Below are 57671 nucleotides of genomic sequence, written 5' to 3'. Positions count from 1 at the left end.
CGATCATGTTGGAGGAGAACGTCATCTCCTCCGCCGGTGCCCGGCACCGCTCCAACCTGCACGAGCTGATCGGCATGATCCGCTCGGCGGACCGGATCCCCGCGCAGCGCGACACCCTCTACAACCGGCTCGCCGTGCACCACACGCCGGCCGACGACCCGACCGACGAGCGGGTGGTCTCGCACTTCTCCTCGATCGCGCTCCCGGGCGGGGGTGCGGGCCGGTCCCTGCCCCTGGTGGACGTCAGCTGACCCCCGACGCCCCACCGTTCGGCTGAGCGGCACTCATGCTCCTGCCGGGTAACCCCGGCGGGACGGGTGGTCCACGTCGCCGCAGCGTACGGCTGTGCCGTCCGGGGGTGGTGGAGATGATCGTCGGCCGCTAGCGTCCCGGCTCGTATCCGTCGACACCAGCGGACGGTACGGCGGTCCTCCATCGGCCCGTTGCGGGTCGTTCATATAACGCACGGCGGTACGGGCGGGGTGGGTGACCATCCCGCCCGTATCGTCTGCGCAGCTCGGGCCGGACGGATGAAAACGGGTCCGCGCGCTGGCGTGGAAGATCGGCCTCCGATAGCGTCCGCTCGTTCCGCAACCATTCTTTCTTCCCTACCCCCGGGGGACTGATGACAGCGTTCCACCGCTCGACGCTGGTGCGCGCCAGTGTCGTGGCGCTGCTCGCGGCCGGTGGCATCGCCGCCGTGGCCGCCCCAGTGCTTGCGGCCGAGCAGGCCGACCTGGCTCTGGTGCCGCTGAGTTACAACCTGGCCAAGGGTGTCACCGAGGCCAAGAGCAAGCCGTTCAAGTTCACCGTCGACAACACCCGGAGCGAGGAGGACGCCAAGGGTGTCAGCTACACGGTGGACACCAGCAGGCTGAAGACGAACAAGGTGCGCGTCGTGGTGCCCGACGGCTGCCGCGTGAACGGTGAGAAGTTCACCTGCCGTCTCGGCGACCTGGCCGCCGGCACCAGCGAGGACTTCGGCATCCCGATCTTCTCCACCGGCGGTAAGGGCGCTGCCGGCACCCTGGTGGTCACCATCCGTTCGGCCACCGAGGACCCCAACAAGGAAGACAACAAGGTCGAGCACGACATCACCGTCACCGAGCCGGGGTACGACCTGACCAGTTGGGTGCAGGACGTCAACGCGAACGTCGTGGTCAACGGCGTGAACGGCGACGACCCCGACCTCCGGCCGGTGCGGCCGGGCGAGACGGTGCCGCTCGACTGGGCGGTCTACAACGACGGCAGTCGGAAGGCCACCGGCCTCGCCTACGTGCTCACCCTCCCGGCGGGCGTCACCTTCGACACCCTGCCGGACACCTGCACCGAACAGACCTTCGGCGTCGCCCAGGCGCTCTGTCAGGACGACGGGGCGGTGATCCGGCCCGGCGACTACTACACGGCGGACATCAAGGTGACCGTCGGCAAGGACGTCACCGAGCCGGTGCTGCGGGTCGGTGAGCTGGTGGCGCACGGTCTGGACGCGGCAACCGGCGCGCCCGAGGAGAAGCCGCAGCGGGCCAACGCCGCGCAGCGGAAGGCCTTCACCGAGGTCGACGAGGGTGACAACCAGGCGATCTTCGACGTCTTCGTCGACCTGGCCGTGGACCCGACGCCGACGCCCACGCCGACGGTCACCCCGACCGGGTCGCCGACTCCGACGCCGACGGTCACCCCGACGGAGACGCCGACGCCGACGCCGACGGTCACCCCGACCGAGACGCCGACCCCGACGGAGACGCCGACCCCGACGGAGACGCCGACGCCGACGGAGACGCCGACGCCGACGGAGACGCCGACCCCGACGGAGACGCCGACCCCGACGGAGACGCCCACCCCGACCGAGACGCCAACCCCGACCGAGACGCCGACGCCCACGCCGACCCCGACGGAGACGCCGACCCCGACGGAGACGCCGACGCCCACGCCCACTCCGACCGAGACGCCGACTCCGTCGCCGACGGTCACCCCGACCGAGACGCCCGGCCCGACCGAGACTCCGTCGCCGACGGAGACCCCGACGGGCACGTCCACGCCGACCGCGTCGGCCAACCCGACGCCGAGCCCGAGTGGTACGACGACGCCCGGCACGACCGTGTCGCCGGGTGCCGGTGGCGGTTCAGGCGGCGGCGGTTCAGGCGGCGGTGGCCTGCCGGTGACAGGTGTGCAGGTGGGGCTGATCGGCGGGATCGGCGTGATCATCCTGCTCGTCGGTGGGGCGCTGCTGGTGCTCACCCGCCGACGCAAGGTGGTCGTGGTCTCGCCGGCCGACGAGAAGTCGACCGACTGACCGAGGTGTACTGACCAGCGGCGCGACCGCGACGGGTGCGATTGCGAAACGCGTGCTGACCGAGGTGTCACGGACGCGGGCACGACGTGCGGGCGGGGTGGGCGACCACTCCGCCCGCTCGCGTACGCGGTGCGCCGCCCCACCCAGCGAGCGCCGGTTGGCGGTCGGCTGGCAGAGTGGAGGGGTGAGCCGTACCCCGCAGGGCCAGCGCGCCAGTCTGGACAAGCAGCCGCACGAGGTCGCCGCGATGTTCGACGGCGTGGCAGAGCGTTACGACCTGACCAACACGGTGATCTCGCTGGGCCAGGACCGCTCCTGGCGACGAGCCACCCGGGCGGCGCTCGGGCTGCGGCCCGGCGAGCGGGTGCTGGACGTGGGCGCCGGCACCGGCGTTTCGACGCGCGAGCTGGCCCAGTCCGGGGCGTACGCGGTCGGGGTCGACCTGTCGTTGGGCATGCTGCGCACCGGCAAGCGGGCCCGGCCCGAGGTGCCGCTGCTGGCCGGAGACGCGTTGCGCCTGCCGTTCGCCGACGGCAGCTTCGACGCGGTGACCATCTCCTTCGCGCTACGCAACGTCAACGACACCGACGCCGCGCTGCGGGAGCTGGCAAGGGTGACCCGGCCGGGTGGCCGGCTGGTGGTGTGCGAGTTCAGCACCCCGGTCAACCCGGTCTTCCGGACGGTCTACCTGTCGTACCTGATGCGGTCGCTGCCGGTGGTGGCCCGCACGGTGTCGAGCAACCCCGAGGCGTACGTCTATCTCGCTGAGTCGGTTCGGGCCTGGCCGGACCAGGCCGCGCTGGCCGGTCGGGTCGCCGCAGCCGGCTGGGGCCGGGTGGGGTGGCGCAACCTGACCGGTGGTGTGGTGGCCCTGCACCGGGGGATTCGCGCGTAGCGGAACCGGCCGCACCCGCCACACGGACATTATTCAGGTTTCGTGAATATCGGTCTTTAGTCCACTTTGCCCCGTACGCTCGGTGGTATGACCGGAGCAGACCCGACGGAACCGGTGGCCGCCACCGACGACGACGCGGCCGAACTCATCGCCCAGTTGCGCGCGTTGGCCGGGGCTGATCCGGTGGAGGTCCGGCAGGTGGTGGCCGAGGTGTTGGCAGCACTGGACCGGGCCGCGGGCGGGGCGTTGCGCGAACATCTGCCGGAGACCATTCGGGTCGATGCGGGCCTGGACGCCCCCAGCCCGGCCTGACACCTGACCGCTGTGGACGGTCGCCGGCTGTCACATCGGCGAGTTAGGTACCCCTGATCCTGCGCTGGTATGACGCCGGTCATACACTCGTCCCGTCTGGCTTGTGAAGCATTTCACGAGCGTGCGGGAGGAGGCGCGAATGACCGCGGTGGAACATGACGCCGACGTCATCGTCGTGGGCGCCGGTCCCGGTGGGTCAGCGACCGCGTACCACCTGGCCCGGCACGGCGTACGGGTGCTGTTGTTGGAGAAGACCGAGTTCCCCCGGGAGAAGGTCTGCGGCGACGGGTTGACCCCGCGCGCGGTGCGCCAACTCATCCGGATGGGCGTGGACACCTCGCCCGAGGCGGGCTGGCTGCACAACCGCGGTCTGCGGGTCATCGGCGGCGGCGTACGCCTCGAACTGGACTGGCCCGAGCTGGCCAGCTTCCCCAACTACGGTCTGGTGCGCACGCGACTGGACTTCGACGACCTGCTCGCCCAGCGGGCGGTGGCCGCCGGCGCGAAGCTGCGGACCAGCGTCAACGTGCTGGGCCCGGTCCTCGACGGCGACGGCCGCGTCACCGGCGTCGAGGCGGAGGTCGGGCCGGGCAAGGAGCCCACCACCTTCCACGCCCCGCTCGTCGTCGCGGCGGACGGCGTCTCCGGCCGGTTCCCGCTCGCCCTCGGGCTGGCCAAGCGCGAGGACCGGCCGATCGGCGTGGCCGTCCGCCGCTACTACCGCTCGCCGGCCAAGCACGAGGACAACTACCTCGAGTCCTGGCTGGAGCTGCGCAGCAAGGACAGCGGCGACAATCTGCTGCCCGGGTACGGCTGGATCTTCGGCCTCGGTGACGGGCGGGTCAACGTCGGCCTCGGCGTGCTCAACTCGTCGTCGGCGTTCGGCAAGACCAACTACCGCCGGCTGCTCACCGACTGGCTCGCCAACACCCCGGAAGACTGGGGGATGACCGACGAGGCCAACGCGGACGGCCCGATCCTCGGCGCCGCGTTGCCGATGGGCTTCAACCGGGTGCCGCACTACACGCGGGGTGTGCTGCTCGTCGGCGACTCGGGCGGCATGGTCAACCCGTTCAACGGCGAGGGCATCGCGTACGCGATGGAGTCCGGCGAGTTGGCCGCGGAGGTCGTGGTCCAGGCCCTCGCCCGGCCAGCCGGCCCGGAACGTGAGCGGGCGCTGATGGCGTACCCGAACGAGCTGAAGGCCCGGCTCGGCGGCTACTACCGGTTGGGCGGCATCTTCGTGAAACTGATCGGCCGCCCCGAGATCATGCGGATCGCCACCAAACACGGCATGCCGCACCCGACGTTGATGCGTTTCGTGCTCAAGCTGTTGGCCAACCTGACCGACCCGCGTGGCGGGGACGCGATGGACCGGGTCATCAACGTGATGACGAAAGCCGCTCCCGCCGTGTAGCGCGAGGGGTGGCCCTGCGGGTCCAGCGGTCATCGATGACAGCGGGAACCGTATACGTAGGACGGCATCGGTGCTGGTCAAGGCCCCGGCGCCGACAAAGATCGACCCCCGCCGACTGCCACTGCGAGGGACGTGAATAGTGTGATTTTCGTCAAGCACCGAGGGCAGGGAAGGACGAGCAGGAGAAAACGATGTCGCTCTCGCCTTACGCACCGATCATCGGGCTGTTCGCCCTCGCCGCGGCGTTCTCGCTGTTTTCCGTCGGCGCCGCCCGCTTCGCCGGTCCCCTTCGCTACAACAAGGCCAAACTCGAGGCTTACGAGTGCGGCATCGAGCCCAGCCCGCAGCCGGTCGGCGGCGGGCGGTTCCCGATCAAGTTCTACCTGACGGCGATGCTCTTCATCGTCTTCGACATCGAGATCATCTTCCTCTACCCCTGGGCGGTCTCGTTCGACGCTCTGCCGATCTTCGGCTTCGTGGAGATGGTCCTGTTCATCGTCGCGGTCTTCGTTGCGTACGCCTACGTGTGGCGGCGCGGCGGCCTGGACTGGGACTGAGGAAGGAACGTCAGATGGGCATCGAGGAGAAGCTTCCCGCCGGCGTCCTGCTCACCTCGGTGGAGAAGCTGGTCAACTGGTCTCGGAAGTCGTCCGTGTGGGGCGCCACCTTCGGCCTGGCCTGCTGTGCCATCGAGATGATGGCCGCCGGTGGTCCGCACTACGACATGGGCCGCTGGGGCATGGAGGTCTTCCGGGCGTCGCCCCGGCAGGCCGACCTGATGATCGTGGCCGGCCGGGTGAGTCAGAAGATGGCCCCGGTGCTGCGCCAGATCTACGACCAGATGGCCGAGCCGCGCTGGGTGCTCTCCATGGGTGTCTGCGCCAGCAGCGGCGGCATGTTCAACAACTACGCGATCGTGCAGGGCGTCGACCACGTGGTGCCTGTCGACATGTACCTGCCCGGCTGCCCGCCGCGGCCGGAGATGCTCATCGACGCGATCCTCAAGCTCCGCGAGAAGATCATGTATGAGCCGCTGGGCCCGAACGGTCGCAAGATGCTCGCGGCCCGCCAGGAGCGTGGCGACGTTCCGGTCGTGCCCTACGGCTCGATGCCCTCCTCGTACCGCAGTGACAAGGCCCGTCGGGCCGAGTGGACCCGGGCGGTCCGCGAGGGCCGCGAGGAGCAGCTGCGCATCGAGAACTGGATGAACGCTCAGAACCACCTCCACCCGCAGGTAGGCCCGAAATGACGTCACCCACGGACAAGCCAAACGACGGCGGGGTGCCGGTGCCGGTCACGCCGGTCGGCGCCAGCAGCACCGCCCCGGCCGAGCACCCGCCGGCCAGCCCGGCCGGTCGCGGCATGTTCGGCAACCAGGGCACCGGCGACGTGTCCGGCTACGGTGGTCTGGTCCGCCAGCGCCAGCCCATCGAGGAGGCTGCCCGGCCGTACGGGGGCTACTTCGACGAGGTCCGCGACGCGTTGGAGGAGGCGTACCCGGCCTTCAACGACGCGATCGAGAAGGTCGTGGTCGACCGGGGTGAGCTGACCCTGCACGTACGCCCGGAGCGGATCGCCGAGGTCTGCCAGGTGATGCGGGACGACCTGGCGCTGCGGTTCGAGCTGTGCTCCTCGGTGTCCGGAGCGGACTACCTCGGCGCCGACGAACGCCGGCTGCACGTGGTCTACCAGCTCACCTCGATGACCTACCGCCGGCGGGTGCGGCTGGAGGCCGCGGTCTCCGTCGCGGCCCCGCACCTGCCCAGCGTGACCGCCGTCTACCCGACCGCGGACTGGCAGGAGCGGGAGGCGTACGACATGTTCGGCATCGTCTTCGACGGCCACCCCAGCCTGACCCGGATCCTCATGCCGGACGACTGGGAGGGTCACCCGCAGCGCAAGGACTACCCGCTCGGCGGCGTGCCCGTCGAGTACAAGGGCGCGGAGATCCAGCCGCCGAGCGAGCGGAGGTCCTACCAGTGAGCGCGAGGAGTGAGCTTGCGAGCCCCGCAGTCGTGAACGGAGGGCGGGCACTGTGACGACGTCGAACTACGCCAGCGAGCGCGAGACCGACGAGGGGCGGGTCTTCACCGTCACCGGCGGGGACTGGGACACGATCGTCGCGGGCACCGACCCGATCAACGACGAGCGGATCGTGGTCAACATGGGCCCGCAGCACCCGTCCACGCACGGGGTGTTGCGGCTGATCCTGGAGCTGGAGGGCGAGACGGTCCGCGAGGCCCGCTCGGTCGTCGGTTACCTGCACACCGGCATCGAGAAGAACCTCGAATACCGCAACTGGGTCCAGGGCTCGACGTTCGTGACCCGGATGGACTACCTCGCCCCGATCTTCAACGAGACGGCGTACGCCCTCGCGGTGGAGAAGCTGCTCGGCATCACCGACGACATCACCGAGCGGGCCACCACGATCCGCGTGCTGATGATGGAGCTGAACCGGATCTCGTCGCACCTGGTCTGGCTGGCCACCACCGGCATGGAGCTCGGCGCGATCTCGATCATGCTGTACGGCTTCCGCGAGCGGGAGTACATCCTCGACATCTTCGAGACCATCACCGGCCTGCGGATGAACCACGCGTACGTGCGGCCGGGCGGGGTGGCACAGGACGTGCCGGACGACGCGATCCGCAAGATCCGCGAGTTCCTGAAGATGATGCCGAAGAAGCTCAAGGAGTACGAGGACCTCCTCTCCGGCCAGCCGATCTGGACCGAGCGGACGAAGGGCGTCGCGGTGCTCGACGTCACCGGCTGCGTGGCGCTCGGCGTCACCGGTCCGGTGCTGCGCTCCGCCGGCCTCGCCTGGGACCTGCGCAAGACCATGCCGTACTGCGGCTACGAGACGTACGAGTTCGACGTGCCGACCCACCCGGACGGCGACGTGTGGGGCCGCTACCAGGTCCGGCTCGCCGAGATCCGGGAGTCGATGAAGCTTGTCGAGCAGGCGCTGGACCGGCTCAAGCCGGGTCCGGTGATGGTCGCCGACCGCAAGATCGCGTGGCCGGCGCAGCTCGCCATCGGCGTGGACGGCATGGGCAACTCGCTCGAGCACGTCGCGAAGATCATGGGTCAGTCGATGGAGTCGCTGATCCACCACTTCAAGCTGGTGACCGAGGGCTTCCGGGTCCCGCCCGGTCAGGTGTACGTCGCCATCGAGGCGCCCCGCGGCGAGTTGGGCGTGCACGCCGTCTCCGACGGTGGCACCCGGCCCTACCGGGTGCACTACCGGGAGCCGAGCTTCGTCAACCTGCAGGCCCTCCCGGCGATGGCCGAGGGTGGTCTGATCGCCGACGTGATCGCCGGCGGCGCCTCGTTGGACCCGGTGATGGGTGGGTGTGACCGATGACTTTCACTGACACGACTCGCGAGCGGGCGCGCGAGATCATCGCCCGCTACCCGGCGGACCGCTCCCGCTCGGCGCTGTTGCCGCTGCTGCACCTGGTGCAGGCCGAGGAGGGGTACGTGTCCCCGGCCGGGGTCGCGTTCTGCGCCGAGGTGCTGGGGTTGAACAAGGCCCAGGTCGGCGCGGTGGCCACGTTCTACACGATGTACAAGCGCAAGCCGACCGGCGACTTCCTGGTCAGCGTCTGCACCAACACCATGTGCAACGTGCTCGGTGGCCAGGAGGTCTACGACACCCTCGCCGAGCACCTGGGCGTCGGGCACGACGAGACGACCGCCGACGGCACGATCACCCTGGAGCACGCCGAGTGCCTGGCGGCGTGCGACTACGGCCCGGTGATGACCGTCAACTACGACTTCTTCGACGGTGTGGACGCGTCCACGGCGGTCGGTGTGGTCGACGAGCTGCGGGCCGGTGGCCGGCCGATGCCGACCCGGGGTGCCCGGCTCTGCACCCTCAAGGAGATGGCGGTGCAGCTCGCCGGTTTCGCCGACGAGCGTGCGGAGGCGGTCGCCGACGGCGGGCCGGGCGAGCCGACCCTGCGCGGGCTGCGGCTGGCCCAGCAGCACGGCGTGTCGGTGCCGGGCTTCGACCCGAACACCCCGATCCGCAGCAAGGCCGAGGCCGACAAGGCCGCCGCCGAGGCGAAGGCGAAGGCGGAGGCCGCCAAGCCGGCGCCGGTCGAGGCCAGCGCCGCTCCGGTCAAGGGTGGCGACGGGGCGTCCGCCCCGACCGGGGTGGCCGAGCCGGCGTTGCCGGCGGACACCACGGCGCCCGCGTCCCCTGACGCGCAGAAGGCCGAGGCCGCCGGAGTGGCGGCCAACCCGCCGGCCGGCGACGGCAAGCCCGCCGGCGACGAGGCCGGGGCGCAGCAGCGCAACCTCACCGAAGCGAAGGCAGGGACGGACGCCGACGGCGCGACCTCCTCCGACGCGAACGAAACGGGGGCCCAGAAGTGACCACTCCCCGCCCGGAGACGCTGGCCAAGCTGACGCCGGTGCTGACCAAGCGCTGGCTGTCGCCGGACGCCTGGCGGATCGGCACGTACGAGCAGCTGGACGGCTACGCCGCGTTGCGCAAGGCGCTCAAGGCCCACCCGGACGACCTGATCCAGCTGATCAAGGACTCCGGGCTGCGGGGCCGAGGTGGCGCCGGCTTCCCGACCGGTCTCAAGTGGGGCTTCATCCCGCAGGGCGACGGTAAGCCGCACTACCTGGTGGTCAACGCCGACGAGGGCGAGCCGGGCACCTGCAAGGACCTGCCACTGATGACCCACGACCCGCACGCGCTGGTCGAGGGCGTGATCATCGCGTCGTACGCGATCCGGGCCGCCCGCGCCTACATCTACATCCGGGGCGAGGCGGTGCACGCCGCGCGTCGGCTGCGCAACGCGGTCCAGGAGGCGTACGACAAGGGTTACCTGGGCCGGAACATCCTGCGCAGCGGCTACGACCTGGAGCTGGTGGTGCACTCCGGCGCCGGGGCGTACATCTGCGGCGAGGAGACGGCGCTGCTGGACTCGCTCGAGGGGTTCCGGGGTCAGCCCCGACTGCGCCCGCCGTTCCCGGCCACCCACGGCCTGTACGCGAGCCCGACGGTGGTGAACAACGTCGGCACCATCGCCAGCGTGCCGCCGATCGTGCTGGGTGGGGCCGACTGGTGGAAGAGCATGGGCACCGAGAAGTCCTCCGGGCCGATGATCTACTCGCTCTCCGGCCGGGTCGCGAACCCGGGCCAGTACGAGTGCTCGATGGGTGTCACGCTGCGCGAGCTGCTGGAGCTGGCCGGTGGCATGCAGCCCGGTCACAACCTGCGGTTCTGGACCCCGGGCGGCTCGTCAACCCCGCTGCTCGCCGCCGAGCACCTGGACGTGCCACTCGACTTCGAGGGGGTGGCGGGGGCCGGCTCGATCCTCGGCACCACGGCCACCCAGATCTTCTCCGACCAGGACTGCCCGGTCTACGCGACGTACCGGTGGCTGGAGTTCTACCACCACGAGTCGTGTGGCAAGTGCACCCCGTGCCGCGAGGGCAACTACTGGATGGTCCGGGTCTACCGGCGGATCCTCGCCGGCCAGGGCACCCACGAGGACCTGGACACCCTGCTGGACACCTGCGACAACATCCTCGGCCGCTCGTTCTGCGGTCTGGGTGACGGCGCGACCAGCTCGGTGACCTCGTCGTTGCAGTACTTCAAGCAGGACTACCTCGACTACATCGAGGGACGTACCGCTCCGAAGCTGTCGGAGAAGACCCTGGTAGGGGCGCACTGATGACCGACGTAGCCAAGCAGACCGAGACCGTCACCCTCACCATCGACGGCGTCGAGGTCACCGCCCCCAAGGGGACGCTGCTGATCCGGGTCGCCGAGCAGATGGGCACCGAGATCCCCCGGTTCTGCGACCACCCGCTGCTGGCCCCGGCCGGCGCGTGTCGACAGTGCCTGGTCGAGGTGGAGGGGCAGCGCAAGCCGGTCGCCTCGTGCACCCAGACCGTCGCCGACGGCATGGTCGTGCGGACCCAGATCACCTCCCCGGTCGCCAAGAAGGCGCAGGAGGGGGTGATGGAGCTGCTGCTGCTCAACCACCCACTCGACTGCCCGATGTGTGACAAGGGCGGCGAGTGCCCGCTGCAGAACCAGGCGATGTCCACCGGCCGCACCGACTCCCGCTTCCACGAGCACAAGCGGGAGTACGAGAAGCCGATGGCGATCAGCAGCCAGGTGCTGCTGGACCGCGAGCGGTGCGTGCTCTGCCAGCGGTGCACCCGGTTCTCCGAGGAGATCGCCGGCGACAAGTTCATCGACCTGATGGGCCGGTCGTCCGCCGAGGAGATCAACATCTACCGGGACGACGCGTACGGCGAAGAGGGCGACGCCGGGGACGTCCCGTTCAACTCCTACTTCTCCGGCAACACCGTGCAGATCTGCCCGGTGGGTGCGCTCACCGGCAGCCAGTACCGCTTCCGGGCCCGCCCGTTCGACCTGGTCTCCAGCCCGAGCGTCTGCGAGCACTGCTCGGCGGGCTGCGGGCAGCGCACCGACTGGCGGCGCGGCAAGGTGCTCCGCCGGCTGGCCGGCGACGAGCCGGCGGTGAACGAGGAGTGGAACTGCGACAAGGGCCGGTGGGGCTTCCAGTACACCCGGGCCGCCGACCGGCTGACCACTCCGCTGGTCCGCGACGAGCGCACCGGTGAGCTGCGCGAGGCGTCCTGGAGCGAGGCTCTCACCGTCGCCGCCGAGGGCCTGCACATCGCCCGGGAGAGCGGGCAGGGCACCGCGGTGCTCACCGGCGGTCGGCTGACCGTCGAGGACGCGTACGCGTACGCCAAGTTCGCCCGGGTGGCGTTGAACACCAACGACATCGACTTCCGGGCCCGGCCGGTCTCCCGCGAGGAGGCCGACTTCCTGGCCAGCTCGGTCGCCGGGGCCACCGACGTCACCTACACCGACGTGGAGAACGCGCCGGCGGTGGTGCTCGTCGGCCTGGAGCCCGAGGAGGAGTGCCCGATCCTCTTCCTCCGGCTGCGCAAGGCGTACCTGAAGAAGACCCTGACGGTGTACGCGCTGGCTCCCTTCGCCACCCGCGGCCTGGAGAAGCTCGGTGCCAAGCTGGCCCGGGTCGTGCCGGGCGAGGAGGCCAGCGTGCTCGCCGAGCACGCCACGGTCACCGAGGCGCTGAGCACGCCGGGCGCGATCCTGATCGTCGGCGAGCGGTTGGCGACCGTGCCGGGTGGGCTCTCCGCCGCGGCGGACGTGGCCCGGCGTACCGGTGCGAAGTTGGCCTGGGTGCCGCGGCGCGCGGGTGACCGCGGCGCGGTCGACGCGGGTTGCCTGCCCAACCTGCTCCCCGGTGGACGCCTGGTCACCGAGCCGGCCGCCCGGGCCGAGCTGGGTGAGGCGTGGGACATTCCGGCCGGGGTGATTCCGAGCCAGGCCGGTCGGGACACCGACGGCATCCTGGCCGCGGCCGCCAACGGGCAGCTCGGCGCTCTGGTCGTCGGCGGTGTCGACCCGGCCGACCTGGCCGACCCGCGCCTGGCCGAGTCCGCGTTGGACGCGGTGCCGTTCCTGGTCAGCCTGGAGCTGAAGGCAAGCGCGGTGACCCGGCGGGCGAACGTGGTGCTGCCGGTCGCCCCGGTGGTCGAGAAGGCCGGCAGCTTCCTGGACTGGGAGGGCCGGCTGCGGCCGTTCGAGGCGGTGCTGAACACCTCCGCGATGACCGACGGCCGGGTGCTCGACGCGCTTGCCGCGCTGCTCGACGTGCGGCTTGGCACGGCTGACGTGCTCAGCGTCCGTCGCGAGCTGGGTGGGCTGCCGGCGACCCGGATGTCTCGACCGGCCGCGCCGTCGGTCGCGCCGGGCCGGGTGCCGCAGCCGAACGCCGGGGAGGCCGTACTTGCCACCTGGCACCAACTTGTGGACCTCGGCACCCTGACCGAGGGCGACGAGAACCTCGCCGGGACGGCCCGTCCGCCGGTGGTCCGGCTGGGCAAGGGCACCGCCGAGGTGCTCGGTGTGGTCGACGGTGACGCGGTCACGGTCGGCACCGACCGGGGGGCGCTGACCCTACCGGCGGAGATCACCGAGATGCCGGACGGCGTGGTCTGGCTGCCGACCAACTCACCCGGCTCGACCGTGCGGCGCAGCCTCGGGGCGACGTCCGGCGCGGTCGTCCGGATCTCCGTCCCCGCATCGGGTACGGCCATCCCGGCCGGACGCGTGGCGGCCGACGAGACCGGTCTCCCGGGTCCGCTCCTCAGTTCTGGGGGTAACCAGTGAGTGCGATCTACCTCGCCCAGGATCCGACGCTCGCCGACTTCGGCAAGGATCCGTGGTGGCTGGTTCTCGGCAAGATCGTCTTCGCCTTCGCCTTCGGTCTGCTGGCCACCCTGCTCGGCGTCTGGTTCGAGCGGCGCGTGGTCGGCTACATGCAGGTGCGGCCCGGCCCCAACCAGGTCGGCCCGTTCGGTCTGCTGCAGACCCTCGCCGACGGCCTGAAGATGGCCTTCAAGGAGGACATCCTGCCGAAGGCGGCCGACAAGGTCGTCTACTTCTTCGCGCCGACCATCTCGGTGATCTGCGCGGTCACCGCCCTGTCGGTGATCCCGTTCGGCCCGATGGTGAGCATCTTCGGCCACCACACGCCGTTGCAGGTCACCGACGTGCCGGTGGCGGTGCTGCTGCTGCTCGCCTGCTCGTCGATGGGCGTCTACGGCATCGTGCTCGGTGGTTGGGCCTCCGGCTCGACGTACCCGCTCCTCGGTGGTCTGCGGTCGAGCGCCCAGATGATCTCGTACGAGGTCGCCATGGGGCTCAGCATCGTGGCGGTCTTCATGACCGCAGGCACGATGAGCACCAGCGGGATCGTCGCCGCCCAGGGCGACGCGACGGAGCTGACCATCTTCGGCCAGCCCATCCCCGCGCCGGGCTGGTACGCGATCCTGCTGCTGCCGAGCTTCGTCATCTTCTTCATCGCGACCGTGGGTGAGACCAACCGGGCGCCGTTCGACCTCCCGGAGGCCGAGTCCGAGCTGGTCGCCGGCTTCATGACCGAGTACAGCTCGCTGAAGTTCGCGCTCTTCATGCTCAGCGAGTACGTCGCGATGGTGACCATGTCCGCCGTCACCACCACGCTGTTCCTGGGCGGGTGGCGGGCACCGTGGCCGATCACCATCTGGGAGGGCGCCAACTCCGGTTGGTGGCCGATGCTCTGGTTCTTTGGCAAGGTGATCGCGCTGGTCTTCGTCTTCGTGTGGCTGCGCGGCACGCTGCCCCGGCTGCGGTACGACCAGTTCATGCGGCTCGGCTGGAAGGTGCTGCTGCCGATCAACCTGGTCTGGATCCTGGTCCTGTCGGGCCTGCGGTCCATCGAGGACTGGGACACCCGCGGCAAGATCATTGCTGTCGGCATTCCGGCCGGAATCCTGCTGATCGCCACGATCTTCTGGCCCAGCCGACGGCCGAAGCCGACGCCGACGACGCAGGAACAGGTCGACAACCGGCCGCACGGGAGCTTCCCGCTGCCACCGATGGATCTTCAGGTACCACCGAGCCCGCGTATCACGCGCGTGGTCGCCGAGCGGGAGCCGGCCAACATCGTTGCCGGCTCGGACTCCAGGGAGGTGTGACGTGGGCGCGATCACCGGAACGTTCAAGGGATTCGGTGTCACCTTCTCGCACATGTTCAGGAAGGTCGTCACGACCGACTACCCGTTCAAGCCGCCGGTGTCGGCGCCGCGCTACCACGGGCGGCACATCCTCAACCGGCACCCGGACGGCCTGGAGAAGTGCATCGGCTGTGAGCTGTGCGCCTGGGCCTGCCCGGCGGATGCGATCTACGTCGAGGGCGGCGACAACACCGACGAGCAGCGCTTCTCGCCGGGTGAGCGGTACGCCAGCATCTACCAGATCAACTACGCCCGGTGCATCTTCTGCGGGCTGTGCATCGAGGCCTGCCCGACCCGGTCGCTCACCATGAGCAACGAGTACGAGCTGGCCCGGGACAACCGACAGGACCTGATCTTCACCAAGGAACAACTGCTCGCGCCGTTGCTCGAGGGCATGGAGCAGCCGCCGCACCCGATGCGGCTCGGTGACAGCGAGAAGGACTACTACGTCGGCGCGCTGGACAACCCGGGCACCTCCGCCGGTGCGGAGACGTCCCCGATGGGCCCCGGCCGCTACCAGGTTGAGGAGCACCCCGGCGTGACGTTCCCGGGCGCCGAGCAGGCCGCCCAGCGCGTCGCCGCCGGCAAGGGAGAGAAAGCATGACCACGTCTACGGTGCTGGCCGCGGCGGGTGCGGTGTCCGGAGGTGAGGAGGTCACCTTCTGGATCCTCGGGCCGCTCGCGCTCATCGGCGCGATCGGGATGGTGGCCGCGCGCAACGCGGTGCACTCGGCGCTCTGGCTGGTCCTCACCATGCTCTGTCTGGGCGTGTTCTACGTGCTCCAGGCCGGCCCGTTCATCGGCATGGTGCAGATCATCGTCTACACCGGCGCGATCATGATGCTCTTCCTCTTCGTGCTGATGCTCGTCGGTCGGGACTCCACCGACTCGCTGATCGAGACGTTGCGCGGCCAGCGGGTCGCCGCGATCGTGCTGGGGCTCGGCTTCGCCGGTCTGGTCGGCAGCGCGCTCTACCGGGCGTTGGAGGGGACCACCGCGGTCGGCCTGGAGCAGGCCAACGCGGAGGGCAACGTGCAGGGCATCGCCCGACTGCTCTTCACCAAGTACGTCTTCGCGTTCGAGTTGACCTCGGCGTTGCTGATCACCGCGGTGGTGGGTGCCATGGTGCTTGCGCACATCGAGCGCCGCAAGCAGGACAAGGTCGACCAGGTGTCGACCATGCGGGCCCGTTTCGCGCCGGGTAACTACCCCGGCCCCAAGCCGGGGCCCGGCGTCTTCGCGACCTCGTCCTCGGTGGCCACCCCGGCCCGACTGCCGGACGGCCGGCTCTCCGAGCGGAGCACGCCGGACATCCTGCCGGTGCGGGAGCTGACCGCGCAGGAGACCACGCTGAAGGGGACAGACTCATGACGCCTGACTACTACCTGGTCCTCGCGGCGGTGCTGTTCACCATCGGCGCCGCCGGGGTGCTCGTCCGGCGCAACGCGATCGTCCTGTTCATGTGCGTGGAGCTGATGCTCAACGCGGCCAACCTGACGCTGGTCACCTTCAGCCGGATCAACGGTGACCTCAACGGTCAGATCATGGCGTTCTTCGTGATGGTGGTGGCGGCGGCCGAGGTCGTGGTCGGGCTCGCGATCATCATGTCCATCTTCCGGACGCGACGCTCGGCGAGTGTCGACGACGCCAACCTGCTCAAGTACTAGAGGGGTCCACCGGTGGAACAGAGTGTCGAATACGCCCAGGCCACGGGGCTGCTCGGGGGCGTCTGGCTGCTCGTGGCGATCCCGCTGGTCAGCGCGGCCATCCTGCTGCTGCTCGGCCGTCGGGCCGACCGCTGGGGGCACTGGTTGGGCGTCGCCGCCATCGGCGCCGCGTTCGTGCTCGGGCTGAGCTTCTTCTTCCAGCTGCGTGGCCTGGAGAACAAGTCGGTCGAGCTGAGCCTCTGGGACTTCATCGCGGTCGGTGACCTGCGCGTCGACTTCGGCCTGCTCTTCGACCCGCTGGCCGCGGTCTTCGTACTGCTGATCACCGGGGTGGGGTTCCTCATCCACCTGTACGCGGTGGAGTACATGTCGCACGACGCCGGGCGTCGTCGGTTCTTCGCGTACTTCAACCTGTTCGTCGCGGCGATGCTGCTGCTGGTGCTCGGCAACAACTACGTGATGCTGTACTTCGGCTGGGAGGGCGTCGGTCTGGCGTCGTACCTGCTGATCTCCTTCTGGACCGAGCGGCCGAGCGCGGCCACCGCAGGTAAGAAGGCGTTCCTGATGAACCGGGTCGGCGACACCGGTCTGGCCATCGGCATCTTCATCATGTTCGCCACCCTGGGCACCACCCAGTACGACGAGGTGTTCAACGGCGTCGGCGCGCTGACCGGCGCCACCGTGCTGGTCCTCGGCCTGTTGCTGCTGCTCGGCGCGGCCGGCAAGTCCGGTCAGTTCCCGCTCCAGGCGTGGTTGCCGGACGCGATGGAGGGCCCGACCCCGGTGTCGGCGCTCATCCACGCCGCCACCATGGTCACCGCGGGCGTCTACCTGATCGCCAGGTCCAACCCGATCTTCTCGGCCAACGAGACGCTGCAACTCGTGGTGGTCAGCGTCGGCGCTCTCACCCTGCTGATCGGCTGCATCATCGGCACGGCCAAGGACGACATCAAGCGGGTGCTCGCCTGGTCGACGGTGAGCCAGATCGGCTACATGTTCCTCGGCGTCGGCCTCGGCGGCGCCGCGTACGCGCTGGCCATCGTGCACCTGCTGGCGCACGGCTTCTTCAAGGCCAACATGTTCCTCGGCGCCGGCTCGGTCATGCACGGGATGAAGGACCAGGTCGACATCCGCCGCTTCGGTGGGCTGTCGAAGTACATGAAGATCACCTGGCTGACCTTCATGATGGGCTGGCTGGCAATCATCGGCATGTTCCCGTTCTCCGGCTTCTTCTCGAAGGAGCCGATCATCGTGGCCGCCTTCGAGCGGGAGGACTGGACCGCCTGGCTCTTCGGCGGTGCGGCGCTGCTCGGCGCCGGGCTGACCGCGTTCTACATGACCCGGCTGTTCGTGCTCACCTTCCACGGCCCGCAGCGGTGGACCGAGGACATCGAGCACCCACACGAGTCACCGAAGCTGATGACCATTCCGCTGATCCTCCTGGCGGTCGGGTCGGTCGGTGCCGGCTTCCTGCTCTCCACGTCCGTCCCGGACTGGCTGACCGAGACCGCCGGGCTTGGCGGCGAACACTCCGAGCACGAGGCGGTTCTCTCGCACGCCGTGATCACCACGCTGTCGTTGCTGGTCACCGTGCTCGGTGCCGGGCTCGCCTGGTTCCTCTTCCGGGCCGGCACGGCGACCGCGCCGCAGCCGGCCGGGGTGCTTGTCACCGCCGCCCGACGCAACCTCTACACCGACACGGTCAACGAGGCGGTCTTCGAGAAGCCGGGCATCTTCCTCACCCGGGCGCTCGTGTACCTCGACAACCGGGGCATCGACGGGCTCGTCAACGGGCTCGCCGCCGCCGTCGGTGGGGGCTCGGGCCGCCTGCGTCGGATGCAGACCGGGTTCGTCCGCTCGTACGCCACCTCGATCCTGGCCGGTGCGCTGCTGGTGATGGCGGCGTTCCTGGCGGTGCAGGCGGGGTGGTTGGCGTGATCGACCTCTTTCCGGCCGCCCCCGCCGGCGGACCACGCAGTGACGACGGAGGTAAGGCCGCATAATGTCCAACTTCCCGTTCCTCTCGGTGCTCACCGTGGCGCCGCTGGTGGGCGCCCTGGTGGTGGCCTTCCTGCCGCGCCACCGCCCGGAGCTGGCCAAGCAGGTGGCGTTCGCCTGGTCGCTGCTCGTGCTGGTGCTCTCGGTGGTGATGTGGGTCAGCTTCAACGCCGGCGGTGACCGGTTCCAGTTCCGTGAGTCGTACTCCTGGATCCCGAACTGGGGGGTCAGCTTCACCTTCGCCGCCGACGGCATCGCGCTGGTGATGCTGATGCTCATCGCGGTGCTGGTGCCGCTGGTGATCCTGGCGTCCTGGCACGACGCCGAGTCGTCGAAGCGGTCGGTGCCCGTCTACTTCGCGCTGCTGCTGGTCCTCGAGTGCACGATGATCGGCGTCTTCGCGGCCGCCGACGTCTTCCTGTTCTACGTGTTCTTCGAGGTCATGCTGGTGCCGATGTACTTCCTCATCGGCAGCTACGGCGGCCACCAGCGGCAGTACGCGGCGGTGAAGTTCTTCCTCTACTCGCTCGTCGGCGGTCTGTTCATGCTGGCCGCGGTGATCGGCCTGTGGGTGGTCGGCGGGAAGACCTTCGACTGGCAGGCGCTCTCGCAGGTCGACATCAGCACCGGCACCGAGCGGTGGCTGTTCCTCGGCTTCTTCCTCGCGTTCGCCATCAAGGCACCGTTCTTCCCGTTCCACACCTGGCTGCCCGACGCCGGTGGCGCCGCCCCGGCGGGCGCGGCAGCACTGCTCGTCGGCGTGCTCGACAAGGTCGGCACGTTCGGCATCCTGCGCTACTGCCTGCCGCTGTTCCCCGAGGCGTCGAAGTGGTTCGCGCCGTGGGCGCTGGCCCTGGGCGTGATCGGCATCGTCTACGCCGCGCTGCTTGCGGTCGGCCAGAACGACCTCAAGCGGCTGGTGTCGTACACCTCGATCGCGCACTTCGGCTTCATCGGGGTGGGCATCTTCGCCTTCACCACCCAGGCCGGCACCGGCGCGGTGCTCTACATGCTCAACCACGGCTTGGCCACCGGCCTGCTCTTCCTCGTGGTGGGCATGCTGATCTCCCGGCGTGGTTCGTCGCTGATCAGCGACTTCGGCGGCGCCGGCAAGCTCGTCCCGGTGCTCGCCGGGGTGCTCTTCTTCGCCGGTCTCGCCTCCCTCGCGCTGCCCGGCACGGCACCGTTCATCTCCGAGTTCCTGGTGCTGATCGGCACCTTCACGGTGAACAAGCCGGTCGCGGTCATCGCCACGCTCGGCATCATCCTGGCCGCCGCGTACGTGCTGTGGATGGTGCAGCGCACCACCCAGGGCACTCTCAACCCGGCGCTGACCGAGGTCGACGGCATGCGCCGGGACCTCAACCTGCGCGAGAAGGTCGTGGTCGCCCCGCTGATCGCGCTGATCGTGCTGCTCGGCTTCTTCCCCAAGCCGGTCACTGACGTGATCAACCCTGCCGTCCAGGCGACCATGGACGACATCGGCAGAACCGACCCGGCGCCGTCCGTGGGCGGCACCGTCCAGGAGGCGCGCCGGTGAGCGCGAGGAGTGCAGCGAAGCGGAGCCCCATCCGCCCGCGTGAGGAGAGAGCGAAGCGAGCCCCGCAGTCGCGGGCAAAGGCTTGCGCAGTCGCGAACGAAAGGCCGGCATCGTGACCGAGTTGAAGCTGCCGTCGATCGACTACGCGGCGATCGCCCCGATCCTGATCATGCTGGGCACGGCGTTGCTCGGCGTGCTGGTCGAGGCAGTGGTGCCCCGACGTTGGCGGCACGTGGTGCAGTTGACGCTGGCGCTGCTCGCGGTTCTCGCGGCACTGACCATGGTGGTGCTCAGCGCCGACGAGCGGATCATCACCGCCGGCCAGGCCCTCGCGATCGACGGGCCGACGCTGTTCCTCCAGGGCGCGATCCTGGTGTTGGCCGCGATGGCGCTGCTGCTGATCGGTGATCGCTCGGTCGAGCGGGGCGGGGCGTTCGTCGCCCAGGCCGCGGTGACCGCCGAGTCGGCCGACGACCGTCGGCAGGCCGAGGGGCGCAACGGTCTCACCGAGGTCTACCCGCTCACCACGTTCGCGATCGGCGGCATGCTGATCTTCGTGGCGGCGAACGACCTGCTGACCATGTTCATCGCCCTGGAGGTCTTCTCCCTGCCGCTGTACCTGCTCTGCGCGCTGGCCCGTCGCCGGCGTCTGCTGAGCCAGGAGGCGGCGATGAAGTACTTCCTGCTCGGCGCGTACGCCTCCGCGTTCTTCCTGTTCGGCGTGGCCCTGATCTACGGCTTCACCGCAGGCATTCCGGACCGTCCGGCCGGCGTCAACTTCGCCACCATCCACGCTGCGGTGAGCGAGTCGCCGGCCAGCCCGGTGCTGCTCTTCGCCGGTATGGCGCTGCTCGCCATCGGCCTGCTCTTCAAGGCCGCGGCGGCCCCGTTCCACGTCTGGACCCCGGACGTCTACCAGGGTGCCCCGACTCCGGTCACCGGGTTCATGGCGGCCTGCACCAAGGTCGCCGCGTTCGGTGCCCTGCTGCGCGTCTTCCAGGTCGCGTTCGCCGACGCCAACTGGGATTTCACCCCGGTCCTCGGTGCGGTGGCGGTGCTGACCATGCTTGTCGGCGCGGTGCTCGCGGTCACCCAGACCGACATCAAGCGGCTGCTCGCGTACTCCTCGATCGCCAACGCCGGCTACCTGCTTGTCGGCGTGCTGGCGCCGAGCCGCGACGGGCTCGCCGGCACGATGTTCTACCTGGTCGCGTACGGCTTCTCGGTGCTTGCCGCGTTCGCCGTGGTGACGCTTGTGCGCGACGACGACGGCGAAGCCACCCACCTGTCCCGCTGGGCCGGGCTGGGCCGACGGTCGCCGTTCTTCGCCGCGCTCTTCACGTTCATCCTGCTCGCCTTCGCCGGTATCCCGCTGACCAGCGGATTCACCAGCAAGTTCGCCATCTTTGGGCCGGCGCTGGAGGGTGGCCAGGCCTGGCTGGTGATCGCCGGCGTGCTGACCAGCATGGTGCTCGCGTTCCCGTACCTGCGGGTCGTGGTGATGATGTGGCTCTCCGAGCCGGGCGAGTCCACCCCGACCGTCACGGTGCCGGGTGGGCTCACGTCCGCCGCGTTGATGATCGGTGTGCTGGCGACCCTGGTGCTGGGCGTCGCCCCGTCGCCGCTGCTCGATCTGGCTGCCGGAGCCGCCGAATTCGTTAGGTGATCGACGGCACGACTACCGGGGGTCGGCGCGTGTTCACGTGCCGGCCCCCGGTGGCGTATCCCCGGCCCGGAGCAGGTCGAACGGGTGTGGCATGGTTGATAGCGTGGTGAATCCGGCGGGCGAGCGTTCAGGTGCCTCCGGCTCCGTCGGGCGGCGGGGTCGGGCGAGCATGAGTCAGTTCGGCGCGCTTGGCCTCAACCTCGCCGATCCCCGTGTCGAGGCGTCCGTGCTGGGTCTGCTGAACACGGTCGAGGTCGAGTTGCGGGCCAGCGTGTCGAGCGCCGACCCCTTCGTGACCGAGGCGGCCCGGCATCTCGTCGAGGCCGGCGGAAAGCGCTTCCGGCCGTTGCTTGTGGCGCTCGGCGCCCAGTTCGGTGATCCGAACGGCGCGCAGGTCGTTCCGGCAGCGGTGGTGATGGAGCTCACTCACCTCGCCACCCTCTACCACGACGACGTGATGGACGAGGCTGCCGTCCGCCGGGGTGCGCCGAGCGCGAACTCCAGGTGGACCAACTCGGTCGCCATCCTGGTCGGCGACTACCTCTTCGCCCGTGCGGCGGACATCGCCGCCGACCTGGGCCCCGAGGCGGTGCGGTTGCAGGCGCGCACCTTCGCCCGGCTGGTGCACGGCCAGATCGCGGAGACCGTGGGGCCGCGCGCCGACGACGACCCGGTGGCCCACTACCTGCACGTGATCGCCGAGAAGACCGGCTCGCTCATCGCCACGTCGGCCCGGTTCGGCGGCATGTTCGGTGGTGCCGCCCCGGAGCACGTGGAGGCGCTCGCCGGGTATGGCGAGACGATCGGCGTCGCGTTCCAGCTCTCCGACGACCTGCTGGACATCGCCTCCGAGTCGGTGCAGTCGGGCAAGACCCCCGGCACCGATCTGCGCGAAGGTGTCCCGACCCTGCCGGTGCTCTACGCCCGCGAGGCGGACGACTCCGACGCGTCGTCGGTGCGACTGCGGGAGATCCTCGCGACCGGCCCGCTCACCGACGACGCGTTGCACGCGGAGGCCCTGGGGCTGCTCCGGGAGAGCCCGGCGCTCAAGCGGGCCCGGGAGACCGTGCGCAGCTACGCCGAGGAGGCCCGCGCGCAGCTCGCCCCGCTGCCGGACGGTCCCTCCCGCAGCGCGCTCGAGTCGCTCTGCGACTACATCGCCGACCGCACCAGCTGATCCACGCCCCGGCCCGCCACGGCCGCGGCCCGGCCCAACAGTCGGCTGCCGACGAGCATGAGGGCGGCGGCCAGCAGCATCATCACGGCTGCGATGGCCCACATCGCCGGATAGCCCAGGTGCGCGGCGAGTGGGCCCAGGCTCAACGGGCCGAGGCAGCCGCCCGCGTACACCCCGGTCTGGGTGATCGAGGTGGCGGCGGCCGGTGACTGCGGGTGCAGCCGGACCACCGCGAAATTCACCAGGCCGGGCCAGGCCCAGCCCAGCCCGAAGCCGAGCACCACGCCGACCACCAGCGGCACCGAGCCGGTCATCGCGAGCAGGCCCAGCCCGACGGCGCCGACGAGCAGCATCGCGGCGATGAGGGCGATGTGGCCGGTCTCGCGGCGGTCGGCCAGCCAGCCGGCACCCACCCGGGCCGCCACACAGACCGCACTGCCCAGGGTCAGGGTGAGACCGGCGAGGCCCGGTGACAGGCCGCGGGCCGCGGCCGAGTCCACCAGGAAGGTGCCAAGCGCGTTCGCCGCGCCGGATGCCATCGCCGCCGCCGCGCCGATCACCACCAACGCCGCCGTCGCCCGCCCGGCGCGGGTGGCACCGGCCCGCCGCGCCCGGCCGGGCATCTGCCGGGGTACGGCGGCGAGCGTCGCCGCCGCGGCCACCGCGGCGGCGACGAACGCCCAGCGCCAGCCTGCGGTGAGCGCGATGGTGGGCACGGCCGCCCCGGCCAGCAGGGTCGAGACGGGGATGGCGGCCTGCTTGACACCGAACGACAAACCCTGTCGCCGGGACGGCACGTGCTGCGCCAGTGCGGCGTTGCTCGCCAACTGGCCCAGCGCGTTCGCGGCGGCGCTGAGCGCCAGCAGGCCGACGAGCACCGGGTACGACCTGGCGAAGGCGGCGACGGCAAGCATCGACCCGGCGGCAAGCAGGATGCCGCAGCGGGCGACCAGAGCCGGGCCGTACCGCTCGACCAGGCGGCCGGAGGGCACCGAGGCCAGCGCGCTGATCCCGAAGTAGACGGAGACGGCAAGGCCCAGACCGGCCGGTGAGAAACCCAGGTCGGTGCCCATCTGCACGGCCAGACCGCCGAGCAGGAAGACCGGGAGTACGCAGGCCACGGTGGTGACGACTGCGCCGGCGCTGGCGCGAACCGGGTGGGTTCGTACGGCTGGCTCGGGGGTGGTGGGGGTTTCTGTCATCGTCCGGCAAACCTACGCGAGCCCCGCTCACCGCACTCCTCGTGACCGGCGGGCCACGAGCTGTGGATGGTGATCTGGCATCCTCGACCCGAACAGGCATTTCGCACCGGGCCTGTTTTTCATATGGTGTAAGTCCACGGCGGCGGAGGTGGTTGTGCGCGACCCCTTGGCAGAACCTTCGGACCTGATTCGCAGCGTGTCCCGAGCGCTACGGGTGCTGGAGTCGGTCGGTCGCGCCCCGAAGGGCCTGACCGTCAAGCAGATCGCCCGGCGCTGCGAGCTGACCGTGGCCACGACCTACCACCTGGTCCGCACCCTGGCCTACGAGGGCTACGTGATCCGTCGTGAGGACGGCACGTACATCGTGGGGTTGGAGGTGGCCGACCGCTACCGGGAGCTGGTGACGGCCTTCCGGGGCCCACCGGCGGTAGGTGAGACGCTGCGCCGGGCCGCCCTGGACTCCGGCTACAGCCACTACCTCGGCCGGTTCGTCGGTGGCCAGGTGGCGCTCACCGCCGTCGCCGAGGGGCACCGCTCGCCCTACCTGGAGGATCTGGTCCCCGGCTTCGATGAGGGGGCGCACGCGACGGCGCTCGGCAAGTCGCTGCTGGCCACCCTCACCACCGACCAGCGCCACCGCTATCTGCGCGAGTACGGCATGCGCCCGTTCACCACCGCCACGCTCACCACCGCCGAGAGTTTCGAGGCGGACCTGGCCGCCGGCGACCGGCGCGGCATGCAGTTGGAGATGGGGCAGTTCCGGCAGGGTGTGGCCTGCGCCGCGGTGCTCGTCGCACCGGACAAGGACATGGAACGTCGGGTGGTGCTGGCCTGCGCGTTGCCGGCCAGCGAGATGATGACCTCGGCCCGGGTGGTCCGCGCCAGGCTGCTCACCGTGGCCCGCAGTGTGGCAGACGGCATCGCCGCCGACAACTGACCGCCGAGAGGCCCTCTCCCCGGCTGGGAGAGGGCCTCTCGGGGCGGTCCAGCGCCGGACCGCCGGAACAACGTCAGCGGCCGGGCGGCCGCGGGTACGCCGTCAGCTGCCCACCGGGCCGCCGCGGGTACGCCGTCAGCTGCCCACCGGGCCGCCGTCGAGACGCCAGGTGACCACCACACCCGGCTTGGCGTAGTCACCGTCCGGCCAGTTCGAGGCCGGGTTCTCCACCGAGGCGCCGGTGATCTCGCCCGGGTGCTGCACGGCGACGAAGACCGAGCGGTTGTCGCCGGTGATGAACGGGCCGCAGGTCTCCGCGCCGAGCGGCACGGTCAGGAACTGCTTGAGGTGACCCCGCTCCGGGCCCTCCACGGCGGTGGCGAACAGGCCGTCGTTGCTGCCCAGCGCGTTGCCGTCGGTGGAGATCCACAAGTTGCCGGTGGCGTCGAAGGCGACGTTGTCCGGGCAGGAGATCGGGGAGACCTTGGTCTTGTCGTACCCGGCGAAGAAGGTCGACGGGTCGGTCGGGTCGCCGCAGACGATCGGCAACGACCACGCGAACGACTCCGAGGTGTTGTCGCCCCGGTCCTCGACCAGCTCCAGGATCTGCCCGTGCTTGTTCGCGTTGCGCGGGTTGGCCTCGTCCGCCTTCGGGTTGCTGCCGACACCACGGTTGGTGTTGTTGGTCAGCGCCACGTACACCTTGCCGGTGAGCAGGCTCGGCTCCACGTCCTCGGGGCGGTCCATCTTGGTCGCGCCGACCTTGTCACCGGCGAGCCGGGTGAAGGTGAGCACGTCCGCGGCGGTCATCCCGTCGACGAACGACCGGTTCCCGCTGACCAGCTTGATCCAGCGACCCCGGCCGTTGAACGCGCCGTCGGCGGGGAGCTTGCCCGAGCCGTCGATCTCGGCGGCGCTGGTCTGGTCGAGCTTCGCCACGTAGAGCGTGCCGGACTCCAGCAGGGTCAGGTTGTGCTTGCGGGCAGCCCAGGAGTTGCCCTTCATGAACTTCTTGTCCGAGACGAACTTGTAGAGGTAGTCGAACCGCTCGTCGTCGCCCATGTACGCGACCACGTGGCCGTCCTTCGCGACGATCACGTTGGCGCCCTCGTGCTTGAACCGGCCCATCGCGGTGTGCTTGCGCGGGCGGCTCTCCGGGTCGAACGGGTCGATCTCGACGACCCAACCGAACCGGTGTGCCTCGTTGGGGTGCTTCGCCAGGTCGAAGCGCTCGTCCGCGCGCTCCCACTTCCGGCTGCCGCTGGGGTAGCGGCTGGCGGTGCCGATGCCGTAGCGGTCCAGCTTCGGCTTCAGCTCGGCCGGGGCGGCGTCGGCCCCGACGAAGTACTGGTTGAAGTTCTCCTCGCCGGAGAGCACCGTGCCCCACGGGGTCACGCCACCGGCGCAGTTGTTCAGCGTGCCGACGACGGTGCGGCCCCTGGGGTCGGCGGCGGTCTTCAGCCAGGCCGAGCCGGCCGCCGGGCCGGTCAGGTCGAACTTGGTGCTCAGGGCGGTGACCCGCCGGTTGTACGGCCGCGGACCCTTGCCGACCGGCTGCCACTGCCCGGTGCCCGCGACCCGCTCCAGCTCCACCACGGACATGCCGTGCGCGGCCATGGCGGTGCGCAGCTGCTCCACGGAGAGCCCGTCGAGGCCGGGGAAGGCCGGGAACATCAGGTCCTCGTTGGTGTACTCGTGGTTGACCACGAGCAGCGCCCGCTTGCCCTGCTTGTCCAGCGGCAGCACGCCCACGAAGTCGTTGTTGTAGCCGAACTGCTTGGACTGCGCGGCGGCGGTCTGGTGGTGCAGGTCGAACTCCGGCGCGCCCGGCAGCACCGGGTCACCCCACTTGATCACCACGGCGTGGTCGTAGCCGTTCGGCACGACCAGGGTGTCCAGCTTGTTCGGTGGGATCGGCTTGAAGGTCAGCGCGCCACTGCCGACTCCGGTACTGGGACGGCCGAAACCCATGGCCTCCGGTACGTCCGGGGTGGCGGGGGCCGCCACGGCCGGGGCCGCACCGGCGAGCGCACCGGCCGCCGTGCCGCCGAAACCAAGCACCAGCGCGCCGACCGCGCCGGCCCGGACCACGCCACGCCGCGACACCTCGGTGTTCACCACGTCACCGAAGTACGCGTTGTCGGAGGTGTTCGGTACCGGGTGGTCACAGGCGTTTCCGCACCGGTAAAGACAGGTCATGGCGTCGCGGGTGCCATGGCGGGCGCCGTTCAACAGGGGGAGCAGCCGGGGACGGTCGCTCATGGGAGAGGCCTCCAGGGAAGTCGGTGGCACGACAGGCGGCGTACCCGCCGGACGCTAGGAGGACGTGGTGAGCACGCGTCGGCCACGATGTGAACCGGGCATGAACACCTCTCCGGGCGGCAGCCTTCTGACCTCGGTCTGAACCGTTCGGCGTGACGGCACGTATTCCCGAGCGGACGCACCGCCGGACGCGCGCCGGAAGCGAGGAGACCGCCATCAGCGACCACGACGCCCAACTGCTGCGCGCGCTGCACGACGAGCACGCGGAGGCGCTGTACGCCCACGCCCTGCGGCTGGTGAACGGGGACCGGCAGCGGGCCGAGGACCTGGTGCAGGAGACGCTGCTGCGGGCCTGGCGACATCCGGAGTCACTCGACCCGCGGCGCGGTTCGGTGCGGTCCTGGCTGTTCACCACCGCCCGCAACCTGGCCATCGACGCCTGGCGGCGGCGGTCCACCCGGGTCGGCGAGGTGTTCACCGACGAACTGCCCGAGCCACCCGAGGTGATCGACGAGGCCGAGCGCGCGGTGGAGGCGTGGACCGTCGCCGAGGCGCTGAACCGGCTCAGCCCGACCCACCGCGAGGTGCTTGTCGAGTGCTTCTACCAGGGGCGGTCGGTGGCCGAGGCGGCGTCCCGCCTGGGCGTACCGCCAGGGACCGTGAAATCCCGCACCCACTACGCGCTGCGGTCTCTACGGTTGGTCCTTGCCGAGATGGGGGTGACGGGATGACCCGGTGCGAGTTCGCGTACGACGACGGCGCGTACGTGCTGGGTGCCCTGGCACCCGCCGAGCGGGCGGCCTACGAGCGGCACCTCGGCGGTTGCGCCTCCTGCCGGGAGGCGGTCGCCGAGATCGCGGTGCTGCCCGGTCTGCTGGGGCGGCTCGACCCGGCGGGGCTGGAGCAGATCCTGCCGCCGCCGGCCCCACCCCGGGTGCCCGCGCTGCTCGACGAGGCCCGCCAGCGCCGTCGTCGGGAACGCGCCGCAGACCGACGACGGTACGCACTGACCACACTCGCCGCCGCTGGGTTGGCGCTGCTCGTGGGTGTGGGCACCGCTGTGGCGCTGCCCCGGCCGGTCAGCCCCTCCGGGCCTCCCGTCGCGCAGGGCACGCCGGCTCCGCGGGTGTCGATGGTCGCCATGCGGCCGGTGGCCAGCACCGGGCCGGTCCACGCCGACCTCGGGCTCACCGGCACCAAGTGGGGCACCGAGGTGACCATGCGCTGCGGGTACGACGCGCGGACGAGTTACGGCAAGGCGTACCCGTTCCGACTTGTGGCGCGTGGCCCGAACGGTGCCACCGAGCAGATCGGCTCCTGGCTGGCGGCTCCCGGTGACGACCTCAGCTTCACCGGCGCCACGAGGTTCACCGACGCCGAGCTGGTCAGCGTAGAGCTCCAGAAAGCCGACGGCACCCCCCTACTAACCTACGCAGTCCCGTAACCACCCCACCCTCGCCCCTGACGACCCCGCCCTCGCCCCTGCCCCGCCCTCGCTGTTGCCCCGCGCCTGTGCCGCGCCGCGCCTGTGCCGCGCCGCGCCTGTGCCGCGCCGCGCCTGTGCCGCGCTGTGCCGTGCCCGTGCCGCGCCCGCGCGGTGCCGTGCCCGTGCGGTGCCGCGCCCGCGCCGAGTGTTCGGCGCCAAGATCCGCGCAACATCGGGGATGTTGCTGTCTCGCGCGCCTTTGAGGCAGCAACATCCCCGATGTTGCGCGGGGCGCGGGGCGCGGGGCAGGGCGCGGCGGGGCGCGGGGCGGCGGGGCGCGGCGGGGTGTGGGGCGCGGCGGGGTGTGGCGGGGTGGAGTGTGGGGCGCTTGCCCGAACTAGGGCTGGGCGGGCACCACCACTCCATGATCGACCGCAGGTGCGGGTTGGCGGCGGGTGCGGCGGGAGGTGCGGATGGCGTCGGCGGTGAAGACGACCAGGGCCAGCCAGACCAGTGCGAAGCCGGCCAGGCGGGCCGGCGGCATCGGCTCGTGGAAGATCAGCACACCGCAGGCGAGCTGGAGGATCGGCGCCAGATACTGGATCATGCCGAGGCCGCTCAGTGGCAGTCGGTTGGCCGCCCCGGCGAACAGCAGCAGTGGAATCGCCGTGGCCGCGCCGGCCAGCACCAGCAGCGCGGTGTGCCCGGCCGAGACGTGCCCGAAGGCCAGGTCGGCCTTTGCCGTCAGCCAGGCGAGGTAACCGAGAGCCGGCAATGCCAGCACCGCCGACTCGACGAAGAGCCCTTCGGCCGCCGGCAGTCCGAGTCGCTTCTTCACCAGGCCGTAGCCGGCGAAGCTGAACGCCAGGGTCAACGCCAGCCAGGGCAGTCGGCCGTAGTCGACGGTGAGCACCACGACCGCCGACCCGGAGATCCCCAGCGCCACCCACTGCGCCGGGCGTAACCGCTCCCGCAGCACGGTCACCCCGAGCAGCACCACGACCAGCGGGTTGATGAAGTAGCCGAGCGCGGTCTCCACGACCCGGCCGGAGTTGACCCCGTAGATGTAGGTGCCCCAGTTGACCGCGATCAGCGCGGCGGCGGCGACGATCCCGGCCACCGCCCAGGGGCGGCGCAGCAGCGCCCGCAGGAAGCCGATGTTGCGCAGCGCCGCCAGCAGCAGGGCCACGAAGACCACCGACCAGACGATCCGGTGGGCCAGGATCTCCAGTGGGCCGGCGGGTCGCAGCAGCTTCAGGTAGAGCGGAAAGAAGCCCCAGAGCAGGTACGCGCCGAAGCCGTAGAGGTATCCCAGGCGGAGTGGCGTCACGCCTCCACCGTAAGGGGCGTATCGCTGCTTTGTTCCTTTCCGGTGAGCGGGGTCACCGGGGGTCGCCGGTCCAGCTGCATCCATCGCTGCGGGACCTCCAGCGGCGTGAAGCCCACCCGCGCGTACACGTCGTGGGCGTCGTTGGTGCAGAGCAGGATCCGGCGTACGCCCAACTCGGCCAGGTGGTCGCGGACCGCGCCGGCCAACCACCCGCCCAGCCCCCGACCACGGGCGGCGGGGTCCACGTACACGTCGCAGAGCCAGGCGAAGGTGGCGCGGTCCGTGACGACCCGGGCCACCGCCACCTGGCGGCCGTCCTCGGGGCGGTAGATGCCGAACGGTAGCGAGCCGGCGAAGGCCCGCTCGATCGTCTCCCGGTCCCGTCCGAGCGCCCAGTACGCGTCGGTGGACAACCAGTGGTGCACGAGCCCCAGGTCGATCCGCGCCGGATCGGTGCTGAGCAGGAAACCATCGTCATTGGTCAGCGAGAACATGCCGCGACGTTAACCGGGGGGATGGGCGCTCGGGCCTGTCGATTCCCGAACTCTGGTCACCGGCCCACCCCGGGGCTCCGGCCGAGGTCGGAGCGCCCGGGCGGGCCGGATCGGTGCCTGCTGGCCGCCGGTCAGTCCCGGTCGAGGACGGCGCCGAGGATCCAGGTCACGATGCTCACGAAGAGGGCGCCGAGCACGGCGGCCGGCCAGAAACCGTCCACCGAGAACGGCAGCCCGGCCTGGTCGGCGATCCAACTGGTGAGCAGGAACAGCAGACCGTTCACCACCAGGGCGATGAGACCCAGGGTCAGCAGGTAGAAGCCACAGCCGACGGTCTTGATGATCGGCTGGAGAACCGCGTTGACCACGCCGAAGATCACCGCCACCAGCAGCAGCGTGGTCACCGTCTCGGTGGCCGAGTTCGAATCCAGGGAGATGCCCGGAATGAGGAGCGTGGCCAGCCAGAAAGCCAGAGCTGTGCTGGCCAGCCGAATCAGCAGACCTTTCAGAAAACCCATGGCGGGGATCGTGCCACGGACCACGCACCGGCGTAACCCGGCAACGGGCCAACCTGACGGCTCAGGCGCGCGTGGGCGACCCGATCAGTTGCGCCTCGATCGGAGTGGGGGAGAGCAGCGCCCACCGCAGCGCCCGGCGGTTGACCACGGCCACCATGTCTTCCCGGATCCTGGTCAACCACTCCGCCGAACCGCCAAGCCCCAGCGCGGCTCCGGCCAGGGTGGCCTCGGCGGCGGTCAGTGGCTGTAGTAACGCCAGGTCGGCCCGGCTCAACGCGTCCACGTCGGCCGGGGTCAGCTCGTCCCGTACCACGAGGGTGGCCCGCCACGGCGGGCCCGGCGCGGCCTCGGCCGTCACCGGCCCGGCGTCGACGACCAGCAGCAGCGGACGCAGCGCGGTGCCCACCCCGTCGGCCACGGCCCGACCGGGCGGGAGCAACGGGATCGTGCCCGGCGCGCCGACCCCCCGGACGAACGGCTCCCAGGCGCGTGGCCTGGCGGTCTGCACCACCACCAGGGCACCGAGCGCCAGCGCGCGCAGGGCCACCAACTGGGCCGCGCGCACCCCACCGACGAGCAGCACACGGGTGCCCTCCGGGCGGAACAGCCGGACGGTGACGGCGCGACCGTGCCGGTTGGTGCCGACCATCAGGCCCGCGTCACCGAGGGACAGCTCCCAGCCGTCCACCGCAGCGCCGGGCTGCGCCCCGGGGGTCGGTGGGCGGGGCTGCGCGCCGGGCGCCGTCAGCGCCAACGGCAGCGTGGCGGCCAGCCCGCCCAGGTGGGCGCCGTCGAGCCGGCGCAACTCGCCGCCCAGGTCGGTCACCAGGCGGACCAGCGCCTCGGTGGCAGCCGCCAGCTCGGTCGGCGACCCGGCCGCCAGGCGTACGGTCAGCTCCGTCGGCACGCCGGTGGTCGGCGACGGACCCGACGACACCGCGGTCGCCGGCGATGGACCTGCGCAGATCGACACCGTGGTGGCAGTCGCCGGCAGCGTGAGCAGACGAGGCACCAGTCGGCGTGCCGACGTGGCGCCCGCATCGGGCCACCGGACGAGTCGGAAGGTGGCCTGGACCAGGGTGCCGGACCGGACTGCCGACCAGGACTCCCGAACCTGATCGCCGTCCTGGTGGGCCAACTCGCCCAGGACGCGCAGTGCGGCGGGCACCCCGAGCGGTCGCGCGGCCAACGACCCGAGCCGGCGGACGATCCGGCGGACCGTGCCGGCCAGGACGCGGCGCAGGTCCTCCTCGGACCAGCCGTTCACCCGCAGCACCCGGACCGCCACCACCGCCCGTTCGCGCCCCGCGAGACGTCCGTCGGTGAGCTGCCGGTACGACGTGCCGACCGTGCCACCGGCGCTCGGTACCGGCGCCGGTGCGCCGGCGAACAGCAGTTGCAGCATGAGCGGAGGTAGATCCGGAGCGGCCGGGGGGAACAACGCGGCCGGGGTGGGGATTGTCTGGGACGCGTCGCCGAGCAGGTCGCCGGGGTCGCCGAGCTCCAGGAGCGCGACCATGCCCGTGGTGTCCTCCAGGACGGCCGCAGGCCCGCCGGTCAGCTCGGTCGAGCGGACGACGGTGCCCGGGGCGACCAGTTCGAGCAGTTCGGCCGCGCCGGCCGGCCCGGTCAGCGCCCGGCGGCGGGTGAGGTGCCCGATCGCGGTGGCCAGCCACTCGAAGAGCCAGCGGCCCCGAACCGGCACCCAGGCCGCCGCCACCAGGAGCATGGCCAGCAGTACGGCCACCGCGACGAGCGGTGCGGACCGGCCGAGGGCGAGGAGGACGAGCGCCGCCGCGACCTGCACGGTGACGAGTTGCCCGACGCGCGCGCCGCCGCCGGCGCGACGGACGGGTGCGACCCAGCGCCGCACCCGCGACGGCCGACGGGGAGCGCGCTGAACGGCCGACCCCGGGCCATGGTCGGTGGGTCGGCCCGGCCCGGTCGCCGGTGCGGAGGCACCAGCCTCGGGCCCGACCGGAGCCGGTGGGTGCGGCCCTCCGGTGGTGATCGCCGGCACCGTGCCTCCTCGACCAGTGGGGACCGGGTCGGGCGGCCCGTCCGCCCTCCGGCGGCCCGTCACGCGCCGCGACGTGGCTGCGGCACATCGTAAGCGACCGATGGCTGTCCCGGTTGTCCACAGGGGAAGCCCGGGGGGTAGCAGAACCGCTACGAGGTCGCTACCGTCAGCCACGAAGTCCTTCGCTGACCCGTGTCTCAGTGCTCGACGACCGGGCCAAGCGACGACGCGTCACCCACGGTGGGCGTGTCGACGGCCAGGTGCGATCCGAGAGACGAGGTGACGTCCGGGTGTCCCAGACCAAGGCAGAAGCAGCGGTCATGCAGCAGACCGCAGCGAAGTTCGAGCAGGTGGACCAGTCGTTGCAGTCCATGCTGACCGGCCTGCTGGCCGAGCTGGAGGTGTTGCAGCAGGCCTGGCGTGGTGCTGGTGGCCGGTCCTTCGAGCAGGTCAAGCAGCAGTGGTCACAGGACCAGGCAGCCCTGCACCGCGCGCTGCGCGAGACCGCTGGCGCGATCCGCACCGCCGGTCGGCAGTACGACGCGTCCGATGACGAGGTGGCCAGCCGGGTGGCCGGCACCAACCGCGGCGGCATCCAACTGCCGCTCTGATCCCGCTGGGGAGGGGAATCCGATGGACCATGGTGTGCTGGTCGTCAACTTCGCCGCGCTGCAGCAGGCCGGCGCCGACATCCAGAAGGCGTTGAACACCCTCGACTCGCAGCTCGGCCAACTCGAACGCGACGCCGCTCCGCTCGTGGCGAGCTGGACGGGCGAGGCGCGGCAGGCCTACGAGCAGCGGCAGGCGCGGTGGCGCTCGGCCTCGCAGGACCTGCAGGGCATGCTGCGTGACATCAGGTTGGCGGTGAACGACTCCGCCACCGACTACCTGGACACCGAGAAGAAGAACACCGGGCTGTTCCAGTGAGCAGTGTGGGCCGGGAGCGCTGACCGTGTCCGGGTCAGCGCCCCGCCCGCAGCCGGCTGGAGGTCACGGCCGTGTGCGGGCGGGCTCAGGCCGGGCCGGCCGGGCGCCAACGTCGACGGACGCCCCGGGGCACCACCAGGGCGAGCAGCGCCACGGTGACCGCCGTCATGCCGACTGCCGCGCCGACAAGCAGAGCCCGGTCCCGGGCGGCGGCCCGGCGGGCCTCCCGGGCGAGCTGCGCCGGGTCGGCCCGATCGTCGGCGAGCGCGGCGGCCGGCCGAGCACCGGCCGCACGGCCGCCACTGGTCTCGGTGACCGCCCGGTAGGGGTTCAACACCCCGGCGCCGTACCCGCCGCCCCGGCCCGGAGCCGGATCGACGGTGGCGATGATCCGCTCGGCCACCTGGGCGGCGGTCAGCTCCGGCCGGTACCCCCGCAACAACGCGGCGGTGGCGGCCACGAACGGCGCCGCGTAACTGGTGCCTTCGACCCGGTGGTGGCCGGCACCGGGTGCGGCGGTCAGCACCTCGCTGCCCGGCGCCACCAGATCGACGTACGAGCCGGTCTGCGAGAACGTCGCCCGTCCACCGTCCGCGCCGATCGCACCCACGCCGAGCACCCCGTCGTAGCCGGCCGGGAACGGTCGGGGGTCCCCGCTGTCGTGCAGGTTGCCGGCGGCGGCCACCAGCACCACGTCCCGGTCGACCGCGTACCGCACGGCCGAGCGGACCTCCGGGTCGTCCGTGTACAGCACGACGGACAGGTTGACCACGTCGGCGTCATGGTCGACGGCCCACCGGATGGCCCGGGCGAACTCGTCGGCGCTGACCGTACGCCCCGACTCCCGCCCCTGCACCACCTGCTGCTCGCTGACCCGCACGGGCAGGATGCGGGCACCCGGCGCCAGGCCACGGAAGGCGACGTCGGGACGGGGTGCCGCCGCGATGATGCTCGCCACGCCGGTGCCGTGCCCGGCGCAGTCCCGACCACCGTCCCCGCCGGGGTCGAGCAGGTCGGTGCCGGCCAGCACCCGCCCGGCCAACTGCGGGTGCGCCCGATCGACCCCGGAGTCGACCACCGCGACTGTCACTCCGACGCCGGTGGCCAGCGGCGCGAGCCGCGCCGGGTCGTACCGCTGCTGTGGCCAGGGCGTGGCCGCGACCGGCCGGACGGGGGCGAGTGGGGTGGCACACGTCGGGGCCGCGCGGAGCCCGGCGGTGGCGGCGACTGTCGGAAGGGCCGGTACGGTCAGCAGGCTGGCGGCCAGACCTGCGAGGACCGGGCGCGTGAACGATCGGGACATCGACACCCTCCGTATCGTGTCGGATCCGGAACGGGATGTTATCGCCTCGTGCGCGCCTCGGCGGGCCGCCGCCGGCCAGCCATTGTGATCTTGGTACCACCTTGTAGGTTGTACGCGATACCTGTGGCCTGTTCTCGGAAGGGGAGGTGGCCGTGACCGAATGGGAGCCGGCCACGGAGGCCGAGGTGGCGATGCGCGATGCGCTGCGCGCCAACGATCAGGAGCTCTACTTCCGGCTCCTGTCCCGCACCGATGTGCTGCTGCCGGTCTCCGCGCCGGCGCAGCCCGGCCAGCCACCCGCCGGATGGGGCACCTGGACCACCGGTGGCCGGACCCACGTCCTGGCCTTCACCTCCGCCACCGCCCTGCGGGCCTGCCTCGGCGACCATGCCGGCAGCAACCGCCGCATTCCCTTCGCCGACCTCGCGGCCACCTGGCCCAACCACGAGTGGTGGCTTGCCGTCAATCCGGGTCTGCCGGTCGAGGGTTACCTGCCGGCCTGGTTCGTGTCACAGCTGTCCCGAGGCGACGTGCGACTGCCCGGCCGGGCCATGGGTGCCCGCGCTCGCCTGGAACGGGCCGAGACGTTGGCCCGCACCCGCCCCGGCACGTCACCCCGGGACGCCGCACCAGCGGCTGGGCCGCCGCCGGCGGCGGGGGCGTTCCCGTCCGGGCCGGACTCCGGCACGGCTGGGCCGATCCCGCCCCGAAGGGCGCCCCGGGTGGGTGCTCCTCCGGCGGCGGGTCCGGCACCCCGGCCACCCGTACCCGCCGAGCCGCTGCGCCGATCGGGCGAGGACGAGCTTCCCGCCGCCGGCCAGCGGCACCCCGCCGAGCCGCCCCGGCCCGCGACAGGCAGCGGAATCCCGCCCCGCGCCGGGCGGCCGTCCCGGTTCACCCCGTTGGCGTCCGCCGGCCCCACCACGGACCGTTCCGGGCCGAGCGTGGGGTGGCCGGCAGCGACCCGGCCGAGCGACGGCGACGGCTCTGCCGTGGATAACGGCAACAGTGCTCACCAGGCCGCACCTCGGCGATCCTTCTTCGACCCCAGCCCGGCCCGCGACCCAGCTCCGGGTGGGGGCCGTCCCGGTGACCGGGCGGCACCGCCGAGCCGGTTCGGGCGGGGCAGCCAGCCCTTCCCTCGCCGGCGTCCGGCCGATGCGCCGGCCGACGAGACCGCGACGCGGGCCTTTCCGATGGCGGCGGACCCGGCAGCCACCCCGCCGCTGCGCCGGCCGGAGGGTCGCCACGGCACGTCCCGCCCGGAGGACGGTCTTGGTGCGTCCCGCGGGATGGGCGCACCGCCGTCCGGCGAGGAGATCACCCAGCCGCTGCCTCCACGTCGGCACAACCCGCTTGCCGAGGAGCCCACCCGCGCCTTCCGGATGACCGGTGAATCTCCACCGACCCGCGCCGCGGGTCGGCCCGGTTCGGCGGAGGAGACGCAGGCGATCCCCCAGGACCGGCCGGGCCCGTTCGTGCCGGCAGAGGATCTGCCGGCCTCCGTCGCGGAGCCGGTCTCCGGGCCGCCCGCGCCGCGCCGGGGCTTCACGCCCATCGTCATCGAGGGCACCATCATCGAGTCCCGCGACCTCACCGACCCGGTCGAGAGCAGCGCACCGCCCGAGGCGGCCCGCCGGCCCAGCCCGGCCGAGACCGCCCCGCCGCCATTCGGCGCGCCGCCTCCCGGTCCGGGTCTGTTCGGCTCATCGTCGCCCAGCCCCAGCCCCAGCCCCAGCCCCAGCCCCAGCCCCGCCGTGACCGCCCCGCCGCCGTTCGGTGCGGCGCCTTCCGACCCGGGTCTGTTCGGTCCGTCGTCCTTCGCTCCGAGCCCGTACGCGCCGGCGTCGTTCCACCCCGGTCAGCCCGACCCGAGCCCGTCCATTCCGACTCCCGTGCTCGCGGCAGAGGCCGGCGTCGGCCTGGCTGATCCGCGCGTCGACGACCCGGTCAGCGCCGATCGCGCCGACAGCGGTGGTGCGTCGGGCGGCCCGGTCGGTCCGGGCCGGGCCGACAGCGCGGGCGGCGGCGGCGAGAGTCTGTTCGGGAGCGACGGTCCGGAGCCGTCGGCCGACGAGCCGGCGCCGGTCGAGTTCGATCCGGCAAACACGGTCGAGGAGGACCTGCTCAGCGCCGCCGGCTCCGGCAGCACCGACACGTTCCTGTCCACCCTGCTGCTGGCCCGGGTGCTGCTGCCGGCGGCACCGGATTCGGTGCGCGGAAGCCGCCCGGGAGACCCGGGCTTCGTCTGGCGCACCGGGCAGCTCGACGGCGAGACGTACGTGGTGGTCTACACGTCGTCCGAGCGCCTCGCCGACCACGTCGAGGGCGACGTCGACACGGTCCGGGTCAAGTTCGCCCAACTGATCCGCCGCTGGCCCGACGAGGACTGGTCGTTCGCCGTCAACCCGGGCACGCCGGTCGGCGCCAAGTTGCCCGGCGAGCAGATCGTCGCGCTGGCCAACTGGGCCGCCGAGGTGGGGCTCGGGGACGACCTGGAGGTAGACCAGGAGGAGGCGCCGGCCGTGGCCGAGCCCGCCGCCCGTCCCCGGTACGCCCCCGCAGCGGTCGATCCGACCCGGCCCACGGTCATGCAGAAGGCGATCGCGCCCAGCCAGCTCGCGTACTACCTGGATCGCGGCTACGACCGGGTGTCCGGGTTCGTGCACCGTGCCGGTGAGCTGTCCCACCTGACCACCCCGGCTCAGCTGCACGAAGCGCTGGGCCTCAGCTACCCCGGCTCACCGTTCGCCCCGGACGCCGAGGAGATCTACGTGCTGCGCTGGCCGGCGCACCGACCCAGCCTCTACCGCATCCCGTACGGCGGGCAGAACGAGCCGGCGATGCGGGCCATGGAGGGCTGGGTCATCGAACGCCCGCCGTTCCGGGGCAACGGCTTCGCCCCGGGCGAGAGCAGCGACGTGGTGGCGGAGTTCAAGGTGGACAGCGCCCGCCTGCCGCACGGCGCCCAACTCTGGCGGATCGGCGCGGACGGCAGCGAGCGGGTGGTCGCCGAACTGGACACCGACTCGGTCACCTGGCGACGGGTCGGGGAGGCGTGATGCGCGACGGTTACGTGGCCCGCTGGCAGGGCCGGGAATACCAGGCCAGCCCGGACGGCGACGACATCCGGCTCTACCAGCCCGAGCCGGGTGAGGGCTTCGAGGAGGTCCGCGCGGGCCGCTACGTCCGGGTGCTGCCGGCGAGCGAGATCGAGGATCTGGCGTACGTGCGGACCACCTGCACCTGGCAGGGGCAGCCGTTCATCGTGCTCGGAGAGCATGACGCCTGGCTGCGGGTGGAGTACACCGGCGGTCGTTGGCCGGTGGCCGAGGCGATGCGGCTGGAGGTCTTCGACTTCGGCGTCTACCAGGGTTGGGCGCCGGCCGCGGAGGTCACCGACCTGCGCGAGCAGCGGGTCTGACCGGTCAGGTCTTCGCCCACCGCAGGATTTCACCGAGCACCAGATCCGGTGCCTCCAGGTGCGGGAAGTGCCCCACCCCGTCGAGCAGTCGCCACTCGTAAGGGGCGACGACGTACCGACCGGAGCCCAGCGCGGTGCGGGGCAGGGAGGCCGCGTCCAGGGCGCCGTGCAGTTGCAGGGTCGGGGTGGCCAGCGGCTTCTGCATCAGGCGGACGAAACGGTAACCGTGCAGTCGCAGCAGCGAGCGGAACGCCCAGCGGTAACCCTCGAGTGCGCAGAACGCGGCCTGTGGGATGCACATCGCCTCCCGGCACCGCTCGGCGTACGCCTCGAAATCCGACCCGGCCACCCAGCGTGGGCCGCCCCAGCGGCGCACGATCTCGCCGACGGCTGCTGCGCCGTCGCGGGTCAGCACGTGCTCGTAGCGGGGTAGCTGGAACTTCAGCGCCGGCGTGGATGCGGTGAACTGCCCGCGCGGGTCGGCGAAGATCGCGGCGCGCAGTCGCAGCGGGTGCGGTGCCCCCAACACCACGAGCTGGCGGACCAGGGACGGGTGGAACGAGGCGACCGTCCAGGCGACCATGCCACCGAGGCCACTGCCGACGATCGTCGCGGATCGCTCACCGAGGGCGCGGATCAGGCCGGCGATGTCGGCGGCGAGGGTGTAGCCGTCGTACCCCCGGGGTGGTTTGTCGCTGGCGCCGTAGCCGCGCAGGTCGACGGCGACCGCCCGGAAGCCGGCGTCGGCTACCGCCGGCAGCATCTGGTGCCAGGCCCACCAGTGTTCCGGGAAGCCGTGCAGGAAGAGCACCATCGGCCCGGTGCCGGCCTCGACCACGTGGAACCGGCTGCCGTTGGCGCCGACGAAGCGGTGCGTCCACGGCCCCTCGGTGAGGACACAGGACTCGTCGACGGCCCCGCCGCGCTGGTCGGTCATGGCAGACAGCCTAGGACCCGCTGGCAGCGGGCGACCCTGGTGGTCGCGGTGAACAGGGGAAAGCCCCGGGTTGTCCCGGAGCGCGGCGGGGGGAGTCGGCTCGACCAACCCGGTCGCGGCCATCCGGGCGGGTGTCCCACAAAGGGCGACGCCCGGGCAGGTGACCTGCCCGGGCGTCGCTTGTTGGTGCGGGATCAGTGGTCAGCTGAACCGGATCTTCATCGAGGTGCCGTCCTGCTCCAGAACCTTGATCTTGACACCGGTCGCGGGGAGCTTGACGCCGTGGTTCGGCAGCTCCTCGTAGAAGTACTTCTTGGTGTCGTCGAACAGCGGCTCAGCGGCCTGGCCACGGATGTACTGCGGCTGGCTGTTGAGGTGCAGGGTGAACGAGTCGGCCTTGTTCAGGCTGAACGGGGCGTCGTACACCTGGATGCGGGCCCGCCACGGAGCGCCGCTCAGGTTGTAGATCGGGCGCGGGTGCGCGTCGATGTACAGGTTGCGACCCTCGCCCGGGTGGGCGCCCGTGTCGTTGTCCGACCAGCGGGTGTTCCAGTACGAGATGAGCAGGCCTTCCTGGTACGCGTAGTGGTCCACCCAGTCCGGGCGGGTGTTCGCGTAGCCGAAGAAGTACGGGCCGGTCTTCAGGTACTTGTCGTACGAGACGTACGACCGGTTGCCAGCGATGTAGAAGTTGTCGAACAGGCGGGTGTAGGTCGCCCCGACCACCTCGAACTTCGAAAGCGTCCAACCGGCATCGGTCTCGGCGCCGTCGCTGAACACGGTCTGGCCGTCGGCGGTAACGGTGATCGCGTCACCGAAGAAGCCGCCCTCGGAGACACCACCGTCGGTGACGTAGTGCAGGCGGACCTGCGCCACCTTGCCGGCGACCGAGGTGAGCGGGATGTTGATGTCGGCCCAGGCGCCGTTGCTGCTGCCGTCGAGGGCCGGGCGGCCGGCGCCGTCGACGCCGATCGGCTGACCGTTGACAGTGCCGTCCAGGTCGGCCCAGGTCTGACCGCCGTCCGTCGACGCCTCGAAGTAGAGGTAGTCGTAGGTCTCCTCGATGCTGTACTTGCCCTTGAGCGACAGCGCCGCCGTGGACTTGCCGGTCAGGTCGAACGTCCTCGTCATCTTGCTGTCGAGGTCGTCCTCGTTACCGGAGAAGTACTGCTTGGAGCCCTCGAACGGTGCGCCGTAGTTGAACGTGTACTCCCGCTGGGGAAGGACGACGACGGCGGCCTGTGCCTTGTCGGAGTTGTACTCCTGCGGGCCGAGTTCCAGCGAGCGCTTCTGCCCCGCCACGATCACCTCGTAGTCGAGCCAACCGAGCTGGAGCTTGTTCCACGCGCCGAGGTCGCCGCCCCGGTCGCCGATGCCGACGTCGTTCTTGGCACCGAGCCGGCTCTGGGCCATCAGGGTCCAGTGCTCGTTGTTGTTGTCGGTCGACCCGTAGTCGTCCGGCAGGCCGAGGTCGTGGCCGTACTCGTGGTAGAAGACGCTACGACCGCCGTTTTCCGGCTGGATCGTGTAGTCGCGGATCCAGATGCCGGTGTTGCCGATCTGGGTGCCACCGATCGGGAAGTTCGGCGGGCCCACGGGCGAGCTGCTGAACGCCGACCAACGGTGGCTCCAGATGGCGTCCTCACCCTGCTGCGGGTCACCGTCGGCCTGGTCGCCGCCGGAGTGGACGATCTGGAAGTGGTCGATGTAGCCGTCCGGCTCGTTGAAGTCGCCGTCACCGTCGTAGTCGAAGCGGTCCCACTGGTCGAAGGACTTCATCTCGGTGGCGATCTGCGCGTCCGTCCGGCCCTTGGCCTTCTGGTCGGCGACCCACTGGTTGGCGGCGTCGCGGATCAGGTTCCAGGTGTTCGGGCAGACGTTGTCGGCGCAGACGGCGGGGTCGCCGGTCGGGTCGTCGTCGGCCTTCGGGTCGTCGGAACGACCGTAGCGGGCCTCGTTGTACCTGACCTTGACCCAGTCGGTCACCTCACCGTCGACGGTGTAGCGACCCGAGGACTGCGCCTCGTAGTACTGCTTGAGCGACTCGTCGCCCGGGTTGGTGCCGAAGTAGAGCTGGCGGAAGTGGTCCGGGCTGAAGTCCGGCTGCCAGATCGTGGAGTTGTCCACGGCCCGGTTGGGCTCGGGGATCTTGTTGTGCAGTGGACCCTGGAACGTCGACGGTCCGGCGATGTCCGGGTTCATGTCCTTGTCCGGGTAGGACGGGTGACGCTCGTCCCCGAACTCGGCCAGGATCACGAAGATCTTGTCGGTCCGCTCACGCTTGAGCTCGACGTACTGGTCCTTCGTCGCCTGGGCGCCCGCGGCGGAGCGCGCGTTGGCGTTCGTTGCCGTCTTACCGACCTGGCCGACCTTGACGACAGTGCTGCCGTTGCGCTCGATCGGCTTGCTGCGCCCGCTCAGCACGTCGGCGAGACCCTGCTCACGCAGCTCGCGGCGCTTGTCCTCGAGCTTGTCGGGGAGTTCGTCCTTCAGCGCCTGTGGTTCGGCAGCGGCCGGAGCTGCTGCCGGCAGTTTGGGCTGCGGGGCGGCCGAGGCGGACGGGCCGAACGCCAGGCCAGTCGCCGTCAGTGAGAGCCCGAGCAGACCCACTGCGACTTTGCGCACGTGGTACCTCCGGTGTGAGGGAACCGGCCCAACGGGGGTACAGGCCGGTGGGAGATCGATCCCACGAGTGGGACCATTGGTGAACATAGTTACTGCCGGGACGGGTGGGAAGACGAACGCGTCGATTTGTTGCAAGATTTTGTTGGGAATGCTTTTCACCGTCACACACCGGGGCTTCATCAGCCACGCTGACCAGCGATGATCGACCGGGCTCCGTATACAGCGACCTATCTCGATAAATGTGATCGATGTACGACAGTGGGGCCGGCAGCGTCTCCGCCACCGGCCCCACCGTCAGTTCTCGAGCAGTGAAACAGTTACTTCTTTGCTGGGGTCACGTAGATCTGGGCCGACGAGTTGTCCCCGGCAGCCTTCTTGATCGTCAGCGAGACGCCGTAGTTCACGCCGGCGTCGCCCGGGTTGCCGGTGCCCAGCACGATCGCGCCACCGCCGAGGGTCACGCCGTAGAACTCCGGCGCCGGGCTGCCGTCCGGGTTGGTGACCCGGGTGGTGTACGGGGCGTTGTTGCGCGACGGCAGAACCACCGACGCGTCGTTGTCCCGTGCGTAGGCAGCGCCGTCGCGCATCTCGATGCCCGGGTACCAGCCCTTGGCGTCGGTGAACGCCTTCACCGGCGGCAGCCCCTTGAACTTCGTGCAGTACGCGCTGTACGGCTCGTCCGCGGCCTCCAGGCACTCCGTGAACGGGTAGGTCCGGTTCAGCGTGAACGCCGCGTTCGACGACTGCGGGCGGCTGGGCAGGTTGTCCGTCACCGACGGGTCCTTCACCGCCGCCTCGCCGGTGCGGCGCAGCGGGTCGAAGTGCGAGTCGACGATGAGCAGCCCGCCCTTCGCGCCGTAGCTGGGCAGCGCGGTCATCTGCCCGGTGACGTGGTTGACGTCGCCGAGCGCGGTGTCGCGGTACCAGACCAGCATGCCCGGGGCGTTGTAGGAGATCCGGTCGACCTTCCACGCCTCGTGCGAGTAGATGGTGTCGTAGGCGTACTGCAGGCCCTTGTCGAAGCCGTCGAAGTTGCGCCACTCCGCCAGGTAGTACTGGGCGTGCACCTCGGTGCCGCTGGAGACCTTCCAGCCCGCGCCCGTGGTGTCGACGAAGGTGCCGCCGGTGGCCGTCCAGCCGTTGGCGCCGCCCTCCACGTCGTCACTCCAGGTGGTGGCGCCGCCGCCGGTGACCGAGAAGTCGTCGACGAACCAGTTGCGCTCCTCGAAGGCCTCGTCGGTGGCCAGACGCAGCCGCACCTGGACCGTCGTTCCGGCGTACGCCGACAGGTCGACGTAGTCGTGCCGCCAGCCGTCGGTGCTGCCGGTCAGGCCGTACTTCTTGCCGCCGAAGTCGTTCATCCGGCCGTTCGGGTCCGGGTAGCCGTCCGGCGTGGTGACCACCGTGCCACCCTCGTCGTACACCTTCTGCTCGGTCCAGGTCGTACCGCCGTCGGTGGAGAGCTCGACGAAGCCGTAGTCCCAGTCCTCCTCGATGATGTAGTTGTTCCACATCCAGAACTTCGAGTCGGCTGCCGCCGGCACGTCGACCGAGCGGCTCAGCTTGACGTCCGCCCACTCCTGGTCGTTGTTGCTGTGCCACATCTTGGTGCCGCTGTGCGGGGTGGCGAGCGTCGTCACCTTGTCCGGCAGGTCGACCTTGATGCCGTCCTCGGAGTCGATCGGGGTGCGCGACGTCTGGCCGAGCTTCACCTCACGCGGGTTCGACCCGGGGCGGATGGTCAGCGGGTCGGCCCAGCCGAGCACCCACTTGTCCCAGATGCCCATGTGCGTCGGCAGCGCCTGGAAGATCTCGCCGGAGTGCGAGCCCGAGGCCATCAGGTCCCAGAAGTCCACGTCGGAGTCGGCATTGCCGGACGTGTCGTAGAGGTCCGGCAGACCCAGGTCGTGGCCGAACTCGTGGGCGAACACGCCGACACCGGCGTCCTCCGGCTGCACGATGTAGTTCGACGCCTTGAGGTTGGTGCCCGGGATGGTGTAACCACCGGCGACCGTGGAGGAGTGCGCCCACACGGCGTACACACCCTGGTCGCCGCCGCCACGGGACTTGCCCTGACCGGCGTGCACCAGCACGAGGTGGTCGATCACGCCGTCCGGCTCGAAGACGTTGCCGTCACCGTCGCGGTCGGCCTGGTCCTCGATGTCGTAGTCGGCCCACGGGAAGTTCGGGTCCTTCGCGACGAGCGCGTCGATCGCGTCGGTCGCCAGGCGACCCGCGCCGGCCGGGTTGTCCGGGTGGCCGTTCATCGACTGCTCACGGCCGGGAACCCACGCGCCGGTCTCGTCCTGGAAGCAGCGGTTCGCCGCGTACCAGCCCTCCGAGTGCGGCACGGTGATCCACGGGCTGGCCTGCCCGTCCACCGTGTACGCGTTCTTGGACATCTCCAGGTACATGTTGTGCATGGTGCGACCGGACAGGTCGATGCCCTTCTTGCCGTCCGGGCCCTTCAGGTCCGTGCGGACCCGCTCGGTGATGCCCTTCTTGCTGTAGAGCATCTTGTTGTAGTGCGACGGCGAGAAGTCCGGCACCCACATCGAGTTGTTGTCTTCTTGGGCCAGCCGCGACGGGTCCGCGATCTTGTTGTGCTTCGGGCCGTTCTGCACGGTGCCGGGCACACAGGTGCGGTCCTCGAAGACCGTCTTCGGGACCATCACGTCGGTGAAGTCGTCGTTCGCCTTGTCGTTGAACTCGACAAGCAGCGTCAGCAGCTTCGCCGTCTGGGTGGTCGGCGCCTTCTTGAACTTGCGGGGGTTCTGGCCCGTCTTCAGCGACTTGGCCTCGTCCTTGGCCAACTGCCGAGCGGTCACCGGGTTGCCCCGGGCGTGCTTCCGGTCGAACGCACGCGCGGACTCGGCGGCAGGGGTGTAGATGCCACCCTTGCCCTTCACCTCACGGCCGGTGGTGTCCGGCTGCACCTCGGGCTCGGCGTAGTTGATGTAGTGCTCGTCTGCGCCGATCACCGCCTGGGGGGTGCCGGATGGCGGCCGGGCTGCCGCACTGCCACTCACGGTCAGTGAGGTGGCCGCGAGAGCGATGGCGGGCAGCGCGACGAGTAGCCGTCGCCGCGCCCTGGACTGCGGTTTGTGGTTCATGCCGCTCCGTTTCTCGGGCATGGAGAGGAGGACGTTGGCGTAGTCGACCGTCGAAGCGATGTCTGTCGAACTCTGCCAACCTGCGTGAACCTAAAGCACAACTGGCCGAAAGGACAGTGGCGGCCGCCGCCTGTACCCGTTCAGCTTCTCCCGACTCCTCCGACCGACCGATGTGACACCGGCGGGGCGCCGCGAACCGCGACCGTAAGACATGACGGAGGGTGGCGGTCCGCGCGGACCGCCACCCTCCAGTGAGTACGCCTACCGTCAGTCCTCGTCCGACTTCGCGCCGCTCATCCCCGAGGAGATCAGGTCCATCACCGAGGAGTCCTGCAACGTGGTCACGTCGCCGAGCGACCGATTCTCCGCCACGTCCCGCAGCAGTCGGCGCATGATCTTGCCGGAGCGGGTCTTGGGCAGCTCGGGCACCAGCATGATCTGCCGCGGCTTCGCGATCGGACCGAGCGTCTTCGCCACGTGGTTGCGCAGGTCGGCGATGAGCTGCTCACCCGCGTCGCCGACGATGTCCGTGCTGCCCCGGGGAATGGCGAACGCGACGATCGCCTGCCCGGTGGTCGGGTCGGTCGCGCCGACCACCGCCGCCTCGGCCACCGACGGGTGCGACACCAACGCCGACTCCACCTCGGTCGTCGAGATGTTGTGCCCGGACACCAGCATCACGTCGTCCACCCGGCCCAACAGCCAGATGTGCCCGTCGTCGTCCTTCTTCGCACCGTCACCGGCGAAGTACATGCCCTGGAAACGGGACCAGTACGTCTCGATGAAACGGTCGTCGTCACCCCAGATGGTGCGCAGCATCGACGGCCACGGCTCACGCAGCACCAGATAGCCGCCACCACCGTTCGGCACCGACTGACCCTGGTCGTCCACCACGTCGGCCACGATCCCCGGCAGTGGCGTCATGGCCGAGCCCGGCTTGGCCGCGGTCACCCCCGGCAACGGCGAGATCATGATCGCGCCCGTCTCGGTCTGCCACCAGGTGTCCACCACCGGCAGTTCGCCCCGACCGATGTGCTGCCGGTACCAGATCCACGCCTCCGGGTTGATCGGCTCACCGACGCTGCCGAGCAGGCGCAGCGACGACAGGTCGAAGCCGGCGGGAATGTCGTCGCCCCACTTCATCATCGTCCGGATCAGGGTGGGAGCGGTGTACAGGATGCTCACCCCGTACTTGTCGACGATCTCCCAGAACCGGCCCTTGTGCGGCGTGTCCGGGGTGCCCTCGTACATCACCTGGGTGGCGCCGTTGGAGAGCGGGCCGTAGACGATGTAGGAGTGCCCGGTGACCCAGCCGATGTCGGCCGTGCACCAGTAGACGTCGGTCTCCGGCTTGAGGTCGAACACCGCGTGCGTCGTGTACGACGCCTGGGTGAGGTAACCACCTGTGGTGTGCAGGATGCCCTTCGGGCGGGCCGTGGTGCCGCTGGTGTACAGGATGAAGAGCGGGTGCTCGGCGTCGAACGGCTGCGCGGTGTGCTCGGCCGACGCGGTCTCCACCGTCTCGTGCCACCAGTGGTCCTTCTCCGACCACGCCACCTCCTCGCCGGTGCGGCGAACCACGAGCACGTGCTCCACCGACGGGGAACTGGCCACCGCCTCGTCCACGGTGGGCTTCAACGCCGACGGCTTGCCGCGCCGGTAACCACCGTCCGCGGTGATCACCACCTTGGCGCTGGCGTCCTGGATCCGGTTGCTCAGCGAGTCCGCGGAGAAGCCGCCGAAGACCACGCTGTGCGCGGCGCCGATCCGGGCACACGCCAGCATCGCCACCGCCGCCTCCGGGATCATCGGCAGGTAGATCGCCACCCGGTCGCCGGCGGTCACCCCCAGGTCGGTCAGCGCGTTCGCCGCCTGGCAGGTGAGCGCGTGCAGGTCGGCGTACGTGATGGTGCGGGTGTCGCCCGGCTCGCCCTCCCAGTGGATCGCCACCTTGTCGCCCCGGCCCGCCTCGACGTGCCGGTCCAGGCAGTTGTACGCGACGTTGAGCTGCCCACCCACGAACCACTTCGCGAACGGCGGGTTCGACCAGTCGAGCACCTCGTCCCACTTCTTCGACCAGGCCAGCCGATCGGCCTGCTTCGCCCAGAAGGCCAGCCGATCGGCCTCCGCCTCGGCGTACGCGTCGATGGTGACGTTGGCGTGCGCGGCGAGCTCGGCCGGCGGGGGGAACTGGCGCGTCTCGTTCAGCAGATTGGCCAATGCCTCGCTCATGCCGTGACTCCTCATCGTCAGGGTGACCTGCGTCTCGATGGCACGAGGGTAGTCGCGGGGCCCGCGACCGGCCACGGCTGCCCACTCCGTCGCGCCGAGCGGCCCTCGTCGCGCGCCCGACGGCCCGTCCCCGACCGGTCCGTGTCCGACCGGGTCCGTCCCCCGGCCGGGCGTCGTGGGTGGGCGCTGTGCGATGGGCCTTGATCAACACGGGTTCCTTGAAGTCGGGGTGTCCAGGCAAGGGGGACACCCCGACTTCAAGGAACGCGTGGAGGTGCGGTGCCTGGCGGAAGGACGCAGTCCGGTTGAGGTGCCGATCCGGGCGGGTGGTCCGGGTCGCGTTGCGGGCGGGTGCGCCCCGCCGCGCCGGGACGGGTCGTTAGCGTGGCGGGGTGACCACCGACCCGCTCGCGCCCCTGCTCGCGCTCGCCGACATCACCACCGCCGTCGAGCAGGCCCGCGAGAGGTTCGACCAGGCGCTCGGGCACCGGGCGCTGCGTCGGCACGGCGGACAGGTCGCCGCCGAGGTCAGCCTGCGCTCCGCGGTGGCCAGCGCGGCCCTCGAGGGGGCCGTCCACGAACGGGAGGCGGTCCGGGCCGGCACGGTCACCGACCCGGCGCTCCAGGGGGCGCTGCGGGTCGCCGGAGCGCTGCCGGGCCTGAGCGAGCTGTGGCCGAAGGCGCCCCGCCAGGCGCTCGCGAAACTGCACGTGCTCGCCGCCCGGGACCTGGTCTCGGAAGCCGAGCTGGGCCGCCCGGTCGCCGACCCGGTGGTCGCCACCCGGTTGGACGGGCTCGCCGGTCTCGTCGTCGGCGGTACGAAGGTCTCCCCACTGGTGCTCGCCGCTGTCGTACACGGGGAGTTGCTGAACCTGCGCCCGTTCGCCGGGCCGTCCGGCGTGGTGGCCCGGGGCGCCGCCCGCCTGGTCCTGCTCGCCAGCGGCCTCGACCCGCGTGGCCTGCTGGCCGTCGACGTCGGGCACCGCGAACGCGAGCCTGAGTACGTCGGCGCGGCCGGTGCCTTCGCCACCGGCACCCCGGACGGCCTGCGCTCCTGGCTACGCCACTACATGGCCGCCGTCGAGGTCGGCGCGGACCAGCTCACCGCCATCGCAGACGAGATCCTCGCCGACGCCTGACTGGTCCCGCCGCCCCGGACCGACCCGCCCCGGGGTCGATCATGACGTTTGGTGGTGCCCCGGGGCGACCGACCCCGTCCTCGTGAAGTCGATCAAGGAGTTGTGGTGCCCCGCGAAAGGTGCCAACAGGTCGAATACGCCCACCACAACTCCATGATCGACCGGGAAGTCGGACGGGTCTTCGGACAGGTCTGAGGTGTGGTGCGGAGCTAGGCGGTGGTGGCGGCTCGGGTTCGGCGGTGCCGGCCGTACCAGGCGATGCCGATGGCCACACCCACCCCGACCCCCAGGGCCGCCGCGGCCACCGGGACCGCGGGACGTTCGCGCAGCCGCCGGCCCAGCGGGATCGGGTGCCGGAACTCCAGCACCGGCCACGCGTTCTCCGAGGCCAACTTGCGCAACTGCCGGTCCGGGTTGACCACACTCGGGTGGCCGACGCACTCCAGCAGCGGGCGGTCGCTGTAGGAGTCGGAGTAGGCGTACGAGTCGGCCAGGTCGTAGTCCCGCACGGCAGCCAGCTCGGTGACCGCCTCGACCTTGCTCGGGCCGGCCGCGTAGAACTCGACCTCGCCGCTGTACCGGCCGTCCCGCACCGTCATCCGGGTGGCGATCACGTCGGTCACCCCGAGCAGCTCGCCGATCGGCCGGACCATCTCCTCGCCGGACGCCGACACCAGCACCACGTCCCGCCCGGCGGCCTGGTGCTCCTCGATGAGGGCGGCGGCTTCGGCGTACACGTAGGGGTTGATCAGCTCGTGCAGCGTCTCCGCGACGATTTGGCGGACCTGCTCCACCTGCCACCCTTTGCAGAGCGCGGCCAGGTAGTCCCGTGTTCGGGCCATGGTCTGCTCGTCGGTGCCGCCCAGCCGGAACATCAGCTGCGCGTACGCCGACTTGACCACGTCACGCCGGGTGATCAGCCCATCCCGGTAGAACGGCCGACCGAACGCCAGGGCGCTCGACTTGGCGATGACGGTCTTGTCCAGATCGAAGAAAGCGGCACTTCGGCCCACGGCGCGAAAGTCTAGCCGGATGGTCTATCGTCGGCGGGTGCCCGGGGTCATGCCACCCCTCAGACCTGCGGGCTGGCACCACCACCTCCGCTCCGCGTGATCACGCTCACACTCCGCGAGGAGAATTTCGCAGTGAGTGGAGGCGGCACCACTCGACGTGACGGGCGCGCTCAGGCAGACTTGTCCGTACGACGAGCATTCACATCCTCGAAACAGGCAGACCCTCGGCGGTTGCACCCCCCGTGACCGCCGAGTGGTTCGGCTCGACCCCCCCGGAGCCGAACCTTCGACGACCCCCGTCTCCCCCCGACGGGGGTCGTCCCTTTCCCGGGGAGCGCTCCCGGCAAGATGAGACGTGTCTCTGGGCCCTTTGGCCGGAGTGACCAGCGAAGGTCAGCCGGATTCGTTCGACTCGCCCCTCGGGCGCGCGCCTCGCGCCGCGTTAGCCATCCGGCCCGACCCTGGGGCGAAGTTGCTTTGCCATCGCCTCAGAGCGGTCTTCAACCGGGCATTCTCTGCCCGGAGGCCGGCTTCAACGCCGTTCCGCGCGGTCAGCTCGTCGACGACGGCGCGGAGGAAGGCGTAGACCTGTTCCTCGGCCAGGCCGCGTCGCCCGACCTTCGTGCGACGGAAGCGGATTCGCTTCACCTGCTCGGGGCAGAGCCGGGCCAGGCGCGACGCCGCCCGGACGACGCCTACCGAATGCATGGTCATCGCAGCCTCCTCGAAGTTGAAACCGTCGTGTGGGTCTTTCGGCTCGCGCTGCTCAGGCCGGCAGGGGTCTGGGGAGCGGGTGGTATCCGCCGGGAGGCGGTAAGAGCGACCAGCACGATCAGTCGCAACCCAGCGCGTTGCACGAAGATCTCTCGCCGGTCGACCGCAATGCCCGCCCGATCGAGTGAGTAGCCGGACAACCAGACCCAGCCCTCGTACGTCGGCCGGTCGCAGACTTTGATGACTCGGAAGGTCAGGGATCGATCGCCACCGAACTGCACGGACGCATCGTTGCCGACGTGCAGAACGTCGCCCGGCTTTGGAATCATCACCGTCCGCTCTTGATCATTGGATCGGCATCGAAGCAGGCAAGGTGGTCACAGCCGCTGCCGTTGTCGCCAGCCTGGATCTGCGCTGACGCCCTGCGCAGGACGCAGTCGCTACGACAATGCCGCCAGTGCCGGCGTGGTCCGGGCGCATTCGCCGATGCATCCGGATTGGCGCCGGCGCGACCAGGCAAGTGCCGTCCTGACACGCGCGTCTCAACGGTCAGTACATGCACAATTGCGGTGGGTGAGACGTCCATGGTGGAGATAGAACACCCGGTGGTTAAGACCGATCGAGGACCGAAACAGCACCTCTGACGGACCTCGGGCGGACACCATGAGGACCTGCGTTGTGTTCAGGACCTCGCGTAAGTGAGCGTGGAGATAGCCCATCAGGAAGGCGTCGACGATGGCCCGAGATCGCCGCGAACCTCGCACTGTCCTGGAGTACCTGATCCAGTGCAGCGACCGTACGTACGAGGAACTGGCCGACGAGTTCAGCCGCATGGACTCCCGCGCGGCGATCAGCGCGCGGCACCTCGGCCGGCTGGCTCGTGGCGAACGGGACCTGGCCTCATCAAACCCCGCCACCCGGCGCGCGTTGCAGGCCATGTTCGGCAAGCCGGTCGATGAGTTGCAGCGCCCCTGGGCATCCCACCAGTTGACCCCTGCGCCGGCCCGACACCTCATCGTCGAGCCCACCGGCGCCGGCCCGGAAAGGAACCTCCTCGCCATGGCCGCACAACGCGCCCGCCAGTACGCCATGCTCGCCGCCGAAGCCACCTCCCCGGCAGCCATCGACCAGCTCACCGAGGATGTGCAACGCCTCGCCCTGGCCTACCCACAACGACCGGTCAGCCAGATCCTGCCGGACCTGGCCGAGACTCAGGACACACTCTTCACGTTGCTCGAACGTCGCCAACAGCCGACCCAGTCGCGTGACCTGCACTTCCTCGCCGGCATCACCAGCGGCCTACTCGCCAAGGTTTCGCACGACATGGCCGACCCGCACTCGGCCACGCTGCAAGCCCGAACCGCTGTCCTCTGCGCCGACCAGTCGGGCCATCCCGGGTTGCAAGCCTGGCTCCGCGGACTTCAATCGCTGGTCGCCTACTGGGCCGGTCGGTACGCCGAAGCGGTCCGCTATGCCGAGGCGGGACGCGAGTACGCCACCCAAGCAGGCGGCACCTCGGCCGTCTGGTTGCCCGTCAGCGCTGCACGCGCCTACGCCGCACTCGGTAATGCGGAACAGGCCAAGGCCGCCATCACCGAGGCTGAGGACACCTGGTCTCGGGTACGCCCCGACGAGATGGACGAGATCGGCGGCATCTGCACCTTCAACCAGCCCCGCACGCTCTACTACGCCAGCGACGCTCTCGCCTGGCTGCCCGGCGAAGCCGACGCCACCGAGCGCTACGCCCTACGTGCCGTACAGGCGTACTCCGATCGCTATGACCCCGCATGGGCCTTCGGTGACCAGGCCGGCTCCCACACCAACCTTGCGATTGCTCGGGTAGCCAGCCGAGAACTTGACGCCGCCGCCGATGCCCTCGCACCCGTGCTCGACCTTCCCGCCGACCAGCGCATCAACGGCGTCATTCACTCCGTCCACCGTGTCCACCAGGCCATCACCCGTGCCGGCCACGCCAACGACGCCCGCGACCTCATCGACGGCATCGAGCACTTCACGCACACGCCTGCCAACGCACTTCCTCGATAAGGCACCATCAGCACATGTACCCGATCACCATCCCCGGCCGCGTCATCACCCTTCGCGAACTACGACCCGATGACGCGGCCGACGCTTTGGCGATCGTCGGTGACGACCGGGTGACGCAGTGGCTCTCGTTCGACAGCCGCGACCAAGCCGCCACCGTTGCCATGGTTGAAGGGGCGGTAAGGCGTGCGCAGCTCGACCCGCGCATCGAGTACTACCTAGCCGTCGCTGACACCTCAGACCGGATGATCGGCTTCGCCCGCCTCGGACTCACCGGGCACCAGGCCGCCAAGCTTGGCTACGCCATCGGCGCCGATCACTGGGGCCACGGCTACGCCACCGACGCAGCCCGAACCATCATCGACTACGGCTTTCGAGAGCTGAAGCTTCACCGCATCACCGCAGCTATCGGCCCCGACAACGCTTCCTCCATCGGCGTCGCCAAACGGCTCGGGATGCAGTACGAAGGCCGGCTACGCGACCACGTCTTCACCAACGGCGCCTGGCGTGACTCGCAGCTTTACTCGATCCTCGCCCCAGAGTGGAACGACACCGCCGGCTGATTGGCCCAGGTCGCTCAGTACGAGCGCGAGCAGTACTGATCATGGCGGCGGTACGATCGCCGCTATGCGCGACGCCGACACGCCGCCGCAGGATCCGGCCGACCATTTCCACGCCCGCGCCGAACTCACACCTCGCCAGCAGGCGGCCGTAATCCGAGCCGCCGCAGCCGAGGTGCGCCAACGCGTGCATGAGTGGCGCGATTCGTCCGCCTGGCAAGACACACGAACGAACGCTCACCGGCATCAGATGACCATGGCTGGAGTCGCGGCGCTAGACGCTCTACCCGAGCCGAGCACCATGGAGGAGCTCACCGGGTACGTCGATTCCGTCCGACCCCTACTTGCTGAGTGGAGGCCGAGTCGACCTGGTCCCGAGCAGCAGATCTTTGTCGCGGTCGAGCGACTTCGGAAAGCGTGCGGATAGCGCCGACCGCGCGAAGCTTCTGTACGTCCTCAAGGCGGCCCGCAACGGGCCGCACGCGCCGCCGCTTGGGCGCGCGTCCGTCGCTCCGCTGACGCTCCGACTCCGGCCACACAACACGCCCGGCGGCTGGCGCGGAGAGCGGAAGCCCAAGGGGCCGCCGCAGAACGACAGGAGATTGACCGGTGTTGGTGTTGGGCCGGCAGCCGGCCGGGGCCGCGCGGCAAGCACCGCGCGGCGTAGGGGAGGGACATGCCGGCTACGTCGGCGAGCTGGCGGCCGTTGCGGAGGTGCGGTTACTGCGCCGCCGGCGGGGCGCTCGGGCTCCAGGATGGCCGGGGGTCAGTCGGCGGGTCGCGGTCCGTCGTTGGTTGCGCAAGGCCATCCCGCCAACCGACGACCCGGGCGAGCCGAGCAGACCACCGCCCAACCCGCCAGCGTCCGAAGGTGCGTCAAGGTCCGCTTGACGTGGCGGGCCGGGCGAGGGCCCACTCCCCAAGAGGGCGGGTCGACGGCACACGGGATGGACGATACCGATCCCCAGTGGACGTCAGGTAATTTGAGGGTAGAAACATCGGGCTGACGGGCTTAACCCTTGGGCCTGAGGCCGTGCGTCCGCTAGGAGCAGAGGATGTCTTGGTGACCGAAAACCCCGCAAGCACACTGAGAGTTTCTTGGCGTTCGATTGCAATCTGGCTGGCGCTTGCCGGGCTTTCTCTGCTGGGTACGATTATAATAATTATTCCGGTCAGAAATGTCGATTTGCTATCGACAATCGCCTTGGCTCTGGCAATTTTGGCATTTGTGGCGCAACTGCTGATCTTTATCGCCCAAACGGTTTCTGCGTCTCAGCAAAACGCCCAAAGCTTACAAATTAACGTAGATACACGGAGATTCTGGCCGAGATACGGACTCGCACTGTCTCCTCAGAGTCAATCATGAAAGACCAATTCGATAGAGTCCTCGGTCATGCTTTAGGTAAGCAGCTGCAAGCGGTAGCCCAGACGGAAATGAGTTCACTTGCAGGCTCACCTGTCAACGCCGCCGGCCAAGAGGTCGAAGATGTTTCTGGCCGGAAGTCCGGCCAGCTTACGCAAGTAGTCAACGCCTCGGTGGACGAATATTTCGAAAAATACAAGCAAGATCCGCTTCTGTTGTCAATGAGTGCACCTGTCGTGTCGGACAGTCAGGCTATTTATCTGCTGGATAGACTTGACCAGCTTACGTCACTGGCGGCCTGCAACTTGGGCATACGGATTCAAGCGGAACGGTTCTTCCGAGTGATCGGAGAGCCAGTCGGCTGGACGCCCGCCGAAAATGCTCCGATAACGGATGAGCTGGTAGAATTTGGTTTCGCGGAACGCTTCGTTGACGATGCAGGTACGTCCCGTGCGCGCTTGACTGGACTAGGAAGAGATATTGCGCGGTTGTCTGCGGACGGCGGGACCATGGTGCACTATGTGGAAAATACCAAAAGGCGTCGCAAGGAAGACTGAAGGCAGGGATCGAAATATGCGTTGGCAAAGTGTGGCCCAGTTCGAAGGTTTTGGCCACACGTTGGTCGATGCTGGCGAGGTTTGCCGAAGGCGAGGCTGAGTGACTAGCTGGGTGACGATCCACGCGGACGCGGGTGGACGAGCATGGACATTGAGAGGCCGTACTTGCATTTCAGAGCGTACGAGCCGACAGGTCAAGGCCCCGTGTGGTTGCCTGGGGGTCAAGGGGTCACGGGATTGACATCCATAGGAACATCGGGATGGTAGTTTGGCCGCTTTTTAGTCGAGGAGTGGACCGCATAGCGAGTCCGCTCCTCTGCTCATTCGGGTGACCCGAACCGTACAGTCGATTGAAATCCGTACATGATTATTCCGTTCGTTATGATCGTTGGCCCGTAGGCCACGACATCCCCGTTGGCTGAAATGTTGTAAAAGGTGGGTACGCCTGGATCCACGCCTCCGCTGAGGACGATCATTTCGGGCGCTGGGCCACGAGGAGCAGCCGACTTGGGCAAGATGGAGACCATTAGCTCACGGCCGACAGTCGGTCTGTAGTCTGCAATCGAATGGATCGCCTCGGCGATGAGTGTTACGGCATTGGTAACGTTGAGTCCCCGATTCTTCACTCGCAGAAGCTGCCGATAGAGGGCGGTGCCGGCCCCCCTCGGCATCAAGTTGGGGACGAAAACCAGAGTAGGTATGTTTGGCCGCGCCATTTCAACGAACCAATCAAACTGCGCCAATGGGGACGAGAGCCAGTTGCCACCAAGCCGGAAATGGTTAGACACCAGACCCGAGAACGGAGTAGGGTCCTCCAGGCCATTCCTCTTCCACCCAGTAATGACAATGCTATGGCAATGACCTCGGTACGGCCTACGACGAAATAGCTCTGTAAGGTCGCTCGTTAGCCGTTCGAGGCCAGCGTTAAGATCCGGCTCCTCGGCCAAACGCTGAGCAATCCACATATCGGTGGTTTGATTCTCAAGCTCTGCCAGACCTGTAAAGGCGAGGGTCGCACGGTTCTCGTACAAGACAGCCTTGTTGGTGACGTCGTCTCGCAGCTCGGTGGATCCGTCGCCCCGCAGCAGTGAAATTCGGCGGTCGGACACCTGGACCACCACCGTGTCACTTGCCAAGGTTCCGATGAGGGTCATATTGAGGATTCTCAGCTCGTGACGAGGTCGCCGTAATTGTCCATCTGGCCAGAACTGCGGTGCCGCTTCGCATCTCTCGGCCTGGTCGACCTGTGCGGGGGGCGAGACAGATGTGGAGGCGCCAGCAAGATCGTCAGGCACAATGCGGGCACAACTGACGCCAACAAGTGTCGTAAACCGTTGTAAGGCGACGGAAGGCTTCGCCCAGGTCAGCCGACCGATCCGCCCGATCGAGGATGATCGACGCCAGGCTAGAAGGGTTCAGGGTTCAAGTCTCAGCATTGCCGAAACGTTCTCTTATGGATCAAGGCGGCCCGCAAGCGGGCCGCGCCGGCCCCGCCCCGGCCTGCTGGCGACCTTCGGCCGGCATCGGCCGGGCCGGCCGGCCACGCTCAGGGACGGCACGATCAGAAGACCTCAGGGCTCCGCCCCGAACCCCGACCCTGCTCAGAGATGCCGCCGCGGATCACCTCGCCGGGCACCACAAGGGCTACCAGCCTCCCCGGACGGGGACAAGGTGGAGCGCCCTACCGGACGAACGACCTTGGCCCCGTCCGGGGAGGCTGGACGGTCAGGCGACTGCCCGACGAGGAGATCCGCTAGCTACTCGCTCGTTTCGCTTTCTGCCGCTCTTCGATCGCATGGATCAGTTCGCCTTTGCGCATCCGGGCCGTACCCGCGACTCCTAGAGCGGCAGCAAGGCTCTGCAACTCAGGCAGCAGCATTGCACCCAGGCCCGTACCGTTTCGGCGCCGCGGCACCAGAGGTCTGTCGCCTTCGATGAAGGTTTCGCTGCCTCGCTGTACCGGCACCCACTCCCGCTCGACCAAGGTGCCGTGGCCGGGGCCAGGCCCCCCGTGAGCGCCCGCTGCAGCATCCCGCCTCTGAAGGTCTCGGACGGCGTCCAAGATCTCTGCAACCATGTCTTCCATGTTGCGCCTCGGCTTTGCGGGCACCCCATTTGTCTGCTGAAGAAGCTTGCTGACCTGCGCTTCATATTCGCCCCACAGCCTCCGGAAAGACCGCTCTAGCCGCGTTTCCTCCAGCGGGACATCGCACGACTCATTCAGAGACTTCACGAGCTTCAGCATGTCCTCCTGGTCGGTCGCCTGGGTCGATTGGAACTGCGTAAGCGGCCCAGTGACCTCGGACGGAAGAACACCTAGCAGGATGGGGCGAACTCGCCCTCCATCCAAGAACTTGGCTAGGGCACCGGCCTCAAAGTTGAGCCAGGGCTCCCTCACGTTCTCTCTGGTGACACAGATGATGCCCTGGCTCGTCTCCTCCAGACGAGCACCCACCTCCGTCGCCCAGCGCTGACCTTTGCTGATGTCCTCGCTCGACATCCACGGCTCGATCCTGTGGATTACCTCAGGAAGCCAGGAGTGGAGCGCGAGCGCTAGCCCATGGCTTGTGCGCTTCGACCAGCTGATGAAGACGTGCACCGCACCTCCTGCGATGAACGATCCCTGAGGCCGTGCCCGTCGCGTGCCCGATCGAGGAGATCCTCAAGGCGAACAGCGGTAAACCGTGCCGGAGACGACGAAGGCCCCTGACTTGCGTTTTCGCAGGTCAGGGCCAGTCGCTCCCTGGTGGCGGGTAGAGGATTCGAACCTCTGTAGCTTTCGCGACGGATTTACAGCTCACCCCTATCCGCCTGTGCACCGTACAACAGTGTCGCCGCGCTTGCGGACTGCCCTGCGGGCGGCCTCCGGCCGTCCTCGGGCGCCTGCTGTCGACGCCGCGTGAAAACTGACCCCGTGGTTCCGGTTGAATTTTGACCCCTTCCGGAAGCATCGGGAGGTGCTGAGCGTGGAGGACTGGGCAG

At 69.8% G+C, this 57671-nt stretch carries 47 protein-coding genes, 1 tRNA gene and 2 pseudogenes (1 of these 50 running past the window's edge); 32 read left to right on the top strand and 18 right to left on the bottom strand.

Going from position 1 to position 57671, the window contains the following annotated elements; all coding sequences use genetic code 11:
* From mqnC to AB0C15_RS24510, 20 genes are all read left to right on the top strand, one after another.
* A protein-coding gene (gene mqnC / locus AB0C15_RS24605) for a cyclic dehypoxanthinyl futalosine synthase (RefSeq protein WP_357355578.1) crosses the window boundary here: on the top strand, positions 1–251 show its end. The gene continues 940 nt to the left of window position 1, outside the view; the window shows 251 of its 1191 coding nt (coding positions 941–1191); its start codon lies beyond the left edge, outside the window; its stop codon occupies positions 249–251.
* Positions 252–625: 374 nt separating this feature from the next.
* Positions 626–2293 carry a hypothetical protein gene (locus tag AB0C15_RS24600; RefSeq protein WP_357355576.1) on the top strand — a complete coding sequence of 556 codons (1668 nt, stop codon included), beginning with the start codon at positions 626–628 and terminating at the stop codon, positions 2291–2293.
* A gap of 184 nt (positions 2294–2477) precedes the next feature.
* The gene (locus tag AB0C15_RS24595) at positions 2478–3188 is read left to right on the top strand and encodes a demethylmenaquinone methyltransferase (RefSeq protein ID WP_357355574.1); all 711 of its coding nucleotides are present in this window, start codon (positions 2478–2480) and stop codon (positions 3186–3188) included.
* Positions 3189–3275: 87 nt separating this feature from the next.
* Complete coding sequence (locus tag AB0C15_RS24590) at positions 3276–3500, top strand: hypothetical protein (RefSeq protein WP_357355572.1); 225 nt, start codon at positions 3276–3278, stop codon at positions 3498–3500.
* Positions 3501–3639: 139 nt separating this feature from the next.
* Positions 3640–4917, top strand: a complete 1278-nt coding sequence (locus AB0C15_RS24585; protein ID WP_357355570.1) for a geranylgeranyl reductase family protein — start codon at positions 3640–3642, stop codon at positions 4915–4917.
* Between the two features lie 191 nt (positions 4918–5108).
* Positions 5109–5474: an NADH-quinone oxidoreductase subunit A gene (locus AB0C15_RS24580; protein WP_357355568.1), complete on the top strand. Its 366-nt coding sequence runs from the start codon at positions 5109–5111 to the stop codon at positions 5472–5474.
* Between the two features lie 14 nt (positions 5475–5488).
* Positions 5489–6166 carry an NADH-quinone oxidoreductase subunit B gene (locus tag AB0C15_RS24575; protein WP_088986765.1) on the top strand — a complete coding sequence of 226 codons (678 nt, stop codon included), beginning with the start codon at positions 5489–5491 and terminating at the stop codon, positions 6164–6166.
* Positions 6163–6900: an NADH-quinone oxidoreductase subunit C gene (locus AB0C15_RS24570; RefSeq protein ID WP_357355565.1), complete on the top strand. Its 738-nt coding sequence runs from the start codon at positions 6163–6165 to the stop codon at positions 6898–6900. Before AB0C15_RS24575 ends, AB0C15_RS24570 begins: the two co-directional genes overlap by 4 nt.
* A gap of 52 nt (positions 6901–6952) precedes the next feature.
* Positions 6953–8278, top strand: coding sequence for an NADH-quinone oxidoreductase subunit D (locus AB0C15_RS24565; protein ID WP_357355563.1), 1326 nt, complete (start codon positions 6953–6955; stop codon positions 8276–8278).
* Positions 8275–9294: an NADH-quinone oxidoreductase subunit NuoE gene (gene nuoE, locus AB0C15_RS24560; protein WP_357355561.1), complete on the top strand. Its 1020-nt coding sequence runs from the start codon at positions 8275–8277 to the stop codon at positions 9292–9294. Before AB0C15_RS24565 ends, nuoE begins: the two co-directional genes overlap by 4 nt.
* Positions 9291–10607: an NADH-quinone oxidoreductase subunit NuoF gene (nuoF, locus tag AB0C15_RS24555; RefSeq protein WP_357355559.1), complete on the top strand. Its 1317-nt coding sequence runs from the start codon at positions 9291–9293 to the stop codon at positions 10605–10607. Before nuoE ends, nuoF begins: the two co-directional genes overlap by 4 nt.
* On the top strand, positions 10607–13114 hold the full coding sequence (locus AB0C15_RS24550; RefSeq protein WP_357355557.1) for an NADH-quinone oxidoreductase subunit G: 2508 nt from the start codon (positions 10607–10609) through the stop codon (positions 13112–13114). The genes nuoF and AB0C15_RS24550 overlap by 1 nt, the downstream gene beginning before the upstream one ends.
* A complete protein-coding gene (gene nuoH / locus AB0C15_RS24545) occupies positions 13111–14463 on the top strand; it encodes an NADH-quinone oxidoreductase subunit NuoH (protein ID WP_357355555.1) in 1353 nt (450 codons plus the stop codon). The genes AB0C15_RS24550 and nuoH overlap by 4 nt, the downstream gene beginning before the upstream one ends.
* 1 nt (position 14464) lies before the next feature.
* Positions 14465–15106 (top strand): NADH-quinone oxidoreductase subunit NuoI, encoded by a 642-nt coding sequence (gene nuoI / locus AB0C15_RS24540; RefSeq protein ID WP_196920665.1) that lies wholly within the window; start codon positions 14465–14467, stop codon positions 15104–15106.
* On the top strand, positions 15103–15873 hold the full coding sequence (locus AB0C15_RS24535) for an NADH-quinone oxidoreductase subunit J (RefSeq protein WP_357355553.1): 771 nt from the start codon (positions 15103–15105) through the stop codon (positions 15871–15873). The genes nuoI and AB0C15_RS24535 overlap by 4 nt, the downstream gene beginning before the upstream one ends.
* Entirely contained in the window at positions 15870–16169 is a 300-nt protein-coding gene (gene nuoK, locus AB0C15_RS24530; RefSeq protein WP_030486270.1) for an NADH-quinone oxidoreductase subunit NuoK, read from the top strand. The genes AB0C15_RS24535 and nuoK overlap by 4 nt, the downstream gene beginning before the upstream one ends.
* Before the next feature lie 12 nt (positions 16170–16181).
* The gene (gene nuoL / locus AB0C15_RS24525) at positions 16182–18107 is read left to right on the top strand and encodes an NADH-quinone oxidoreductase subunit L (RefSeq protein ID WP_357355551.1); all 1926 of its coding nucleotides are present in this window, start codon (positions 16182–16184) and stop codon (positions 18105–18107) included.
* 64 nt (positions 18108–18171) lie between these two features.
* Complete coding sequence (locus AB0C15_RS24520; protein ID WP_124857698.1) at positions 18172–19707, top strand: NADH-quinone oxidoreductase subunit M; 1536 nt, start codon at positions 18172–18174, stop codon at positions 19705–19707.
* 112 nt (positions 19708–19819) lie between these two features.
* Complete coding sequence (nuoN, locus tag AB0C15_RS24515) at positions 19820–21373, top strand: NADH-quinone oxidoreductase subunit NuoN (RefSeq protein ID WP_357355548.1); 1554 nt, start codon at positions 19820–19822, stop codon at positions 21371–21373.
* Positions 21374–21464: 91 nt separating this feature from the next.
* Entirely contained in the window at positions 21465–22550 is a 1086-nt protein-coding gene (locus AB0C15_RS24510; RefSeq protein WP_357355546.1) for a polyprenyl synthetase family protein, read from the top strand.
* On the opposite strand, the gene AB0C15_RS24505 is transcribed toward AB0C15_RS24510, so the two are convergent.
* Positions 22526–23752, bottom strand: coding sequence for an MFS transporter (locus AB0C15_RS24505; protein ID WP_357355544.1), 1227 nt, complete (start codon positions 23750–23752; stop codon positions 22526–22528). The genes AB0C15_RS24510 and AB0C15_RS24505 overlap by 25 nt on opposite strands.
* 154 nt (positions 23753–23906) lie before the next feature.
* Here AB0C15_RS24505 and AB0C15_RS24500 point away from each other — a divergent pair, with 154 nt between their 5' ends.
* On the top strand, positions 23907–24689 hold the full coding sequence (locus tag AB0C15_RS24500; protein ID WP_357355542.1) for an IclR family transcriptional regulator C-terminal domain-containing protein: 783 nt from the start codon (positions 23907–23909) through the stop codon (positions 24687–24689).
* Between the two features lie 135 nt (positions 24690–24824).
* Here AB0C15_RS24500 and AB0C15_RS24495 read toward each other — a convergent pair whose 3' ends face one another.
* Positions 24825–26951 (bottom strand): PhoX family phosphatase, encoded by a 2127-nt coding sequence (locus tag AB0C15_RS24495; protein ID WP_357355540.1) that lies wholly within the window; start codon positions 26949–26951, stop codon positions 24825–24827.
* A 215-nt stretch (positions 26952–27166) separates the two neighbouring features.
* Here AB0C15_RS24495 and AB0C15_RS24490 point away from each other — a divergent pair, with 215 nt between their 5' ends.
* Together AB0C15_RS24490 and AB0C15_RS24485 are read left to right on the top strand one after the other, a co-directional pair.
* Positions 27167–27682 carry a sigma-70 family RNA polymerase sigma factor gene (locus AB0C15_RS24490; protein WP_357355660.1) on the top strand — a complete coding sequence of 172 codons (516 nt, stop codon included), beginning with the start codon at positions 27167–27169 and terminating at the stop codon, positions 27680–27682.
* The gene (locus AB0C15_RS24485) at positions 27679–28395 is read left to right on the top strand and encodes a zf-HC2 domain-containing protein (RefSeq protein WP_357355538.1); all 717 of its coding nucleotides are present in this window, start codon (positions 27679–27681) and stop codon (positions 28393–28395) included. The genes AB0C15_RS24490 and AB0C15_RS24485 overlap by 4 nt, the downstream gene beginning before the upstream one ends.
* Before the next feature lie 379 nt (positions 28396–28774).
* On the opposite strand, the gene rarD is transcribed toward AB0C15_RS24485, so the two are convergent.
* The 4 genes from rarD to eccE form a co-directional block, all read right to left on the bottom strand.
* Positions 28775–29707, bottom strand: coding sequence for an EamA family transporter RarD (gene rarD, locus AB0C15_RS24480; protein ID WP_357355536.1), 933 nt, complete (start codon positions 29705–29707; stop codon positions 28775–28777).
* Positions 29704–30201, bottom strand: a complete 498-nt coding sequence (locus tag AB0C15_RS24475; RefSeq protein ID WP_357355534.1) for a GNAT family N-acetyltransferase — start codon at positions 30199–30201, stop codon at positions 29704–29706. Before AB0C15_RS24475 ends, rarD begins: the two co-directional genes overlap by 4 nt.
* A gap of 131 nt (positions 30202–30332) precedes the next feature.
* Entirely contained in the window at positions 30333–30719 is a 387-nt protein-coding gene (locus tag AB0C15_RS24470) for a phage holin family protein (protein ID WP_091395522.1), read from the bottom strand.
* A 61-nt stretch (positions 30720–30780) separates the two neighbouring features.
* A complete protein-coding gene (gene eccE, locus AB0C15_RS24465) occupies positions 30781–32739 on the bottom strand; it encodes a type VII secretion protein EccE (protein ID WP_357355532.1) in 1959 nt (652 codons plus the stop codon).
* 290 nt (positions 32740–33029) lie between these two features.
* Here eccE and AB0C15_RS24460 point away from each other — a divergent pair, with 290 nt between their 5' ends.
* Together AB0C15_RS24460 and AB0C15_RS24455 are read left to right on the top strand one after the other, a co-directional pair.
* Entirely contained in the window at positions 33030–33350 is a 321-nt protein-coding gene (locus tag AB0C15_RS24460) for a WXG100 family type VII secretion target (protein ID WP_357355530.1), read from the top strand.
* 22 nt (positions 33351–33372) lie between these two features.
* Positions 33373–33666 (top strand): WXG100 family type VII secretion target, encoded by a 294-nt coding sequence (locus AB0C15_RS24455; protein ID WP_357355528.1) that lies wholly within the window; start codon positions 33373–33375, stop codon positions 33664–33666.
* An 85-nt stretch (positions 33667–33751) separates the two neighbouring features.
* On the opposite strand, the gene mycP is transcribed toward AB0C15_RS24455, so the two are convergent.
* A complete protein-coding gene (gene mycP, locus AB0C15_RS24450) occupies positions 33752–34969 on the bottom strand; it encodes a type VII secretion-associated serine protease mycosin (protein WP_357355526.1) in 1218 nt (405 codons plus the stop codon).
* Between the two features lie 152 nt (positions 34970–35121).
* Between mycP and AB0C15_RS24445 the strand changes: the two genes are divergently transcribed.
* Both AB0C15_RS24445 and AB0C15_RS24440 read left to right on the top strand, forming a co-directional pair.
* Positions 35122–38031, top strand: coding sequence for an SseB family protein (locus tag AB0C15_RS24445; RefSeq protein WP_357355524.1), 2910 nt, complete (start codon positions 35122–35124; stop codon positions 38029–38031).
* Positions 38028–38393 (top strand): hypothetical protein, encoded by a 366-nt coding sequence (locus AB0C15_RS24440; protein ID WP_030486287.1) that lies wholly within the window; start codon positions 38028–38030, stop codon positions 38391–38393. Before AB0C15_RS24445 ends, AB0C15_RS24440 begins: the two co-directional genes overlap by 4 nt.
* A gap of 4 nt (positions 38394–38397) precedes the next feature.
* On the opposite strand, the gene AB0C15_RS24435 is transcribed toward AB0C15_RS24440, so the two are convergent.
* From AB0C15_RS24435 to acs, 4 genes are all read right to left on the bottom strand, one after another.
* Positions 38398–39330 carry an alpha/beta hydrolase gene (locus AB0C15_RS24435; protein WP_357355522.1) on the bottom strand — a complete coding sequence of 311 codons (933 nt, stop codon included), beginning with the start codon at positions 39328–39330 and terminating at the stop codon, positions 38398–38400.
* Positions 39331–39531: 201 nt separating this feature from the next.
* Positions 39532–41940 carry an immune inhibitor A domain-containing protein gene (locus tag AB0C15_RS24430; protein ID WP_357355658.1) on the bottom strand — a complete coding sequence of 803 codons (2409 nt, stop codon included), beginning with the start codon at positions 41938–41940 and terminating at the stop codon, positions 39532–39534.
* Between the two features lie 332 nt (positions 41941–42272).
* Complete coding sequence (locus AB0C15_RS24425) at positions 42273–45068, bottom strand: immune inhibitor A domain-containing protein (RefSeq protein ID WP_357355520.1); 2796 nt, start codon at positions 45066–45068, stop codon at positions 42273–42275.
* Positions 45069–45335: 267 nt separating this feature from the next.
* Positions 45336–47300, bottom strand: a complete 1965-nt coding sequence (gene acs / locus AB0C15_RS24420) for an acetate--CoA ligase (RefSeq protein ID WP_357355518.1) — start codon at positions 47298–47300, stop codon at positions 45336–45338.
* A gap of 392 nt (positions 47301–47692) precedes the next feature.
* On the opposite strand from acs, the gene AB0C15_RS24415 reads away from it, so the two are divergent.
* The gene (locus AB0C15_RS24415; RefSeq protein ID WP_357355515.1) at positions 47693–48439 is read left to right on the top strand and encodes an oxidoreductase; all 747 of its coding nucleotides are present in this window, start codon (positions 47693–47695) and stop codon (positions 48437–48439) included.
* A gap of 209 nt (positions 48440–48648) precedes the next feature.
* Here AB0C15_RS24415 and AB0C15_RS24410 read toward each other — a convergent pair whose 3' ends face one another.
* From AB0C15_RS24410 to AB0C15_RS24400, 3 genes are all read right to left on the bottom strand, one after another.
* Complete coding sequence (locus AB0C15_RS24410) at positions 48649–49452, bottom strand: HAD-IB family hydrolase (RefSeq protein WP_357355513.1); 804 nt, start codon at positions 49450–49452, stop codon at positions 48649–48651.
* Positions 49453–49845: 393 nt separating this feature from the next.
* Positions 49846–50166 carry a DivIVA domain-containing protein gene (locus tag AB0C15_RS24405; RefSeq protein ID WP_357355511.1) on the bottom strand — a complete coding sequence of 107 codons (321 nt, stop codon included), beginning with the start codon at positions 50164–50166 and terminating at the stop codon, positions 49846–49848.
* Positions 50163–50495, bottom strand: a complete 333-nt coding sequence (locus AB0C15_RS24400) for a hypothetical protein (protein WP_357355656.1) — start codon at positions 50493–50495, stop codon at positions 50163–50165. The genes AB0C15_RS24405 and AB0C15_RS24400 overlap by 4 nt, the downstream gene beginning before the upstream one ends.
* A gap of 406 nt (positions 50496–50901) precedes the next feature.
* On the opposite strand from AB0C15_RS24400, the gene AB0C15_RS24395 reads away from it, so the two are divergent.
* The 4 genes from AB0C15_RS24395 to AB0C15_RS24380 all read left to right on the top strand — a co-directional run bounded on the left by AB0C15_RS24395 (position 50902) and on the right by AB0C15_RS24380 (position 54689).
* Complete coding sequence (locus AB0C15_RS24395; RefSeq protein ID WP_357355509.1) at positions 50902–52212, top strand: hypothetical protein; 1311 nt, start codon at positions 50902–50904, stop codon at positions 52210–52212.
* A 14-nt stretch (positions 52213–52226) separates the two neighbouring features.
* On the top strand, positions 52227–52772 hold the full coding sequence (locus AB0C15_RS24390; RefSeq protein ID WP_357355507.1) for a GNAT family protein: 546 nt from the start codon (positions 52227–52229) through the stop codon (positions 52770–52772).
* 1060 nt (positions 52773–53832) lie between these two features.
* The gene (locus AB0C15_RS24385) at positions 53833–54135 is read left to right on the top strand and encodes a hypothetical protein (protein ID WP_357355505.1); all 303 of its coding nucleotides are present in this window, start codon (positions 53833–53835) and stop codon (positions 54133–54135) included.
* Positions 54132–54689, top strand: coding sequence for a hypothetical protein (locus AB0C15_RS24380; protein WP_357355503.1), 558 nt, complete (start codon positions 54132–54134; stop codon positions 54687–54689). The genes AB0C15_RS24385 and AB0C15_RS24380 overlap by 4 nt, the downstream gene beginning before the upstream one ends.
* 320 nt (positions 54690–55009) lie before the next feature.
* Here the strand turns inward: AB0C15_RS24380 and AB0C15_RS24375 are convergent, their stop codons facing one another.
* The 4 genes and pseudogenes from AB0C15_RS24375 to AB0C15_RS24360 all read right to left on the bottom strand — a co-directional run bounded on the left by AB0C15_RS24375 (position 55010) and on the right by AB0C15_RS24360 (position 57501).
* Positions 55010–55843 carry a hypothetical protein gene (locus AB0C15_RS24375; RefSeq protein WP_357355501.1) on the bottom strand — a complete coding sequence of 278 codons (834 nt, stop codon included), beginning with the start codon at positions 55841–55843 and terminating at the stop codon, positions 55010–55012.
* Positions 55844–56417: 574 nt separating this feature from the next.
* A pseudogene (locus AB0C15_RS24370) lies at positions 56418–56598 on the bottom strand (Rho termination factor N-terminal domain-containing protein); the annotation flags it as partial.
* A gap of 360 nt (positions 56599–56958) precedes the next feature.
* A pseudogene (locus AB0C15_RS24365) lies at positions 56959–57288 on the bottom strand (TIR domain-containing protein); the annotation flags it as partial.
* A gap of 145 nt (positions 57289–57433) precedes the next feature.
* Positions 57434–57501: transfer RNA gene (locus tag AB0C15_RS24360), tRNA-OTHER, on the bottom strand.
* Between the last annotated feature and the right edge of the window lie 170 nt (positions 57502–57671).

The organism is Micromonospora sp. NPDC048835 (genome assembly GCF_040649995.1).
In the GTDB taxonomy this organism is placed as follows: domain Bacteria; phylum Actinomycetota; class Actinomycetes; order Mycobacteriales; family Micromonosporaceae; genus Micromonospora.
This window is presented reverse-complemented; position numbering and strand designations above follow the sequence as displayed.

What these genes read in the sequence shown, in the direction of transcription:
- AB0C15_RS24600 (WP_357355576.1), top strand. Translation starts at nt 626, where the DNA reads ATGACAGCGTTCCACCGCTCGACGCTGGTGCGCGCCAGTGTCGTGGCG.
- AB0C15_RS24590 (WP_357355572.1), top strand. Translation starts at nt 3,276, where the DNA reads ATGACCGGAGCAGACCCGACGGAACCGGTGGCCGCCACCGACGACGAC.
- AB0C15_RS24585 (WP_357355570.1), top strand. Translation starts at nt 3,640, where the DNA reads ATGACCGCGGTGGAACATGACGCCGACGTCATCGTCGTGGGCGCCGGT.
- AB0C15_RS24580 (WP_357355568.1), top strand. Translation starts at nt 5,109, where the DNA reads ATGTCGCTCTCGCCTTACGCACCGATCATCGGGCTGTTCGCCCTCGCC.
- AB0C15_RS24575 (WP_088986765.1), top strand. Translation starts at nt 5,489, where the DNA reads ATGGGCATCGAGGAGAAGCTTCCCGCCGGCGTCCTGCTCACCTCGGTG.
- AB0C15_RS24570 (WP_357355565.1), top strand. Translation starts at nt 6,163, where the DNA reads ATGACGTCACCCACGGACAAGCCAAACGACGGCGGGGTGCCGGTGCCG.
- nuoE (WP_357355561.1), top strand. Translation starts at nt 8,275, where the DNA reads ATGACTTTCACTGACACGACTCGCGAGCGGGCGCGCGAGATCATCGCC.
- AB0C15_RS24550 (WP_357355557.1), top strand. Translation starts at nt 10,607, where the DNA reads ATGACCGACGTAGCCAAGCAGACCGAGACCGTCACCCTCACCATCGAC.
- AB0C15_RS24535 (WP_357355553.1), top strand. Translation starts at nt 15,103, where the DNA reads ATGACCACGTCTACGGTGCTGGCCGCGGCGGGTGCGGTGTCCGGAGGT.
- nuoK (WP_030486270.1), top strand. Translation starts at nt 15,870, where the DNA reads ATGACGCCTGACTACTACCTGGTCCTCGCGGCGGTGCTGTTCACCATC.
- AB0C15_RS24520 (WP_124857698.1), top strand. Translation starts at nt 18,172, where the DNA reads ATGTCCAACTTCCCGTTCCTCTCGGTGCTCACCGTGGCGCCGCTGGTG.
- AB0C15_RS24510 (WP_357355546.1), top strand. Translation starts at nt 21,465, where the DNA reads ATGGTTGATAGCGTGGTGAATCCGGCGGGCGAGCGTTCAGGTGCCTCC.
- AB0C15_RS24505 (WP_357355544.1), bottom strand. Translation starts at nt 23,752, where the DNA reads ATGACAGAAACCCCCACCACCCCCGAGCCAGCCGTACGAACCCACCCG.
- AB0C15_RS24495 (WP_357355540.1), bottom strand. Translation starts at nt 26,951, where the DNA reads ATGAGCGACCGTCCCCGGCTGCTCCCCCTGTTGAACGGCGCCCGCCAT.
- AB0C15_RS24485 (WP_357355538.1), top strand. Translation starts at nt 27,679, where the DNA reads ATGACCCGGTGCGAGTTCGCGTACGACGACGGCGCGTACGTGCTGGGT.
- AB0C15_RS24475 (WP_357355534.1), bottom strand. Translation starts at nt 30,201, where the DNA reads ATGTTCTCGCTGACCAATGACGATGGTTTCCTGCTCAGCACCGATCCG.
- AB0C15_RS24470 (WP_091395522.1), bottom strand. Translation starts at nt 30,719, where the DNA reads ATGGGTTTTCTGAAAGGTCTGCTGATTCGGCTGGCCAGCACAGCTCTG.
- AB0C15_RS24455 (WP_357355528.1), top strand. Translation starts at nt 33,373, where the DNA reads ATGGACCATGGTGTGCTGGTCGTCAACTTCGCCGCGCTGCAGCAGGCC.
- mycP (WP_357355526.1), bottom strand. Translation starts at nt 34,969, where the DNA reads ATGTCCCGATCGTTCACGCGCCCGGTCCTCGCAGGTCTGGCCGCCAGC.
- AB0C15_RS24435 (WP_357355522.1), bottom strand. Translation starts at nt 39,330, where the DNA reads ATGACCGACCAGCGCGGCGGGGCCGTCGACGAGTCCTGTGTCCTCACC.
- AB0C15_RS24425 (WP_357355520.1), bottom strand. Translation starts at nt 45,068, where the DNA reads ATGAACCACAAACCGCAGTCCAGGGCGCGGCGACGGCTACTCGTCGCG.
- acs (WP_357355518.1), bottom strand. Translation starts at nt 47,300, where the DNA reads ATGAGCGAGGCATTGGCCAATCTGCTGAACGAGACGCGCCAGTTCCCC.
- AB0C15_RS24405 (WP_357355511.1), bottom strand. Translation starts at nt 50,166, where the DNA reads ATGACCATGCATTCGGTAGGCGTCGTCCGGGCGGCGTCGCGCCTGGCC.
- AB0C15_RS24400 (WP_357355656.1), bottom strand. Translation starts at nt 50,495, where the DNA reads ATGATTCCAAAGCCGGGCGACGTTCTGCACGTCGGCAACGATGCGTCC.
- AB0C15_RS24395 (WP_357355509.1), top strand. Translation starts at nt 50,902, where the DNA reads ATGGCCCGAGATCGCCGCGAACCTCGCACTGTCCTGGAGTACCTGATC.
- AB0C15_RS24390 (WP_357355507.1), top strand. Translation starts at nt 52,227, where the DNA reads ATGTACCCGATCACCATCCCCGGCCGCGTCATCACCCTTCGCGAACTA.
- AB0C15_RS24380 (WP_357355503.1), top strand. Translation starts at nt 54,132, where the DNA reads ATGAAAGACCAATTCGATAGAGTCCTCGGTCATGCTTTAGGTAAGCAG.
- AB0C15_RS24375 (WP_357355501.1), bottom strand. Translation starts at nt 55,843, where the DNA reads ATGACCCTCATCGGAACCTTGGCAAGTGACACGGTGGTGGTCCAGGTG.